The organism is Nocardia brasiliensis IFM 10847, from assembly GCF_000710915.1.
GTDB classification, from domain to species: domain Bacteria; phylum Actinomycetota; class Actinomycetes; order Mycobacteriales; family Mycobacteriaceae; genus Nocardia; species Nocardia brasiliensis_A.
Genome location: NZ_BAUA01000185.1, coordinates 57,672 through 115,209 on the forward strand (window position 1 = coordinate 57,672; position 57,538 = coordinate 115,209).

Annotated in this window: 49 protein-coding genes, 4 tRNA genes and 1 pseudogene (2 of these 54 only partly in view); 18 read left to right on the top strand and 36 right to left on the bottom strand. The window is 67.1% G+C overall.

The features are described 5' to 3' along the window. The 10 genes and pseudogenes from NBRGI_RS36265 to NBRGI_RS36315 all read right to left on the bottom strand — a co-directional run. Positions 1-1,570 (bottom strand): annotated as a pseudogene (locus tag NBRGI_RS36265) (type I polyketide synthase); its annotated part reaches 1,364 nt to the left of the window's first position; the annotation flags it as partial. 20 nt (positions 1,571-1,590) lie between these two features. After that, the gene (locus tag NBRGI_RS36270) at positions 1,591-7,233 is read right to left on the bottom strand and encodes a type I polyketide synthase (RefSeq protein ID WP_051728292.1); all 5,643 of its coding nucleotides are present in this window, start codon (positions 7,231-7,233) and stop codon (positions 1,591-1,593) included. A gap of 36 nt (positions 7,234-7,269) precedes the next feature. After that, positions 7,270-8,652, bottom strand: coding sequence for an NAD(P)/FAD-dependent oxidoreductase (locus NBRGI_RS36275; protein WP_051728293.1), 1,383 nt, complete (start codon positions 8,650-8,652; stop codon positions 7,270-7,272). A gap of 55 nt (positions 8,653-8,707) precedes the next feature. Further along, positions 8,708-9,706, bottom strand: coding sequence for a 3-oxoacyl-ACP synthase III family protein (locus NBRGI_RS36280; protein WP_029901686.1), 999 nt, complete (start codon positions 9,704-9,706; stop codon positions 8,708-8,710). Positions 9,707-9,726: 20 nt separating this feature from the next. Then, a complete protein-coding gene (locus tag NBRGI_RS36285) occupies positions 9,727-10,599 on the bottom strand; it encodes an SAM-dependent methyltransferase (RefSeq protein ID WP_029901687.1) in 873 nt (290 codons plus the stop codon). Position 10,600: 1 nt separating this feature from the next. Continuing rightward, complete coding sequence (locus NBRGI_RS36290; protein ID WP_029901688.1) at positions 10,601-11,536, bottom strand: SDR family NAD(P)-dependent oxidoreductase; 936 nt, start codon at positions 11,534-11,536, stop codon at positions 10,601-10,603. Positions 11,537-11,542: 6 nt separating this feature from the next. Beyond that, the gene (locus NBRGI_RS36295; protein WP_029901689.1) at positions 11,543-12,586 is read right to left on the bottom strand and encodes an SDR family oxidoreductase; all 1,044 of its coding nucleotides are present in this window, start codon (positions 12,584-12,586) and stop codon (positions 11,543-11,545) included. Beyond that, positions 12,583-15,246 carry an AMP-binding protein gene (locus tag NBRGI_RS48835; RefSeq protein WP_200882272.1) on the bottom strand — a complete coding sequence of 888 codons (2,664 nt, stop codon included), beginning with the start codon at positions 15,244-15,246 and terminating at the stop codon, positions 12,583-12,585. The genes NBRGI_RS36295 and NBRGI_RS48835 overlap by 4 nt, the downstream gene beginning before the upstream one ends. After that, positions 15,243-15,515: an acyl carrier protein gene (locus tag NBRGI_RS36310; protein ID WP_014986625.1), complete on the bottom strand. Its 273-nt coding sequence runs from the start codon at positions 15,513-15,515 to the stop codon at positions 15,243-15,245. Before NBRGI_RS36310 ends, NBRGI_RS48835 begins: the two co-directional genes overlap by 4 nt. 158 nt (positions 15,516-15,673) lie before the next feature. Beyond that, a complete protein-coding gene (locus NBRGI_RS36315) occupies positions 15,674-16,675 on the bottom strand; it encodes a ParB/RepB/Spo0J family partition protein (protein ID WP_051728307.1) in 1,002 nt (333 codons plus the stop codon). Between the two features lie 653 nt (positions 16,676-17,328). Here NBRGI_RS36315 and NBRGI_RS36320 point away from each other — a divergent pair. Then, positions 17,329-17,811, top strand: a complete 483-nt coding sequence (locus tag NBRGI_RS36320) for a DUF2867 domain-containing protein (RefSeq protein WP_051728295.1) — start codon at positions 17,329-17,331, stop codon at positions 17,809-17,811. Between the two features lie 99 nt (positions 17,812-17,910). Next, positions 17,911-19,011 (top strand): DUF4185 domain-containing protein, encoded by a 1,101-nt coding sequence (locus tag NBRGI_RS36325; protein ID WP_029901693.1) that lies wholly within the window; start codon positions 17,911-17,913, stop codon positions 19,009-19,011. A gap of 20 nt (positions 19,012-19,031) precedes the next feature. Here the strand turns inward: NBRGI_RS36325 and NBRGI_RS36330 are convergent, their stop codons facing one another. The 8 genes from NBRGI_RS36330 to NBRGI_RS36370 form a co-directional block, all read right to left on the bottom strand. Next, positions 19,032-19,856 (bottom strand): carbohydrate ABC transporter permease, encoded by an 825-nt coding sequence (locus NBRGI_RS36330; protein ID WP_370627909.1) that lies wholly within the window; start codon positions 19,854-19,856, stop codon positions 19,032-19,034. A 31-nt stretch (positions 19,857-19,887) separates the two neighbouring features. Next, positions 19,888-20,811, bottom strand: coding sequence for a carbohydrate ABC transporter permease (locus tag NBRGI_RS36335; RefSeq protein ID WP_029901695.1), 924 nt, complete (start codon positions 20,809-20,811; stop codon positions 19,888-19,890). After that, positions 20,808-22,118, bottom strand: a complete 1,311-nt coding sequence (locus NBRGI_RS36340; protein ID WP_029901696.1) for an ABC transporter substrate-binding protein — start codon at positions 22,116-22,118, stop codon at positions 20,808-20,810. The genes NBRGI_RS36335 and NBRGI_RS36340 overlap by 4 nt, the downstream gene beginning before the upstream one ends. Before the next feature lie 20 nt (positions 22,119-22,138). Continuing rightward, positions 22,139-23,311 (bottom strand): glycoside hydrolase domain-containing protein, encoded by a 1,173-nt coding sequence (locus tag NBRGI_RS44595; RefSeq protein WP_036562160.1) that lies wholly within the window; start codon positions 23,309-23,311, stop codon positions 22,139-22,141. Positions 23,312-23,346: 35 nt separating this feature from the next. Then, complete coding sequence (locus tag NBRGI_RS36355) at positions 23,347-23,976, bottom strand: hypothetical protein (protein ID WP_029901697.1); 630 nt, start codon at positions 23,974-23,976, stop codon at positions 23,347-23,349. A 105-nt stretch (positions 23,977-24,081) separates the two neighbouring features. Further along, positions 24,082-25,545, bottom strand: coding sequence for an aldehyde dehydrogenase family protein (locus NBRGI_RS36360; protein ID WP_029901698.1), 1,464 nt, complete (start codon positions 25,543-25,545; stop codon positions 24,082-24,084). Between the two features lie 41 nt (positions 25,546-25,586). Continuing rightward, positions 25,587-26,141, bottom strand: a complete 555-nt coding sequence (locus NBRGI_RS36365; RefSeq protein ID WP_029901699.1) for a GNAT family N-acetyltransferase — start codon at positions 26,139-26,141, stop codon at positions 25,587-25,589. Positions 26,142-26,267: 126 nt separating this feature from the next. Continuing rightward, positions 26,268-26,525, bottom strand: a complete 258-nt coding sequence (locus tag NBRGI_RS36370) for a hypothetical protein (RefSeq protein WP_148311094.1) — start codon at positions 26,523-26,525, stop codon at positions 26,268-26,270. Between the two features lie 56 nt (positions 26,526-26,581). Between NBRGI_RS36370 and NBRGI_RS36375 the strand changes: the two genes are divergently transcribed. Beyond that, complete coding sequence (locus tag NBRGI_RS36375; RefSeq protein WP_148311095.1) at positions 26,582-27,148, top strand: hypothetical protein; 567 nt, start codon at positions 26,582-26,584, stop codon at positions 27,146-27,148. A 124-nt stretch (positions 27,149-27,272) separates the two neighbouring features. Here NBRGI_RS36375 and NBRGI_RS36380 read toward each other — a convergent pair whose 3' ends face one another. Together NBRGI_RS36380 and NBRGI_RS36385 are read right to left on the bottom strand one after the other, a co-directional pair. Then, positions 27,273-29,825: a helix-turn-helix transcriptional regulator gene (locus NBRGI_RS36380; protein ID WP_029901702.1), complete on the bottom strand. Its 2,553-nt coding sequence runs from the start codon at positions 29,823-29,825 to the stop codon at positions 27,273-27,275. A 458-nt stretch (positions 29,826-30,283) separates the two neighbouring features. After that, positions 30,284-30,355: transfer RNA gene (locus NBRGI_RS36385), tRNA-Val, on the bottom strand. Positions 30,356-31,446: 1,091 nt separating this feature from the next. Here NBRGI_RS36385 and NBRGI_RS36390 point away from each other — a divergent pair. From NBRGI_RS36390 to NBRGI_RS36400, 3 genes are all read left to right on the top strand, one after another. Further along, positions 31,447-31,519 (top strand) — tRNA-Gly (locus tag NBRGI_RS36390). A 46-nt stretch (positions 31,520-31,565) separates the two neighbouring features. Then, positions 31,566-31,636, top strand: a tRNA-Cys gene (locus NBRGI_RS36395). A gap of 1 nt (position 31,637) precedes the next feature. Then, positions 31,638-31,712 (top strand) — tRNA-Val (locus NBRGI_RS36400). A gap of 171 nt (positions 31,713-31,883) precedes the next feature. Here NBRGI_RS36400 and NBRGI_RS36405 read toward each other — a convergent pair. Next, complete coding sequence (locus NBRGI_RS36405) at positions 31,884-32,462, bottom strand: TetR/AcrR family transcriptional regulator C-terminal domain-containing protein (protein ID WP_029901703.1); 579 nt, start codon at positions 32,460-32,462, stop codon at positions 31,884-31,886. 60 nt (positions 32,463-32,522) lie between these two features. Here NBRGI_RS36405 and NBRGI_RS36410 point away from each other — a divergent pair, with 60 nt between their 5' ends. Beyond that, positions 32,523-33,764 (top strand): FAD-dependent monooxygenase, encoded by a 1,242-nt coding sequence (locus NBRGI_RS36410; protein ID WP_235211222.1) that lies wholly within the window; start codon positions 32,523-32,525, stop codon positions 33,762-33,764. A gap of 539 nt (positions 33,765-34,303) precedes the next feature. Here the strand turns inward: NBRGI_RS36410 and NBRGI_RS36415 are convergent. From NBRGI_RS36415 to NBRGI_RS36425, 3 genes are read right to left on the bottom strand one after another with little or no spacing between them, the layout of a single operon-like run. After that, complete coding sequence (locus NBRGI_RS36415) at positions 34,304-35,059, bottom strand: SDR family NAD(P)-dependent oxidoreductase (protein WP_029901705.1); 756 nt, start codon at positions 35,057-35,059, stop codon at positions 34,304-34,306. Between the two features lie 33 nt (positions 35,060-35,092). After that, the gene (locus tag NBRGI_RS36420; protein ID WP_029901706.1) at positions 35,093-35,851 is read right to left on the bottom strand and encodes an SDR family NAD(P)-dependent oxidoreductase; all 759 of its coding nucleotides are present in this window, start codon (positions 35,849-35,851) and stop codon (positions 35,093-35,095) included. Further along, the gene (locus tag NBRGI_RS36425; RefSeq protein ID WP_051728296.1) at positions 35,848-36,123 is read right to left on the bottom strand and encodes an Atu4866 domain-containing protein; all 276 of its coding nucleotides are present in this window, start codon (positions 36,121-36,123) and stop codon (positions 35,848-35,850) included. Before NBRGI_RS36425 ends, NBRGI_RS36420 begins: the two co-directional genes overlap by 4 nt. A 100-nt stretch (positions 36,124-36,223) precedes the next feature. Between NBRGI_RS36425 and NBRGI_RS36430 the strand changes: the two genes are divergently transcribed. After that, a complete protein-coding gene (locus NBRGI_RS36430; protein WP_029901709.1) occupies positions 36,224-37,090 on the top strand; it encodes a helix-turn-helix transcriptional regulator in 867 nt (288 codons plus the stop codon). 74 nt (positions 37,091-37,164) lie between these two features. On the opposite strand, the gene NBRGI_RS36435 is transcribed toward NBRGI_RS36430, so the two are convergent. Further along, positions 37,165-37,749, bottom strand: a complete 585-nt coding sequence (locus tag NBRGI_RS36435; protein ID WP_235211217.1) for a hypothetical protein — start codon at positions 37,747-37,749, stop codon at positions 37,165-37,167. 178 nt (positions 37,750-37,927) lie between these two features. On the opposite strand from NBRGI_RS36435, the gene NBRGI_RS36440 reads away from it, so the two are divergent. From NBRGI_RS36440 to NBRGI_RS36450, 3 genes are all read left to right on the top strand, one after another. Next, positions 37,928-38,872: a LysR family transcriptional regulator gene (locus tag NBRGI_RS36440; protein ID WP_051728297.1), complete on the top strand. Its 945-nt coding sequence runs from the start codon at positions 37,928-37,930 to the stop codon at positions 38,870-38,872. A 34-nt stretch (positions 38,873-38,906) separates the two neighbouring features. Next, entirely contained in the window at positions 38,907-39,203 is a 297-nt protein-coding gene (locus tag NBRGI_RS36445; protein WP_029901715.1) for a DUF6506 family protein, read from the top strand. A gap of 340 nt (positions 39,204-39,543) precedes the next feature. Then, positions 39,544-40,110 carry an SMI1/KNR4 family protein gene (locus NBRGI_RS36450; RefSeq protein ID WP_051728298.1) on the top strand — a complete coding sequence of 189 codons (567 nt, stop codon included), beginning with the start codon at positions 39,544-39,546 and terminating at the stop codon, positions 40,108-40,110. A 215-nt stretch (positions 40,111-40,325) separates the two neighbouring features. Here NBRGI_RS36450 and NBRGI_RS36455 read toward each other — a convergent pair whose 3' ends face one another. Beyond that, the gene (locus NBRGI_RS36455; protein ID WP_029901719.1) at positions 40,326-40,643 is read right to left on the bottom strand and encodes a hypothetical protein; all 318 of its coding nucleotides are present in this window, start codon (positions 40,641-40,643) and stop codon (positions 40,326-40,328) included. 636 nt (positions 40,644-41,279) lie between these two features. Between NBRGI_RS36455 and NBRGI_RS47810 the strand changes: the two genes are divergently transcribed. Continuing rightward, positions 41,280-41,834, top strand: a complete 555-nt coding sequence (locus NBRGI_RS47810; protein WP_148311097.1) for a hypothetical protein — start codon at positions 41,280-41,282, stop codon at positions 41,832-41,834. 253 nt (positions 41,835-42,087) lie between these two features. On the opposite strand, the gene NBRGI_RS36465 is transcribed toward NBRGI_RS47810, so the two are convergent. The 6 genes from NBRGI_RS36465 to NBRGI_RS36490 form a co-directional block, all read right to left on the bottom strand. Beyond that, positions 42,088-42,528, bottom strand: coding sequence for a pyridoxamine 5'-phosphate oxidase family protein (locus tag NBRGI_RS36465; protein WP_029901724.1), 441 nt, complete (start codon positions 42,526-42,528; stop codon positions 42,088-42,090). Between the two features lie 35 nt (positions 42,529-42,563). Continuing rightward, positions 42,564-43,262 (bottom strand): TetR-like C-terminal domain-containing protein, encoded by a 699-nt coding sequence (locus tag NBRGI_RS50020; RefSeq protein WP_081878379.1) that lies wholly within the window; start codon positions 43,260-43,262, stop codon positions 42,564-42,566. Positions 43,263-43,377: 115 nt separating this feature from the next. After that, positions 43,378-43,734 (bottom strand): glyoxalase superfamily protein, encoded by a 357-nt coding sequence (locus NBRGI_RS36475; RefSeq protein WP_029901728.1) that lies wholly within the window; start codon positions 43,732-43,734, stop codon positions 43,378-43,380. Positions 43,735-44,397: 663 nt separating this feature from the next. Then, entirely contained in the window at positions 44,398-45,429 is a 1,032-nt protein-coding gene (locus NBRGI_RS36480) for a hypothetical protein (RefSeq protein WP_029901730.1), read from the bottom strand. 35 nt (positions 45,430-45,464) lie between these two features. Continuing rightward, positions 45,465-46,418, bottom strand: a complete 954-nt coding sequence (locus NBRGI_RS36485; RefSeq protein ID WP_029901732.1) for an RNA polymerase sigma-70 factor — start codon at positions 46,416-46,418, stop codon at positions 45,465-45,467. Between the two features lie 109 nt (positions 46,419-46,527). Then, a complete protein-coding gene (locus tag NBRGI_RS36490) occupies positions 46,528-47,718 on the bottom strand; it encodes an NAD(P)/FAD-dependent oxidoreductase (protein ID WP_029901734.1) in 1,191 nt (396 codons plus the stop codon). Positions 47,719-48,055: 337 nt separating this feature from the next. On the opposite strand from NBRGI_RS36490, the gene NBRGI_RS36495 reads away from it, so the two are divergent. The 3 genes from NBRGI_RS36495 (at position 48,056) to NBRGI_RS36505 (ending at position 50,685) form a co-directional block, all read left to right on the top strand. After that, positions 48,056-48,328, top strand: coding sequence for a DoxX family protein (locus NBRGI_RS36495; RefSeq protein WP_051728299.1), 273 nt, complete (start codon positions 48,056-48,058; stop codon positions 48,326-48,328). Positions 48,329-48,455: 127 nt separating this feature from the next. Beyond that, positions 48,456-49,973, top strand: a complete 1,518-nt coding sequence (locus NBRGI_RS36500; protein WP_051728300.1) for an FAD-binding oxidoreductase — start codon at positions 48,456-48,458, stop codon at positions 49,971-49,973. 301 nt (positions 49,974-50,274) lie between these two features. Next, positions 50,275-50,685, top strand: a complete 411-nt coding sequence (locus NBRGI_RS36505; RefSeq protein ID WP_029901740.1) for a hypothetical protein — start codon at positions 50,275-50,277, stop codon at positions 50,683-50,685. Between the two features lie 396 nt (positions 50,686-51,081). Here NBRGI_RS36505 and NBRGI_RS36510 read toward each other — a convergent pair whose 3' ends face one another. The 3 genes from NBRGI_RS36510 to NBRGI_RS45705 all read right to left on the bottom strand — a co-directional run bounded on the left by NBRGI_RS36510 (position 51,082) and on the right by NBRGI_RS45705 (position 53,181). After that, on the bottom strand, positions 51,082-51,894 hold the full coding sequence (locus tag NBRGI_RS36510; RefSeq protein WP_029901742.1) for an aminoglycoside adenylyltransferase domain-containing protein: 813 nt from the start codon (positions 51,892-51,894) through the stop codon (positions 51,082-51,084). Between the two features lie 125 nt (positions 51,895-52,019). Next, entirely contained in the window at positions 52,020-52,565 is a 546-nt protein-coding gene (locus tag NBRGI_RS36515) for a dihydrofolate reductase family protein (RefSeq protein ID WP_029901744.1), read from the bottom strand. 127 nt (positions 52,566-52,692) lie between these two features. Beyond that, positions 52,693-53,181, bottom strand: a complete 489-nt coding sequence (locus NBRGI_RS45705) for a hypothetical protein (RefSeq protein WP_051728301.1) — start codon at positions 53,179-53,181, stop codon at positions 52,693-52,695. A gap of 124 nt (positions 53,182-53,305) precedes the next feature. On the opposite strand from NBRGI_RS45705, the gene NBRGI_RS36525 reads away from it, so the two are divergent. Then, a complete protein-coding gene (locus NBRGI_RS36525; protein ID WP_029901748.1) occupies positions 53,306-53,926 on the top strand; it encodes a TetR/AcrR family transcriptional regulator in 621 nt (206 codons plus the stop codon). Between the two features lie 135 nt (positions 53,927-54,061). Here NBRGI_RS36525 and NBRGI_RS36530 read toward each other — a convergent pair whose 3' ends face one another. After that, the gene (locus NBRGI_RS36530) at positions 54,062-55,060 is read right to left on the bottom strand and encodes an NADPH:quinone oxidoreductase family protein (RefSeq protein ID WP_029901750.1); all 999 of its coding nucleotides are present in this window, start codon (positions 55,058-55,060) and stop codon (positions 54,062-54,064) included. Positions 55,061-55,360: 300 nt separating this feature from the next. Between NBRGI_RS36530 and NBRGI_RS36535 the strand changes: the two genes are divergently transcribed. Beyond that, positions 55,361-56,425 (top strand): cobalamin-independent methionine synthase II family protein, encoded by a 1,065-nt coding sequence (locus NBRGI_RS36535; protein WP_029901752.1) that lies wholly within the window; start codon positions 55,361-55,363, stop codon positions 56,423-56,425. Positions 56,426-56,520: 95 nt separating this feature from the next. Continuing rightward, a protein-coding gene (locus tag NBRGI_RS36540) for a sigma factor-like helix-turn-helix DNA-binding protein (protein ID WP_029901753.1) crosses the window boundary here: on the top strand, positions 56,521-57,538 show its 5' portion. 194 nt of this gene lie beyond the right edge of the window; 1,018 of the gene's 1,212 nt are visible here — the first part of the coding sequence; its start codon is at positions 56,521-56,523; its stop codon lies off the right edge, out of view.

Genomic DNA, 57,538 nt, shown 5'->3' on the forward strand with positions numbered 1-57,538 from the left:
CGAGGTGCGCCCGGGTGGTGGCCAGACTGTGGGCGAGGTCGACGGGCCGGTGGGCGGGATGGGCGTCGAGCCAGGCGCCGAGTTGCGCCGCCCGTGCCGTGAGCGCCCCCGCGGTCCGCGCCGACAGCAGCCACACGGTCGGCGACGCGGGACCCGGCTGCGCGGCAACGCGTTCCACGGCAGCAGTGGTGGGCGGCTCTTCCACGATGACGTGGGCGTTGGTACCGCTGGCGCCGAACGCGGAGACCCCGGCGCGACGCGGTGCACCGACGTGTGCTCGACGCCACGGCCGGTGACTGCGCAGCAGCGAGACGGCCCCGTCGGCCCAATCCACCCGGCTGGACGGCACCTGCGCGTGCAACGTCCGAGGCAGCGTCTCATGCCGCAGGGCCATGATCATCTTGAGCAGTCCGCCCACCCCCGCCGCCGCCTGAGTGTGGCCGATGTTCGACTTCAGCGAACCGAGCCACAGCGGATGATCCGCGCGACGGTCGCGCCCGTAGGTCGCGAGCAGCGCGTTCGCTTCGATCGGATCGCCGAGCTTGGTGCCGGTACCGTGCGCCTCCACCGCGTCGACCTCGGCCGGACCCAGGCCCGCATCGGCGAGTGCGGCGCGGATGACTCGCTCCTGGGCGGGACCGCTCGGCGCGGTCAGACCGTTGCTGGCGCCGTCGGAGTTCACGGCCGATCCGCGGAGCACGGCATGAATGTGATGGCCGTTGCGCTGCGCGTCACCGAGCCGTTCCAACAGCAGCAAACCCATGCCCTCCGCCCAGCCGGTGCCATCGGCGTTGTCCGCGAAGGATTTACACCGGCCGTCCGGCGCGAGTGCGCGCTGCCTGCTGAACTCGAGAATGACCGACGGGGTGGCCATCACGGTCGCGCCACCCGCGACCGCGAGATCGCTTTCACCCCGCCGCAGCGATTGCATCGCCAGGTGCGTCGCCACCAATGACGAGGAACAAGCCGTATCCACCGTGAGCGCGGGCCCGTTGAAGCCGAAGGTGTACGCCACTCGGCCCGACAGGACGCTGGCCATCATGCCGAGTCCCCAGCGGCCGTTGAGGGCGTCCGCGTGCTGGGCGGACAGCCAGGTGTAGTCCTGATACATCGTCGCGGCGAACACACCGGTTCGGCTGCCGCGCAAGGCAGCTGGGTCGAGGCCCGCGTGCTCCAGCAACTCCCAGGTCCCCTCCAGCAGCAACCGCTGCTGCGGATCCAGCGCGATCGCTTCCCGTGGGCTCAACGCGAAGAATCTGGGGTCGAAATCGGCCGCGCCCGAGATGAATCCGCCGGAACGGACATACGAGGTGCCCCTGTGGTCGGGGTCCGGGTCATAGAGTCGCGCCAGGTCCCAGCCGCGATCATCGGGAAAGTCCCCGATCGCGTCGCGGCCCGCCGCGACCAGTTCCCACAGCTGCTCCGGCGAACTGACACCACCTGGATACCGGCATGCCATGCCGACAACCGCGATCGGCTCGCGACGCTGTTGCGCCTGCGCGCGCAGCCGCACGTTTTCCTTCATCGTCGTGCGCAATGCACGCACCAGCTCATCGCCGTCAACGGCCATGGTGCACAACCCCTGTCGAATCAGTCTTCGGACAGCGCCAGCCGGATGAGCGACTCGGCGTCCAGCACATCCAGTTCTGCCCCGGCCGAGCTCTGTTCGGCCGCGAATTCCGTTGGTGCGCCCGCCGAGCCGAACATCGCGTCGTGCAGGTAGTCCGCGATCGCGGCGGGCGAGGGATGATCGAAGATCACGGTGGTCGGGATCACCAGGCCGGTTTCGAAGCTCAGCCGGTTGCGCAGTTCCACCGCGCCCAGCGAATCGAAGCCGAGATCGGTGAAGGCCCGTTCCGGATCGACCGCGTCGCCAGACGGATAGCGCAGGACGCTCGCGACCTCCACACAGACCAGCCGCAGCAGTTCCGATTCCCGCTCGCTGCCCCGCAGTTGCGCCAACTGCCTGCCGAACATCCCGGACGCCGCAGCGGGGGCGGCGGCGGGAACGAGATCCGCGAGTACCGGCGAAAGCGCGATGCCCGACGCGCGCAGCGCGACCGGATCGAGCGCCAGCGGGATGACGGACGGCTCGGCGCAAGTGGCTGTCGCGTCGAACAATCGCAGTCCCGCTCGCCGCTCCAGCGGCAGGAACCCGGCCCCGGCCAGGCGCGCCTTGTCGGCCGCGGTCAGCTCGCCGGTCATCGCACTCGGCTGCGCCCACATGCCCCAGGCCATCGACACCGCGGCGAGGCCATGGGCCCGCCGCCAGCAGGCCAAGCCGTCCAGAAAGGCGTTGGCCGCAGCGTAGTTGGCTTGGCCCGGTGCGCCGAGCACGCTCGCCGCCGACGAGAACAGGACGAACGCGGCGAGGTCGAGGTCCGCCGTCAGTTCGTGCAGATGCCAGGCCGCCGCCACCTTCGGGCGCAGCACGCGGTCCAAACGCTCGGTGGTCAACGCCTCGAGCACCCCGTCGTCGAGGACGCCGGCCGCGTGCACGATCGCGCGCAGCCGATGCCCGGCGCGGACCCCGGCGACCAGCGATGCGAGCTGAGCGCGATCGGCGACATCGCAGGCGGCGAGCTCGACCTCGGCGCCCGATTCCCGCAGCCGGGCAACGAGTTCCGGCGCCCCCGGGGCCTGTGCACCGCGCCGGCCGACCAGAATCAGCCGCCGCACGCCGTGCTCGGCCACCAGGTGCTCGGCGACGAGTGCGCCGAGTCCGCCCGTACCGCCGGTGATCAACACCGAGCCGTCGAGCTCGGACCAGGGTGCACCCCCGTCCGGTACGCGCATCCGCCGCAACCGTGGCACGAACACCTGCCCGTCCCGCACCGCCAGCTGGGCAATACCTGCGCGCATCGCGCGGCCGAGAGTTCCGGCATCGACCGCGGACTCGATATCGGCGAGCAGGAACCGCCCCGGATGCTCGGTCTGGGCGCTGCGGACCAGTCCCCATACGGGGGCCACCCGGGGATCCAGCGCGTCCGCGGACCGAACGGACACCGCGTCGCCGGTGCAGAACATCAATCGGGCTCCGGCCCATCGCCTGTCCGACAACCACTCTTGGACCAGGCGCAGTGCCTGGTGCGCGACCGTCGCAGTCGCGGCGGGCACGTCTGCGTCGGCGAACGACGACGAGACGTGCTCGGCGGGGTCGACGACGATCAGTTCCGGTACAGGCGCGCCGGATTCGATATCCGAGATCAGTGCGGGCAGGTCGGCGTACTGCTGCGCCCCGGCGACCCGCGCCGTGCCCACGGCCGCTACCGCCATCGGATCCGAGGCCTGCGCGGCCACGTCGATGACGTGCCATTCGCACCGGAACAACGAACCCGTCGCTGCGGTCTGCGCCGCGCCGAGCTGGGCCAGCGAAACCTTGCGTGCGAGCACCGATTCGACCGACACGACCAACGCGCCGGACTCGTCGACCGCGGTCATCCGCACCGAATCCGGTCCCGCCGCGGTCAACCGGACCAGCAACGCCGACCCGGATCGCTGCGTCGGGTAAATCCTGACCCCCGACCAGAGGAACGGCAGCCACACCGTGCCGTCCTCGTCAGGACGTTCCAGCAACGCGGCGTGCAGGGCGGCGTCGAGCGTCCCCGGGTGCACGAGGAATTCGCTCGGCTCCGCCCCCGTAGGCACGGGGTCGACCCTCGCGTAGAGGCTGTCCTCGTGCCGCCAGGCCGCGCGCAGACGCTGGAATTCGGGCCCGTATCCGAGGCCGCGCTCGGCGAGTTCCGGATACAGCTCATCGATGTCCAGTGCGACGGCTCCCGGCGGCAGGCTGGCCGACAGTGGTTGCGCCACAGTGCCATCGGCACTCAACGTGGCCGTGGCATGCCGGATCCATCCCGCGCCCGAGTCGGCGTGCAGCGTGAACGACCGCTTGCCTGCATCGAGCGGCTCGAGCCGCACCTGCACCGATACCGCCCGATCGGGCGGCACCACGAGCGGTGCGTGCAGGGTCAGCTCGGTCAACTCCGGCGTGCCCGAGCGGCGACCGAGATGCGTCGCGATCTCGACGATCGCGGCGCCGGCGACCACGATGGCGCCGAAGACCGTGTGATCACGCAGCCAGGGCTGGGCACTCGCCGACCAGCTGCCGACGAACAGCGAGCCGGTCCCCTCGGCCAGCTCCAGCGCCGCGGCGAACAGCGGATGACGGTCAGGGACGAGGCCGCACTCACCGCCCGCGGGTGCCGCCGGTGCCCGCTCGACCCAGTAACGCTGCCGCTCGAACGGGTAGGTGGGCAGCTCGAGCCGCGGCGCACTCGCCGATGGGCCCGCGGACCAGGCCACCGGCGTGCCGCCGACATAGGCCGTGGCCAACGCCGTGAGCAGGGTGCGGCTCTCGGACCGGCGCGGTCGCATCGTCGCGACGATCGCCGCGTCCGCCCCGGAGTGGGCGGAATGTCCTTTGGCGAGCACCGAGAGCTGGCCGCCGGGACCGGCTTCCAAGAAGGTGTCGACCCCCGCGGCGGTGAGCCAGGCGAGACCGGCATCGAATCGCACCGTATCCCGGACATGCCGCACCCAGTACTCGGCGGTGCCGAAATCGCCGGCGGGCGCACCGGTCAGGTTCGAGACGACGGGTATCCGCGGTGTGCCGACGGTGATCCGCTCGGCGATGTCGGCGAATTCGGCCAGCATCGGGGTCATGAGCGGCGAATGGAAGGCGTGACTGACGGTGAGGCGTTTGGTCCGCCGCCCAGCCGCCGACCACCGCTCGGCGATCGCGCCGGTCTCCTCGTTCGTACCGGAAAGTACCACCGCCGCAGGCCCGTTCACCGCCGCGATCGCCACGTCGGTCCCCGAGGTGCGAAGATCGGCGCGCATCTCGGCCTCGGTGGCCTCGACGGCGATCATCGCCCCGCCCGCGGGCAGCGCCTGCATGAGCCGGGCGCGCGACGCCACGAGCAGACAGGCGTCCGGCAGATCCAGCACGCCGCAGACATGCGCGGCCGCGAACTCACCGACGGAATGACCGATCAGGTAAGCCGGTCGCACCCCGAAGGATTCGAGGAGCCGGTACAGGGCGACCTCGACAGCGAACAGCGCCGCCTGGGTGTAGCCGGTTTGATCCAGCAGACCCGGTTCATCGGTGCCCGCGATGATCCGGTCGAGCGGCCGATCCAGGTGCCGATCGAGTTCGGCGCACACGTCTCGGTACGCCGTCGCGAAAACCGGGTACAGCGCGGCCAATTCGGTACCCATGCCGAGGTACTGGGCGCCCTGGCCGGGAAACATCACCGCCAGGGTGGATCTGCGATCGAGCCGGATACGTCCCGTGACCACCGAACCGCTCGCCGCGCCGGTCGCCAAGGAGCCCAGGGCGGTGCGCAATTCGTCGCCTCCGGTCCCGATGAGAGCCGCGCGGTACTCCAGATGTGCTCGTGTCTCGGCGAGCGCGCCGGCGAGCTCGGCGGGGTCCTGGCCCGGATGCCCGTCGAGCCAGGCACCCAGCCGGTCGGCCTGCTGCGCGAGCGCGCGCGGGGTGCGCGCGGAGAGCACCCACACCGCGGGCGTCTCGGACCGGTGGCGCGGCGGGACGGAAACCGATTGCGCCGGCGGCTCTTCGACGATGACATGCGCGTTCGTGCCGCTGATGCCGAAGGCCGACACCGCGGCGCGGCGGCGCCTGCCGGACAGATCCGGTGACCACGGCACCGCGGCGGTCAACAGCGAGACCGCGCCGCTGGCCCAGTCCACCTTCGTGGAGGGCGCGTCGACGTGCAGCGTTCGCGGAAGTGTGTTGTGGCGCAACGCCATGATGGTCTTGATCAGCCCGCCGACGCCCGCGGCGGCCGAGGTGTGACCGATATTGGATTTGAGGGAGCCCAGCCACAGCGGGCGCTCGGCCGAGCGCGATCGGCCGTAGGTGGCGAGCAATGCGTTCACCTCGATCGGGTCACCGAGTACGGTGCCGGTGCCATGACCTTCGACGGCGTCGACGTCGGCGGGCGCGAGTCCGCCGTCGGCCAGCGCCGCACGGATCACCCGTTCCTGCGACGGGCCGTTGGGGGCGGTCAGGCCGTTGCTCGCACCGTCGGAGTTCACCGCCGACCCGCGCAGGATCGCATGCACGTGATGGCCGTTGCGTCGTGCGTCGCCGAGCCGTTCCAACAGCAGCAGACCCATGCCCTCGGAGAATCCGGTGCCGTCCGCGCCATCGGCGAACGACTTGCACCGGCCGTCGGGCGCCAGCGCACGCTGCCTGCTGAACTCCACGTGCACTGCGGGAGTGGACATCACCGTGACCCCGCCGGCGACCGCGAGGGTGCTCTCGCCACGGCGCAGCGACTGCACGGCCAGATGTACCGCCACCAGCGAGGAGGAGCAGGCGGTATCGATGCTCAGGGCCGGCCCGAGGAACCCGAAGGCATACGCCACCCGGCCCGACGCGAGGCTGTCCATCATCCCGAGGCCCCACCTGCCCTCGAGACCGGCCGCCGGTTCCCGAGTCAAATAGCAGTAGTCGCCGCTGCAGACCCCGAGAAACACTCCCGTCGCGCTGCCGCGCAGACTCGTCGGATCGATGCCCGCATGCTCGAAGAGCTCCCAGGCGCCCTCCAGCGGCAACCGGTGCTGCGGATCCATCGCCACCGCGTCGTGCGGGCTGATCCCGAAGAACTGCGGATCGAATTCGGCTGCTCCGGACAGGAATCCGCCGTGTCTGGTGTAGCTGGTGCCCAGATGGGCCGGATCGGGGTGGTACAGCCGCGCGAGATCCCAGCCGCGGTCGTCCGGGAAATCACCGATGGCGTCGCGTCCCTCGGCGACGAGCGCCCACAACTGCTCCGGCGAGGACACCCCACCCGGATAGCGGCAGGCCATGCCCACCACCGCGATATCCTCGTCAGAACTGCCCGCCTGTTCCGGAAGTGGTTCTACCACAGACGATTCCAGAACTCCCGGTGCGCTCGGTGCGATCCGGTCGAGCAGGTACTCGGCCACCGCCGCCGGATTCGGCCGATCGAACAGCATCGTGAGCGGCAACTCGAGGCCGACAGCTCTGGACAGCTGTTCGGTCAAGGCCAGACCGGCCAGCGAGTTGTAGCCGTAGTCCAGGTAGGCCCGGTCCGGCACCACCTCGTTCGGTGCGCAGCCGAGCAGCGCTGCGGTCTCGGCGAGCACCAGATCGAGGCAGAGCCCGTATCGCTGGTCGGGCTCGGAGCGCGAAACACGGTGCGCGAAAGCCGAACCCTGGTCGTCCGTCGTATCGGTCATGGGGATCTTCTTTCGGTGACGTCTCGGTGCCCGGATTCAGACGAACTGGCCACGAATGAGCTTCGGATGGCGGTCCTGTGCGGCGAGCACCGCGGACACGGCCTTGGCGCCGAGGAACGACAGCGGTTCCGGCGGAAACAACTTCTCTTTGCCGCGCACGAAAAGCAGATTGCTGTACGAGGTGTCGCGGTCGAGGATGAGATCGCGCAACGCTTTGCCCGCGGTGTGGGTGAGCGCGATGCCGTTGCCGCAGTAGCCGTGCGCGTAGAACCGACCGTCGCCGAATGCGCCGACGTGCGGTACCACCTCCCGGGTGATCGCCACGCAGCCGCCGTAGGTGTGACTGAACGGAATGTCGCGCCACATCGGGAAATACCGTGCGAGCACCGCACGCAGCGCCGCGGTCGCCCGCGGGCTGTCGATGTGGCGGGCCTCGTCCATATCGCGCCGGAAGTGATAGTCGGCGCGGCCTCCCCCGAACAGCAGCCGGTTCTGCGCCGTGAGCCTGCCGAACACGATGAAATTACCGGCCTCGACGAACCCTTCGCGGTCCGGCCAGCGCACCTGCCGCAACTGTGCGTCCGTCAGCGGCTGCGTCACCGCCGCATAGCTCCACACCGGCACCACTTTGCGCCGGAACTCGGCGAACTGATGCTGATAGGCGTTGGTGGCGTACAACACCCGGCTCGCCGTCACCCGCCCCTGCGCGGTGGTCACCTGATATCCCCCCGACGCGGGCTCTACCCGCAGTGCCCTGGTCCGCTCGTGCACCTGGACCCCGGCCGCGGTGACGACCCGGTGCAGACCACGCGCGAGCCGGTGCGGATTGATCAGTGCCCCACCGACTTTGAAGGCGGCCCGGATGGCCGGGGAATCGATCTTCGCGCGCGCCGCATCGCGGTCCAACAGCTCCAGCCCGGATTTCGCGCCGAGCAGCGCGGCCAGCTCGATATCGCGTTCCAGCAGGCGGATCTGGTCGTCGTCGGTCGCGACCTGGTAGTAACCCGCGGGCTCCAGTTCTGCGTCCACCCCGTATCGGGTGCAGAAACGGCCCAGCTCGAGCATCGATCTGCCCACCGCGGCGTAGGCCAGCTTCGAGCGTTCCGCGCCGAACCGATGGATCAGTGCGCCGAGGCTGTGCCCGATGGTCGGCGTGACGAAGCCGTCGTTGTGCCCCGACGCACCAGCGCCCGCGTAGTCGGCTTCGAGGATGTGGATGGAGATGCCGGGATCGGCTTGTTTGAGAAAGTGCGCGGTCCACAAGCCGGTATACCCGCCGCCGATGATGCACACATCGCAGGAGACCTCGCCCCGCAGCGGCGGACCGGGGACAACCGGTTCTGTTTCGCGCCAATAGATTTCGCGTTTCACAGGGACCGAGCCGGATAGTGCGGCCGGTGCCGGTGCGATGTCGGTCATCGGAACCTCTCGCGGTCGGGGCAAGACATGTCCTGCGCGGCAGGCGGTTTCGGGATCATCCGTGCCATCGGGCAGCCACCGCGGACGCCATATCCCCGGCGTGCGCGAAACCGGCGAAGACGACGAGATCGCCGTCGGCGACCGCGCCCGCCCGCAGGGCACGTTCGAACGTCACCGGCACACCGGCGGTGTACAGGTTCCCGAATTCGTCGTAGGAGTCGAAGTGGCGCTGCGCGGGCACCCCGAGCGCTTGCCGCCAGGTCTGCAGGAAGAGTTTGTTCGGTTGGTTGGTCACCAGCACGTCGATGTCCTCGGTCGAGACGCCCAGCTGCTTGCAGACATCGGTGACGACTTCGGGCACCAAGCTGTTGCCGCGCTGGATGATGTCGCCGAGCTTGTCGTGCGGGAAGCTCACCATCAGCTCCTCGGTACCCGGCTCCCAGTACTTCCGCCCGCCCGACAGGCCGAGGTCGGTGGCGTACTCGGGCGAGTGGATCACGCTGGTGCCCAACAGCGGCGCGGTGCCCTCCGCGCTGACATAGGCGACCCCGCAGCCGTCGCCCGCTACCGCCGCGAACGGGCTCTTACGCACGCCGGGCTGCGAAAAGAACTGTCCCGCACCGTTCTGCACGTTGCACAGCAGGGCGGTGCGGGCCACGCCGCCCGTGATCATCGCGTCCGCGAGCCGCATCATGTAGCCGAACGACGCACAGCCGCCGTTGTGCAGATCGATGACCCAGCGCGGTGCGCACCCGAGCAGCGCGGCCGCTTCCGCGCCGGATCCGGTGATCGGGTGGTCCGGCAACATCACATTCGTGAGGAGAATATCGATGTTGCCGGACGGTTCGAGCCCGAGGCGCTCGAACATCGGCCGCGCCGCGGCCGCGATCATCTCCGCGGCGCGCTCGTCGCCGACGTGATGCCGGGTGGCCGGCGCCTTGAACATGGGGTTGTTCGCCAGCGGTGCGGCCAGCTCCTCCTCGGTGAAGAAGAACGTCGCGGGAACCGGCGGGCCGGGCAGGTAGCTGCCGAAATCAACAATTCCAGTAGGCATGTGTCGCAATCCCTCTCGAGCTACCAGCGTTCGAAGACGATTCGGGCCAGTCCGGCATGCTTGCGCCGGAAAACCTCGACGGATACCCGCAGATAGCGTTCGTATCGTTCGGCGGTCGCCGGGCCGACCAAGTCGACGGCCCGTTCCCGATCGGCCAGTAGCCGGTCCAGCCAGACCTGGCAGGTACGGGCGTAGTCGGCGGCGTCGTTGCGCACCGAGACCACCTCCAGCAGGCCCTCGCTCGCCGCGCACACCTCCGCGAGCCAGGGCACCTCCGACTCCGGGAAGATCCAGCGATTGACCCGGATCATCTCCCGCTGGATCGCCCAGTCGGCAGCCGAATCATGGCCGCGCACAATGGTTTGCAACCCGAGCCTGCCGCCCGGCACCAGCCAGTCGCGGCAGCTGGCGAAGAACTGCCGATAGGCTGCGATCTTGCGCTCACGGCTCATGCCCAGATTCGCGAAATGCTCCATCGCGCCGATGGAGACGATGGCGTCATAGGGCTGCGCGGGCCGGTGGTCGGTCCAATTCTCCAGCCGCAGATCACACCGTTCGTCCGCCCACGCCGACGTCGCTGCCACCTGGGCCGCGCTCAAGGTCAGACCGGTGACGTGTCCGACCCCGTGGGTATCGAGCAGCCGCCGCACCATGGCGCCCCAGCCGAACCCGACGTCGAGTACCCGTCCGGCGCCGGCGGCGCGGGTTCGAGTGGCGAGATAGTCGTGCTTGCGTTGCTGAGCACGTTCGAGGGTGTCGTCCCCCGCTGCCCACATGGCGCACGAATAGGTCATGCTCGGGTCGAGCCACAGGCGGTAGAAGTCGTTGCCCGCGTCGTAGTGATGCTGGATCGCGGTGGGCGATGCGCCGAGATAGTCTGTGTCCGTATCCATTTCATGCCTCCCGGCGATTCGTCGGCACGGTGCGCGCGATCCTGCCGAGCCGTTCCATGCGGGCCGCGAGCGTGATGGTGCCCTCGAGCCGGAACGGCGGCGGCCGGCGGCCGTCGACGTCGCTGAATCCGTATTCAGCCGCCAGATCGCCGACGGCGACGCGAGCACCGGCATAACCCGCCAGCTCGGCGTCGGCGCTGAGCTCGGCCACGGCGCGGCCGACGTACTCCGGCGAATGCGCGACCTCGGCAGGACCCGCGCCGACGAGATCCCATGCGCCCGAGACCCGTTCGGTACGCACGAAGCCCGGATGCAGGGCGACCGGCACCACGGACGTCTTGCGCAGGTCATAGGCCATGCCGACCACCATGCGGTCCGAGGCGTACTTGCTGATGTCGTAAGGCACCTGACCGAGGTAGACCGCACCGTCGGTGAACGAGATGTTCACGATGAGCCCCGCCGGTGCCCGCGTCAGCAACGGCGCCGCCAGCGCGCTGACCGCGTACTGGGCCCGCAACGAACCGGCGAACAGGTCGTAGCGCCACATCGGCTGCTGCCAGAACGGCGCATGGAAAGGCGCCTCCTCGCTGAACCTTTCGTAACCCGCCCAGGCGTTGTTCACCAAAAGATCCAAGCGGCCGTCGGATTCGGCGATCCGCGCGATCAGCGCGGCGTTGTCCGAATCGTCGGTGTGGTCGCAGGCCACCGGGATTCCCTTCCCGCCCCGCGCCGTCACCTGCTCCGCGGTGTCCTCGACCGTGCCGGGCACGCCTTCGGTGCTGCCACCGCTGCGGGTGCTGCGGCCGGTGACGTAAACCGTTGCCCCGCAATCGCCGAGCGCCAGCGCGACGCCGAGTCCGACCCCGCGGCTGGCGCCGGTCACCAGCGCGATCCGGCCCGACAGGTCGGGGTGGTGCCAGTCACTGGTCCTCGTCATAGCGGCTCACCTCTCTGCTGTCCGCGCCACGGCGGTCTCGTTCGCCCAGAACTTCAGGCTGCTGCGGTAGGCATCGCGGTCGGACGGAAACTCCACGCCGAGCCGTTCGCGCAGTTCGGTTTTCGAGCTGGGCAGCACCCCGCCCGCGGCATGGGTCATCTCGCTGACATCGATCAGCACCTTCAGGAAGGACCTCGTCAACGGCGGTAGTTCCGACAGGGGAACCGGCAGCCGCCGACGCGGGTCGACGATGCGCAGGTCGCCCAGCGGGCGGCCGAGCGAGGCGGCGTGCTCGGTCAGAATGTCTCTGGCCTGCGCAACCGTCATAGCGTCGGCGCCGTAGGTGAGCCATTCGATCTGCCCGCGCAGATCATCGGCCTCCAAGGTCCGCACCACCGCGTCGACGGTGACATCGAGTGGCACGAAATCGAGCAGGTTGCCCGGGTGGGCGGGCAGATACGGCGCTTTCCCGCGGCAGATGAACTCCGACATCACCTGCACGATCTGGCGCCTGCTGCTCGCCCCGGTCCGGGAATCGCCGACCAGATTGGTCGGCCGATAGACGGCGTACGGGACACCGCTCGCGGCGATCAGCCGCTCCGCCTCGAGTTTCGACCAGACGTAGGGCCGGACAACGTTGTCCTGCGCGACATCCGACAGTCCGGTGCGCTCGATGCCGTGCACGAAACAGGTGCTCAGATAGTGCACCGGCGCCCCGGCCCGGCGCGCGAAATCCAGCACCCGTGCGGTGCCGTCGATATTGATCTCCTGGTAGCGGCTGCGGCTCTTGCCCCACGTCGTCAGCGCGCCCGAGTGCACCACGACATCGACCCGCTCGGCCAGTTCGTGCCACCGCGACGTGGTCAAGCCGAACTGCGGCTTCGCCAGGTCGCCGTGGATGACCTCGGTGACGTCCGGCAGCTCGGTGTCGACGTGCACCAAGCCGGTGACGTGGTGCTGCGACAACGCTTCGACCAGCGCCCGGCCGATCACACCGGACGGACCGGTGACCAGGATGCGTCGCTTTGTGGATGGGGTGGTTTCGTTCACGCCGACTCCGTCTGTTCCGCGAGTTGCACGGCTGCCACCCGCGCGAATTCGCCCGCCGCGAGGCGCTCTCGGCAGCGATGCCGCTGGATCTTGCCGCTGGGGGTCCGCGGCAACGCGTTGCGGCGCAGGAACACGCATTCGTCGAGTTCCAGTGCACCCGTTGCCATCGCGGCGGCCGCGGCCCGGCGGGCCACCTCGCCGTAATCGGTGCGGGCACCGCCCGACTCGACCAGCAGCGTCAGCCAGGGGCGGCCGGTTCGATCGGAGTCGACCAGCGTCGAACAACCCCACCGCAGACCGCCGGACACCTCGATGGCCTTCTCGACCTCGCGCAGATACACGTTGCGGCCACCCACCGAGATCATGTCGTCGCTACGCCCGACCGGGTACAGGTGACCGTCCACGACGAAGCCGAGGTCGCCGGGATCGAGCACCCCGTCGTCGAAGTGCTGACCCGTGCGCGCCGGATCGCCGTAGTAGCCGCTGGCCAACGACACCGAACGGAATCGGATCGGCGCGAGCCGCTCCTGATCCGGGGTGGGTTCGACCAGTTCCGTGCCCCGACAGACCGGGCCCGCGCTGACCACCTTCGTCGCACCGGGATCGGCCGGATCGACCCGGCGCAGCCGGCCCGCCGCGAGCGCCGTCGCGTCCATGGCGAGGAAGCGCGGCTCCTCGGTCAGCGGCGTCGCGGTCACCGCGAGGGTGCCCTCGGCGAGACCGTACGCGGGCATCAGCGCCTGTCGGCGCAAGCCGAATCGGCCGAGGTCGGCGACCGCGTTCTCGAGCACCTCCCAATAGACCCGCTCCGCCCCGATGATGGCCGCCTTCAGCTGGGCCAGCGAACCGGGCAGGTGTTTCGCGCGCAGCCTGGTCACCCGGGCCGCCACCTGCAACGCGGTCGGGCTGCCCGCCGTGTAGTGCGCGCCGTAGCGCGCGATGTCCTCGAACCAGGTCTTCGGCGACATCAGGAACCGCTGCGGCGTCGAGTAATACGTGGTGACGTCGTTCCACCAACCGCTGAGCAAGCCGCCGAACAAGCCCATATCGTGCGACCACGGCAGCCAGCAGACCCCGACTTCACCCGGCTCGGCCTCGGTCAGGTTCGCCAGCATGTCCAGCTGTGCCGCGATCGCCCGCGGTGTCAGCATGCACCCCTTGGGCGACCCCGTGCTGCCCGAGGAGTACTGGATGAACGCCACCTCCTCGGCATCAGGCGGCGCCGGCTCGACACTGTCACGTCCGCGGTCGAGAGATTCGAACGCGACACCGGGCACCCCGTCGTCCCGCGCGTCCGGCAAACTCGCCAGCAGGGCCGCATCCGCCAGCAGCACAACGGGTTCCAATTGATCGAGAATGACGCGCAATTGATCCGCGTAACCGGCGGCGTCGGTGCCCGCCACCCGCACGGGAAGCGAAGCCACCACCGCGCCGCACATCCAGCTCGCCACCATCGCGCGGGCCGCGTCCGGGCCGTTCGTGAGCACGATCGCGACCCGGGTTCCCGGCCCTACCCCATGCCTGCGCAGGGCGCGGGTCGTATCCTGCGCCCCGGCAACCAGTTCCGCCCAACTGGTCGCGACATATCCGCCGTCGACCCAGAAGGCGGCGCTGGATTCGAACGATCGCGAATCCTCGAAAAGACGCTGCCACAGAGTCATTCCACATCCGCAACGTCGACGGGACCCAGGTCCTTGGCGCTCGCCTGCCCGCGCTCGGCCAGCGGGCGGGCGGGCTCGTGCGGTGCGGTGCGGCCACTGCCGACCCGGCTCAGCCCGGCGGCCCGTTGCTGCTGCCGGGCCGGGTCGATGCGGATGATGTCCCAGGCCAGATGCAGCTTCTCCAGCGTGTAGATGGTGAGAGCGCTGAGATCCAGCTCCCACCAACGGAATCCGTGCCGCGCCGACCGGGGGAACGCGTGGTGGTTGTTGTGCCAGGACTTCCCCGAAGGACGGGATCGACAGCCAGAACACGTTGCGGGATTCGTCGGCGGTGTCGAAGCGGCGTCTGCCGAAGTAGTGTCCGATCGAATTCACCGCGTAGGTCACGTGGTTTCCGATGAACATCCGCACCAGCCCGCCCCACAGGATGCCGGTCAGAAAACCGGCCAGGGTGCCGGTGAAAGCCAGGCCGAGCAGACCTGGCAGCAGCAGGCCGGCGAGCACGACCGGGACGAATCTGATCGACAGGAATCGGATGTCGGCGTCCCGGCAGAGATCCGGGCAATAACGCACCGGATCGGAGGAGAGATTCTTGTCGAAGAGCCAGCCCAGGTGCGAGTGCCAGAGACCTTTCACGACGCCGCGGAAGTCCACTCGGTCTTCGAAGTAGGGCGAGTGCGGATCGCCGGGTTTGTCCGCCACCCGGTGGTGGCGGCGGTGGTGTGCGACCCAGATGAGCGGCGGCCCCTGACCAGCCATCGCCCCCGCGGTCACGAAGAAGAGTTTGATCGGCCGGGTGGTCTTGAACGACCGGTGTGCGAGCAATCGGTGATAGCCGATGGAGACCCCCAGTCCGCCGATCACGCTCATGATGACGAAAACAGCGAGGTCCGCAGGGCCGACCAGGGAGTTCCACAGCAGCACCATGGCCGCGATGACGCCGAGGAAAGGCAGGATGGACGCCGCGAGGATATATATGTAGTGCTCGCGGCCGTTCATCGCGGAATTTCCTCGCCGGACGGATATTTCTCGGCGAGGATCTCGTTCGCCAATGCGACGAGATGGCCCAGCGTCTGGATGTCCGCCGCCTTGGCGGGGTCGAATTCGATCTCGTTGTCCTCCTCCAGCTCGAAGACGATCTCGGCGGTCTGCAGACTCGACAGCCCGATATCCTCCAATGCCGTGTCGCCGGAGAGTACTAGATCGGCCGGATAGTTGCCCTTGAGCTTATGCCTGATCTTGGCCTCGACCTGGTCCAGGGTAATCATCGATAAGCCCCCTTCTACCGGCGTGACAAATACCGGTGGAGATATCACGGAAATATTTGCAGGAATCAGGATTCAGCTGCGGTAAATCCTGCTCCGCACGTAGCCGACGTTACTTTCGCAGTCCGCCGAGTGTCAATATTCGATACCGGCCGAGCCGATTATCCGATTTCCGAGCGTTGATCCAGCATCAGCGCGAGTTGTTGCCAATCCTGCGAGCGCTGTCGGGCAAGTTTCGCGATATTGGGTGCACAGTGGCTCGGAATGTTGTGCACTACGGAGCCCCAATCGGCGCCGTTGTCGAAAGGGGTCTCCAGACAGCGCAGCAGTTTGCGCCCGGCATCAGTGAAACGCAGCGACGGATCCCGGCGCAACTGCTGTAGCACCTCCGCGGTGACCGCCCACCCCGCACCGAAATCCGCTTCCGCCCTGGCCTCCGGCTCATCGCCCGAGGCTGGGCCGGCCGCGGGATCAGCGCCTGCCCAGCGGGCCGGCAGCGGATCCGAACCGCCGCGCAGTTCTTTGCGAACCTCCTTGGCCGTGGTGAGCGAAATTCCGGCAGCCAGGGCCACCGCACGCGCCGATCGATTCGGATCGGCGGTGAACAACTCCGCGGCGCGTTGCCTGCCTGCCGAAACGTCGGTTCGGTGCAGCACGCCGTTGCGCGCGATCCGCCCGGTCGGCTGAGGAATCTCCTCAGCCGACCGGGCGCGGATCACCCCGACCGTCTTGGGCGAGATCCCGGCGACGGCGGCGATGGCGCGGTCCGACCATTGCGGATACGCCATCAGGATGCGCCGCGCGGCGGCTTTGCGATCGGACAGCGACAGCGGCAGACCATGTGCCGCATTGAGTTTCACCGCAAGTACGAACGCTTCGGTGATACTGCCGTCGAACAGCACGGCCGAGATCGTGCTGTCGCCACGCAACTGGGCGGCACGCAACCGGTGCACGCCATCGATCACCTGCGTCGTGCCCCGATGCACGACGATCGGCGGAAAGGCGGTCGACGATTCGGCGAGCATCCGTATGTGCGCCGCATTTTCGCCGGCCGTTCTGGGCGACGATTCCGGCGGCAACAGTTCCGAAAGGGGGAACTCGACGATCGCGGAACACAATTTCTGTTCACCGGCCGAGCTTTCGACGAGATTGTTCGCTACCATGGGCAACCCGACATGCATGGGAAACCTTCCTTTACTGTATCGCCGCATCGAATAGAGACTCTGCGCCGTGAACAAGGGTGCGGTCGCCGAATGCGACCCGAATTCAGCGATCATCGCGACAGCACACACCCCCGTTCAGCATTCAGCACCGTTGCGACCGATGACCTCTCCCCCGGCCGCGACACGGAAACAATTACGACAACGTCAGATCGGGCAATGCGCTCGATATCGAGACGAATAACAGTGCAGCCAGATCATTCTTTGTCAACTCGCTCGTCACCCCCTTCTCGCCACGAGAGATTGCATCACACTTCGTCGGCCGAGGCAACGCGCTATCGCATGTTCCGGCAGTCGAAATGGCAGCGGGAACAGGATGTTTCAACGAAACGCAATAGCGATGTCGCATCACCGCACCGTAGCGGCGAACGCGAAGTCGACAGCACCTCGGGTCGACAATCGATGGCGAAATCGCGATTCAATTGGTATTGTTGCGCCGTTCCCTTTTCCACCCGCGAATCGAGTTGCCCACGCCGTCGATGAGACGCGGAGCGGCGGCGATCGATTCGGCGGTTCCCGGGACAGACACCCCTGCGCGCAGGCACACTTACTACGAAAGGTCGTAGTAAATCGTCTCGCACAGGGATGGGTAGAGGATGAAGACGACCGCGCAGCGGGTTCAGCGAGTTGCGGCCCCGCCGCAGCTGCCGATCAGCGAGGACATGGCGGCCGCCGACCACGTGTCGGCCTTCGAGTTGCGTGCCTCCGGGTCGCGCGATACGCCGGAGCTGTGGTCTCGGCTGGTGTTCGAGCGCGCGCCCGCGCTCATGCGCGGGCTGCTGCGAACCGGGTGGCGAGTCGTACTGGGGCTGCGATTGGGACCCCGGTCGGCAGAACACGTACTCGGCTGGCATATCGCGCAGCGCGGGCCGAACCATGTTGTGCTCGAAGCACAGTCGCGGATACTGGCCGCGCAGAACATCGTGGTGACCACCGGATCGGCGGTAACCTGGACCACGCTGGTCCGGTACGACCGCCGAGTGGCGCGGTTCGTGTGGGCGCTCATGCAGCCCGGCCACAACCTGGTCATTCCCTATCTGCTGCGGCGGGCGGGCAAATCGGAACCCGTGAGCCGGTAGATCTTCGGCACGGTCGACGCGCGCGACTCCGCCAATTCGGCGTGTCGGATGGGTATGCGCCGCATGATGTTCGGTAGGGACGCTGAGGAGGGTGGGATCATGCCGAAGAGCCGCACGACACCGCAGCAAGGGACCTACCTGTGCGATAACGCCGGCGACTCGGCCAGCCGATTCGGACTCGGGTCGAGCGATCTGGGTATCCCCTATCTACGATACGACGGCACCTGGGGGTACGTCTTCGGCGATTCCTTCCGCGGGCAGGAGGCGACCGGTGAATTCATCGGCAGCCCAGTCGTGTTGTACCAGGCCACTTTCGACGCGAGCGGGCACACGCCGATCACGTTCACCGCTGCCGAGCCGATGCCGACGTGCGCGCAACTGTTCGACTACCAGCACAACGCGGACAACGGTTTCGGCTTCGAGGTCAGCCGGATTCCGAACGACGCGATCACACTCACCGTCGACGGGCGGAACCGGATCTTCATCCAGTACACCTCGGTGCACCGGTGGGTCGGGCCGGGCAGCGCCGTGGACGGCTCGCTCATGTCCGGCATCGCTTATTCCGACGACAACGGCGCGACCTGGCAGGATTTCGAACGCCATTGGCCCGGCGACGGACAGGGTAATCCCGGCAGCCTGGACATGATGTGGTCGTTCGCCGGCGTCGACCCGGACGGGTGGCTGTACGTCTTCAGCAAGGCTTGGAACGGCAGCCACTTCTACACCGGCGACCGGGGCCGTATCCAGCTGTTCCGTTACCGGCCCGCCGACTTCTTCAACGGCGATCTCGACACCCGCGAGCACTGGGTCTATTCGGACGAGACGTGGCAGTGGGTGCCCGCCGCGCAGGCCGCGCCCTCGTCACTGTTCGGATGGGAGAACGGCATCGCCGAGTTCTCGGTGAAACGCATCGGCGAGCTGTACATCATGAGCTATTTCGACGTGACGGACTTCAGCATCCGCACCCGCACCGCCCCGCGCCCCGACCGCATCTGGACCGCACCGAAAACCCAGGTGGTCGGGAGCACGATGTGGCCGCCCACGCACTGGTTCCGGCGGATCCAGCCGTTCCCCTACGGCGGCTACCTGCATCCCGGCAGTGCGAGCCCGGACAATCTGACCTTGCTCATCAGTTCGTGGAACGGAAGACTGGGCGAGCGACCCTACACCGTCACCCAGTGGTCCGGCTTGGCCGCCTGATCTGTTGCGCCGCAACGGTTTCAACGGCCAGCGAGGCCCGCGGTGGCGATACCGTGCACGAACGCGCGCTGCGTGAGCGCGTAGACGACGAGCATGGGCGCCAGCATCATCATCGACGCGGCCATGAACACCGGCCAGTTGGCGGTGTACTGGCCCTGCATCCAGACCAGGCCGAGGTTGAGCGTGGAGATGCTGTCGCGCTGGATCATGATCAGCGGCCAAAGGAAGTCGTTCCACACCGTGACCCAGGTCAGCACCGCGAGTACCAGCACCGCGGGAGTGGTGTGCGGCAACAACACTCGCCAGTAGGTCTGCCAGAGCGAACAGCCGTCGAGGATGGCGGCTTCCTCGAGTTCGGCGGGCAGCGTGAGGAAGAACTGCCGCATCAGATAGGTGCCGAAGGCGCTGCCGAACAGGCCGGGCACGATCATCGCCAGCGGGCTGTCCACCCAGCCGAACGTACGCATGAGAATGAACTGGGGAATCACGGTGACCGTCAACGGCACCATGAGGGTGCCCAGGTAAGCGAGGAAGATCGCATCGCGACCCTTGAACGGCAAGCGGGCGAACGCGTACCCGGCCAGCGAGCAGAAGAACACCTGTCCGCAGGTGACCAGTCCCGCATAGAGGACCGTGTTGAGGAACATGCGCTCGAACGGCACGAACTCGAAGACGAGCCGGTAGTTCGACCACTGCGGATCGTCCGGGACGAGATCGGTCCCCGTGATCCGGCCCGGCGGCTTCAGCGAGCCCGCCAGCGCCCACAGGATCGGCAGCAGCGCGCACCACGCCATCACCACGAGCGCGAGGTAGACCAGAACGCCGCGCAGGGTGCGCCGGACGATGACACGCTGATATTTCGCGGTGGCGGCCACGTCAGGTCTCCTCGGCGCCGGTGCGCGAGAGTCGCAGCTGGAAGTAGGTGAGCGCGAGCAGGATCGCGAAGATGACCCAGGCCAGCGCGCAGGCGTAGCCGAGATCGTTGAAGACGAACGCGTTCTGGAAGAGCATGATGCCGAACAGATAGGTCCCGGTTTCCGGGCCGCCCGCGCTGCCGGTCAGCACATAGGCCTGATCGAAGGCCTGCACCGTGTTGATGATCGTGATGACGAAGACGAAGCCCAGCGCGGGCCGGATCAGCGGCAGCGTGATCGACCGGAACCGCTGCCACCCGCCCGCGCCGTCGATACGCCCGGCCTCGTACAGCTCCGTCGGCACGCCCTGCATCGCCGCGAGCAGCACGGCCGCGGCGAACGGCACGCTCTTCCAGATGCTGACCAGGCACAGCGACACCAGCGCCCAGTTCGGGTCGGCCAGCCACTGCACCGGATCGACGCCGAACCACCCGAGCATCGCGTTGAACAGCCCGCCTTCGGTGGCGAACATGAACTTCCAGACGACGGTGATCGCGGCGGTGGACGCGACCAGCGGCATGAACATGACGCTGCGGAAAAGAGCTATGCCCCTGACTTTTTCGTTGAGCGCGGCGGCGACGGCCAGGCTGATCACGACGGTGGGGATCAGGGTGACGACGGTGAAGAGGACGGTATTGCGCAGCGCGATGTAGAACAGCGGGTCCTCGGCGAACAGCCGGCGATAGTTCGCCGCGCCGACGTACTCCGGGGCGCTGAACATATTCCAGTGGTGCAAGCTCAGATACAGCGAAAGCCCGAGCGGGAACATCAGGAATACCAGTACCGCAAGCAGATTCGGCGCGACGAAAGTACGGCCCGCGGCCGCTTTGCGACGGGTCAGGCCGGACGGCCGCCGACCGGCGCCGCGCTGGCCGACGGCAGTCACACCGACCCCTGGAGCAGCCGGTTGAGTTCCGCGGCCGGGCCGTCCTTGAACCAGGACGCGGGGGCGGCGCCGCGCAGCACCCGATCGGAGAAGCGGGTGAAGGCGGCGTCGACCTGTGGCCAATGCGGGCTCACCGGAAGGTGATTCGAGTTGTCGGGCCCGTCGATCAGCACCTCGAGGTTGCGGATCCTGGTGTGCGACCGGACGAATTCGGGGGAACGCCGGGCCGATTGCAGGGCCGGCACGAACAGGCCCGACTCCGCGACGGCACGCTGCCCCGCCGGACCGGTCGCGAACTTCACGAACTCCCAGGCCAGGTCCTTCTTCGAACTGGACGCGGCGATGGCCAAACCGGTGGTGCCCACATCGGATCTGGCGCTCTGCCCCTGCGGACCGACCGGCAGTACGGTGACATCGAAATCCAGCCCGGGCGCGGCGAGGAAGCCGCTGTACTGCCAGTGCCCGGTCAGCACCATCGCCGCCTTGCCCTGCATGAACAGATCCAGCGCCGACTGCGCCTGCAAGTCGGCGGCCTGCGGCGCGACCCGGTGCCGCACCGAGAGATCGGTGTAGAACTGGAAGCCCTCGATGAAGCGATCGTCATCGATATTGGTCCGGGTGGGATCGATCGCGGGCGTGAACCAGGCTGCGCCGTTGTTCATCCCGAAGATCGCCGCCGACCAGCGCGGCACCGGCCAGGCGTCGACGAAGCCCCATCTGGTGGTCTTGCCCGAGGCGTCCCGCTCGGTCAGAGCTTGCGCGGTGGCGAGGAATTCCGCGAAGGTCCAGGCGTCTTGCCAGCGGGCCGGTGGTGGTGGCAGCCCGGCCTCGTCGAACAGCTTTCGGTTGTAGTACAGGAAGATTCCCGCCCACTGTTCGGGCAGGACGTACTGTCCGCCTTGAAAAGTGAACGTCTCATAGAGATTCGGGGTGCTGTCGCCGCGCAATTGCGCGGCGTAGGCAGGGTCCTTGTCCAGCATGACGTTCAAGTCCTGCAGCACGCCCAGGGCGGCGAACCGGGAATACGACTCCCACTGCATCAGGATGTCCGGGCATTTACCGCCCGCGCAGTAGGTGAGGATCTGCTGCTGCGGGTCGGGGCCCGAAAGTTGCACGCGGATCTCGATTTCCGGGTGCAGCCGCCCGAACGCCTCGATGATCTGCCTGCGCACCCGCGCCTCGGCCGGGGCGGCTTGGAAGAAGAAGGTCAACGCGTGCGAATCGCCGCCGCAGCCGGACAGTGCGGGCGCGGCCAGGGAGGCGCCGAGCGCGGCGGCGCCGGACAGCAACGCTCGCCGTGTCACCATCAGGCCCCCTTCCGATTAGATTACGCGCCGTACTCCGCCAATTTGGCGTTCAAGTAGTCCCACGGAAAGTTCGGACCGACATCGGTGTGCGTGCCGTCCCGCTTGCCGATCGTGTACGCGTTGTGATCGGCCACACCGCGCTCGTCGGCGCCCAATTCCTCGGGCGAGATCGTCCGGATCGGCAACCCGTACTTGCGGCAGTCCTGCACGGCGAGCCAGGCCGCGCAGTCGATGCCGCGCTGCATCCGCGCGAACCATTCGTCGCGCGACCAGGCCGCGCGCGAACCCGCGAAGCACAAATTGATCGACCGCGAATTACCGCTGAGCACCGACCACGAGGCCAGATCCGTGTCCACCACGTCGATCACCGTGCCGGTGTTGTCGTCGGTGTAGTGATAGGAGACACCCGAATTCGGGTTCTGCAGATAGTTGGCCAGCGATTGGGCGTCGCCGTTGCCCTCCTGGGTGTGCAGCAGAAACCACAGCACCGGCGCGCCGCCGCGGGAAGAGGTGTTGGGGCTGATGCCGGTCTGGTCGTCCTCCCGGCTGATCGGCGAAACCGGTCCCGGTGTGCGCGCCGCCGACCATTGACCGTAATCGGGTTTCAGCACCTCGTTGACGTCGATGCCGACACCGGAGATCTCCCGCTGATCGATCTCGATCTGGTGCATATGGGCGGCCGGATGATGCTCGTTGATCGACGGGTCACCGGACCAGTTGTGCTGCCAGAACCATTGCCCGACACCGTCTTCCAATGCCCAGTCGATGCATCGGGCGTTGCAGTAGACGCCGGTCCATTCCGGACCGACCACCGACGCCCAGCCGCGCAGGAACGGCGCGATCAGGCTGTTCCACTCGTCCAGCGTGGGATTGTCGTCGACCGGCGCGTACAGTGGCCGATAGCCGGGACCGCCCGCCTCGAAATGGAAGCGCAGCGCGGTCTCCGCGTGCCGGGCGCCGCCGTCGTAGCCGCCGCGCCAGTCCGCCGTCGGCCCCTTGCCGTATTGGTAGTTGGTGACGATCTCCAAGCCTTCGGCGCGCAGTCGATCGCAATAGTCCCGGCGCAAGGGTTTCGCCCCGAAGTTCGTACCGGGGCGCGATTCCGAGAAATACCCGACCACGCCGGCGAATCCGGCCGCCCGAATATCGGCCGGCTCGATGAGCGCGGCTGAGAAGTCGATCAACTGGGTCACGGCTCTGCCCATCCTGTGGTCGCGGCGTATTGGTTTCAGTGCCGAGCGCCGGTGACGGCGAAATGTTCGACCTCGGCGATATGGCCGCCCGTCGACACCGCGATCGTCAGCACGCTCCCCGGTGCCGCGGTGAACGGCACAGTCGCCGACCACGGCTCATCGGTCCCGCCCGCGGCGATACCGGAGACCGCGCCCACCGGTTCGGCGCTGCCGTGCACCCGGATCTGCACCGTCAGGCTCTCGTCCACCCCCGTGATCCGGCCGCTCACCGCCAGCGGTGAGGTCACCGTCGCCCCGTATCCAGGTTCGTCCACCGACAGCGTGCCGCCGTCGGACCCGACCACCTCCCACGGTGCGTCGGCACCGGATCCGATGCGCGCCAGATGCAATACCGCCGCCGTGATCTGGGCACCGTTGGGCGCGACGAACCCGACACCGACGAAACGTTCGTCCCCGCCGGTATCGCTGCGGCCGACTCCGACCACCACCTGGTCCACCGTCCGCAGGCCGAGATACTCCCGCGTGAACGTGAGCGCCGTCAGTTCCGCGTCGAGATGCCACGCATCGGCCCCGTCCGTCCGATACGCCGCCTGCCACTCCACCGCCTCGGCCTCACTCCGAAAAGGCCACAACGGCACGAACCCGAACTCCCCCTGCTGCGCCACGGTTCCTCCCCTCTCGGGTGGATTGCCCGGCAACCCGGTGGGCTGCGCCGGCACTTATCCCACAATAACGCGCCCGCACCCCCGCGCAGGGCCGTTGCCGCCGATTCAGTGCCGATCGGCCGGGGCGAAGGCGATGTGTTTGTATTCGACGAAATCCTCCAGTGCCGCAAGGCCGTTGAGTCTGCCGAGGCCGCTCTGCTTGTAGCCGCCCTCTTCGAATTCGTCGTGCACCACGGCCCAGTCGTTGATCCAGACCGTGCCCGCCTCGATGCGGCGGGCCACGCGCAGGGGCTGGTCGACATCGCGGGTCCAGATGCTGGCGGCCAAACCGTATTCGGTCGAGTTGGCCAGGGCGATCGCCTCGTCCTCGGTGCGGAAGGTCTGCACCGTCAGCACCGGGCCGAAGGTTTCCTGTTGCACGATGGGCAGCGAGTTGTCCCGGACCGCCAGCACCGTCGGATCGTAGAAGGCCCCGCCCCGCAGCCGCGGATCGGACGACGGACCGCCGCGGACGATGACCTCGGCTCCCATCGAAATGGCTTCGCGCACAACGGCGTCGACCCGCTCGACGTTCTGCTGCGAAATCAGCGGCCCCATATCGCTTGCGGGATCGCTCGCCGGACCCGGCCGAACCGCCTCGAACGACGTGCGCAACCGCTTGCCGAGATCCTCGGCCAGCGACTCGTGCACCAGCAGACGGGATCCGGCCATGCAGAACTGGCCCGCGAAAACCGTGACGGCGTCGGTCAGGACCGGGACCGCGGCGTCGAGGTCGGCGCTGTCGAACACGATCATCGCGGACTTGCCGCCCAGCTCGAGACCGAACCGCTTGAGCCGGTCGGCTCCGGCGGCGGCGATCGCGCGGCCCGTGGAGGTACTGCCCGTGAAACTGATCACCGGCACATGCGGCGACTCGACCAGCACCGAACCACCGCTGCCGTCGGTGACGACGGTGTTCAGCACGCCATCGGGCAAGTCGTCGACCTCAGCGATGATTCGGGTGAACAGCGCGCAGATCTGGGCGGTCTCCTCCGGGTACTTGACCACCGCCGTGGTCCCCGCAGCCAAGGCCGGTGCCAGTGAACGCACCGCCAGGATCACCGGCGCGTTGAACGGCACGATGACTCCGGCCACGCCGACCGGCTCCCGCAGCACGATCGAGGTCCGCCCCTGCCCCATGTCCGACGCGCGCCCGGCCGCATCCGCCAGCGCCATGGCCGCCCACCAGCGCAGTTTGGGCGCCACCATGTCGATCTCGAAAGTGGCTTCCCGCTTGATCTTTCCGTTGTCGAGCGACAGCAGGTCGATCAGCGCCGCCCGGTTCGCCTCGACCGCATCGGCCATCGCACCGAGCACCCTGGCGCGCAGCCGGCGATCGGTGGCCCACTCGGTCGTGCGGAACGCCGATCGTGCGGCCTGTATCGCCTCCTCGGTGTCAGCGCGGGTGGCGAAGGCGTACTCCCCGATGACATCTCCGGTGGCCGGATCGTAGCTGGGCCGGTGTTCGTCGGCATCGCGCCAGGTTCCGTCGATGAGATTGAGGGCGGGGGTGAAATGTGCCGGTGCCATCGTCGTTCCTCCCGGATACTCGCTGGCGTAATCGTATACGATTATGGCGCAGCGGGAGACGGCTCAGCGAGTACGCGCGTCATCCAAATGGATTCGCCGCGAACAGGATCCGGGGTGACCCGCCCGCTGTCGTAGAAGTCGAGCTTCGCCAGCACCCGGAACGAGGCGGTGTTCCATTCGCGCACGGTCGCCCACAATCGCCGCCGGCCGGTACGCGCGGCCGCCTCGACCACGACCCGGGCCGCCTCGGTGGCGAATCCGTGACCGTGCGCGCGCTGCGCGAGTTCGTACGCGATCTCCGGTTCGTCGAAGCAACCCTGCCCGACGATCAGCCCGCAATAGCCGATGAACTCACCGGTGTCGCGCCGCTCGATCGGACGCAACCCCAGCCCCGGGTCGGGACCGAGCGGGTTGGCCGCCAGCCAGACACGCATGTCCTCCACCGTCGGCCGTCCGTCCGCACCGATCCGATGCCGGGACCGCGGATCTCGCTCGGCCCACAGCGCGCGATAGTCCGCCGCGTCCGAAGGAAGCCAGGGCCGCAGCCGGAGCCGTTCGGTCGCAAGGTTTTCCGGGAAGTCCGCATAGGTGGCCACGCCCCCAGCATAGGGAAACCGGGTTCACGGCCGGACTGTTCGGACACCAATGGCAGGTCACCGCAGCGCTTTTGGTGACCTGCCATTCGCCTTGGCACAGACGGGTTTCGGGTAGCGGCCGCCGGGCTATTCGACTGTCGCCGCGGCCGCACAGGCCGGCCACGGGCACGGCTTGCCCGACAGGCTGGACAGGCGCGACAGCAACAGTGCGAAGGCGGTGGCGGCCGACCCCGACTGCACGGTGTCGATCGGCTTGGCGGGTTGCGTCGACGCTTGCGACTGCTCCAGTGGCAGCCCCGGGGCGGCGTTGGCGTAGCCGGATCCGAACAGGGCCGCCGCGGCGACAACCGCAGTCGCAAGAGCCTTCGTAACCATTCTGCCCATTTGTCACTCCTTCATTCGAGACGCGTGCCATCTGCTTCGCGTGCCAGGGACGGTAAATGCCTGTCATCGATCGACGGCAGCCACCGATTTCGTTGGCAGCAAAGCCGTTGTGGCCGGTGTACCTACAAAATCGAGATGATCACCCGATGCCCACCGAGCCGCCGGCGATATACGGTTCCACTGCGAATAACTTGCCGGCGAAAAGTCGCCGATTCGATCGTCAAAGAATCCGAAGAAGGGAACCGGGATTTATGCGAATTCTCACGTGGTCAGCAACACTGGCCCCCGTCGCCGCCGTGGTGATGGTCGCCGGCACCGGCATTGCCGCGGCCGAGACCACGGCGGATGCGGTGGGCGGTAGAGAGCAGATCACCGTCTCCGTGAATTCCGACGAGAAGTACTGGGTCGGGTTGGTGGAGGTCGACAATCAGATCCAAGACTTCGTGCTCGGGTCGGTGGGCGAAAGCGTTGTCGGTCCTCGATACGTCATCGAGAAGGTACAGCCCGGTACGCATCGCGTGCGGATCACGGTATCCGTCAACGGCGGGTTCGGGACGACCGCGCTCGACCGCGATGTGCAGGTCACCTCCGCGGCCGGGCCGACAGGTTCGGCGCAGCGCTGACCGAGTCCGAGCCCGTGCCCGCGCTGGGCGGCACGGGCACGACTCCGCGGGCGGCAGCGGCGGGCGCCGCCGCCCGTGGGCTTGCCGCCAGCACCCTGCCGCGCGCGTAATCTGGCCACGCTGTTCATGTTTCGCGCCGTCGCACGGTTCGGGAGTACTGTCGCGGCTTCTGTTCCTTGGCACGACCGATCTCCGCACGGATCACCGGCGGGGCATGCGCGGCGATGTCGGTTCGTGCGTTGATCCGCAATTTGCGCAGTATCGCGGCGAGTTGCGCATCGATGGTTTTGCGCGATCGCCCGCGCTTGACGGCAATCATGCTGTTCGACCAGCCTGCCGCGGCGAGCGCGGCTACCTCGGATTCGGCGGCGGACAGGTTCGCCCACCGGTCGTCACCGCTCTCTGCGGCGTCGAGTGCCGTCCCGTCCTCTCGGTGCAGGATCAACCGGGCGACCTGACCGGGGCTGTCCATCGGCAGCGCTCGCCCCTGCGCTTCGGCGGCGCGGAAAGCCCCGTCCCCCAGCACATTTCGCGCCCGATCGGCAGCGGTCACCGACTCGACCCGAAACGGCTCGTAGGGCCGGTCACCGGCGATCACGGTCTGCCGATACTTCTCGCTCGCTCCGAGCAGCCGACCGATCTCCCTCGCCCGTTCACGCACCCGGCCGTGCTCGTCTTCGAGCGTTGCCCCGAGCGCCCATGCTTGAATACTGATGGCCCACAGCGCACACCACGGGTCGCGGTCCATGCCCGGCGCTCGCAAGACCTGCTCGACCAGATCGATCGTCACCTCAGGGCGACCCCGCCGGTAGTGCGCGATCGCCAGGTTGAGCTTCGCCCACGCGATCGGCCATCGCGCTCCCGCCGCGATCGCCTCCGCCAAATGGGCCTCGATCAGGTGCAGGCCCGCGGCGGAGGCGTCGTAGAACGCGGTGGCACCGACCAGACTCATGCCGCTCATTTCGGCACACCCGGTGTCACCCTCGCGCCCGAATTTCGCTCGCGCGTATTCGAAGACTTCGATCGACCGCGAATCGTTTTGCACCAGAAAGAGTTCCAGCGCCCGCAACAGATCCACCGCGGCCGGTGCCGCATGCTCGAGCGAAGGATCATCCCGCAGCGCAGATGCCAAACCCTGATCGAAACCACTCTCGGCCAGGCAATGATCGATGACATCGTGTATCCCGGCGACATCGCCCTGCAGGACGGAAATGAAACCGGCGAAGGCACGCGAACCAGACCGGAGCATGGCGGCTTCCGGTGCGGAATCGCGGGTCACCGCCAATGTCTGCTCGATCCAGCGCTGAACCTGACGCAGCGACCCGGTGAAATACGGAACCCGCATCGCCAACAGGGTTACCGCGATCTCCAGTCCTTCCAACGCGCTTTCCGGTGTCGCGAGACTGTTCTCGATCGCCGAGGCCAGGTTGTCCCACGAGCGGGACGCCCATTCGAGCAGTTCGATCTCCCCGGGTCCGTACCACTCGTCGCGCGAGCCGACGAGCTTGCGTCGATAGTAGTTCCGGTGGCGAGCGATCAGCTGAGCGAACTCGTCGCGTCCACGCTCGGCGAGAATCTGCATGCCGTATACCCGCAGGCTTTCTACCAGCGAATAGTGCGACTCTGCTGCGGTCATATGGAGGGTGACCAGCGAACGATCGACGAGTTGTTCGAGTATCGCGAGGACCTCACCGGGCTCGATGCGGGTGTTCGCCGGATCACCACACGGGTTTTCGGCGGGATCCGCGCAGATCGCTCGGATCGCGTCCAGATCCGCGCCGCCGCCCACCCGGAAGTCGCCGCCGTCACGTGCCTCGAAACCCGGTGCGAATACTGCCATCCGCTCGAACAGCAGCCGCTCTTTCGCACCGCACAGCTGAAAAGACCAGTCGATGACAGCACTGATGCGGCGATGCCGTTCTTCGACGCCTGCGCGCCGATCGCCGGGCCATTTCAGCCGCTGGTCGGTCACCGAGCCGGTCAGCTCCCGCTGTACCGACAACAGCGGTTGATAACGCAGCCTGGCCGCCGCGAGGATGATCGCAAGCGGGTGATAGTGCAGCCGCCGGCAAATTTCTGCCGCGACGTTCTCGATCGGCCCGCCGATCGAGACACCGGCGATCTCCGCGCGGCGGGTGAACAACGCCATTGCTTGGTCCGGCGTCAACGAGGCAATCACCACCACGCGTTCACTGACCAGGCCGAGAGCGGTCCGGCTGGTCGCCAGAACAGTCAGCGCGGGGTTCCGCGCGAGCAGTTCACGCAGAATCGGCACGACCGCCGCCGTCACATGCTCACAATTGTCGACCACGAGCAGAGCGGGTGTGCGGCGCCCGGCACCATCGGTCCGGTCCAGGGCGTCGAGCACCGCGTCCCACGCCGGGCGGCCGGAGAAGTCCGTCGCGACAATCGCTGCCGCGAGTTCGTGCACCACCGCCGTGCGATCGGCATCCTTCGGCAACCGCGCCAAACCCACCCAGTGCATCCGCACACGGCGAGCCCGCTGAAAACGCAGCACCGCCTGCCCCGCAATGCTCGTCTTGCCGATCCCGCCGCTACCCACCAGCGTGATCAACCGGAGCGGGCCGAGTAACAGCGTCGCGATCAACGCGAGCTCGCGGTCACGACCCACGAAGTCGTCCGTTTCCAGTGCGGCGAAATTCAGCCGAGCAGACATGCGCGCACCTCACATCACACGGCGACCGACACTTCCGGGCGCGATGCAACTATTTTCGGGGGCACCAGAACCGTTGCCCGTCAACATATTCCGAGTTGGCAAACGCACTTTCGGCGAAACGGTGCATCAGCTGGATCAGCGTAGAACTCGCCCTCCGCCCCGTTCGTCCTCCTATCGGAGGATTCACCCGTCGCACCTTCGGGGGTGAACCGGCGGCGATCTACTCTGTACGACCCTGGCCGGTTACGTGCACCGAAGACGGACCTGCCCAGTGGTCCCTGGAGCAGGGGGCAACCCGTTGCCCGGTGACCAGCTCAGTCGCGGGATGCCCCTACGGCTCGAGCCGTGGTGCGGCCGGGGTATCGCGCTATCTTGAGCGCTTCCCGATTGCCGTACCCGGGACACGGCACAAAAAAGCCAGGCCATCGTTATTGCTGCGATGACCTGGCGTTTTGCTGTGGTCCCAGCTGGTTTCGAACCAGCGACCTCTCGCGTGTGAGGCGAGCGCTCTCCCGCTGAGCTATGGGACCGGGAGGTGTGTTCGGTGCGCTGGAGTGCGCTTCGAACGAGATGGAACATTAGCACGGGGCACCGGCGGTTCACCAAATCGCCACCCTGATGAGGGGATAAGAGGGTGGGCGGATCGGCTCGGCAGCTGCACTGCGGATGGGCAGCGTTCGGGCAGTACGGGTTTCGCATGCGCCCTGGAGACGCGCCTCGGCACGACCGGCCGCCGGATCGAATCGGCGAGGCCAGCCGGATCGCAGGCTCAGCCACATCCCCAAGCTGCGCCTACCGCGGCTAGGTAAGGACCACAGGGCTGAGCCGCATCGTCGGGCCGGACCGGATCATTGGGTTGGGTCGCAGGACTGGGCGTACAGCGTGGGGTCGGGCCACATCTCGCACGGCAGGGCCGTGCCCAGTCACGGGCCGGATTGCGGGGTTGGGACGCGGAGGTCGGGCAGCACCGCAGGCCAGGCCGCACAAGCCGGGCCGGATCATGGCGGCACGGCGGGCTGTAGGTCCCCAGATTTCCGTACCCCCACCGCACAAAGGCACGGCGAGGCCAACTCCCGTGTGCGGCAGGTCGCACACGCCTCCTCATCGCGGGACTGGTCTGGCCGGGCTGGGAGGGCAGGCCAGGTCGCATCGCCTCGGAAGGTCGCAGAAGCTGGGCCGCCGGGCAACGCCGGGAGGCCGGGGCCGGGGGCCGGGGCCGGGGCCGGGGCCGGAGTGCCCGGGGGCCGGAGTGCCCGGGGGGCCGGGGGCCGGGGGCCGGGACACAGGACCGGAGCCTGGGCTGGGAGGCCGGGGCCGGGACACAGGGCCGGAGCCTGGGCTGGGAGGCAGGAGCGGCAGAGAAGGGCCGGACCGGATCGCCGGGACAGGATCCGATCGCCGTACGTCCCCGGAACTTTCGGGCGAGAGCGAGCTACGGGTTCACGGAAGGGTGCAAACACCTCGCGGACCACTGGCCCCTCCTCAACCACACCGGCCACCTCCGCCACAGTGGCAACCTTCTCGATTTCAGCCGTTCTACCAGCCGATTTGTAGCTTTCACCGGGCGTCGGCTAATGTTCTGTCTCGCACCACGGAGGCCGGAACAGCCACCGAGATGCACGCGGATGTAGCGCAGCTGGTAGCGCATCACCTTGCCAAGGTGAGGGTCGCGGGTTCGAATCCCGTCATCCGCTCGAGAGGTAGGGCCAGGCAAACTAGTTTCGCCGTCCCCCTTCGCACGGTGGAGTGGCCGAGTGGTGAGGCAACGGCCTGCAAAGCCGTGCACACGGGTTCGATTCCCGTCTCCACCTCGCGCGATTAGCTCAGCGGGAGAGCGCTTCCCTGACACGGAAGAGGTCACTGGTTCAATCCCAGTATCGCGCACCACCGTAGTACCAGGTCAGCCCCGGTTTTCACCGGGGCTGATTTTGTTTGCGCCCAACACGTGCCCAGTTCAGGGGTGAGCCGTTGAGCGCCGAGGACTGGCGCCCAACCGCTCACCCGACTGTGTCAGGGCTGTCGACATCCCGATTCATCGGCGGTGGCGGCGTCGTCCGGCTACGAAGGTCGTCCGAGAAGTCTGGCAAGGCCGAATTCGAAGCGCTCGTCGAAGGCGTCGTCGGTCAGCGCCGCGACGACACGCCGCAGGGCGGGACGCTGTCCCACCTCGAGGTGGTGGACGGATCGGTCGGGTAGGGCCTGCTCCTCCTGACACAGTCCGAGCGTGAAATAGACTATGCCCCAACAGGTCCAGGCTGCCTCACGGGGCGGCAACCCGCCGTCGAGGAGGGCGGCGACCAGCGCTTCGGACATGTCGAGGGTGGCCGGCTCCGCGGCGTAGGTGCCGGTGACGACCGCGGCTCCGTCGCGGTGTGCCAGCAGTGCGCGACGGTAGCGACGCGCGATCTCGGTCGCCCGCTCGCACCAGTCCTCGGGCAGCCCCTCGAGCGAGACCCCGGCGACGATCGCGTCGGCCAGCAACTCCCCGAGTCGCGCCTTGCTCTTGGCGTGCCACAGGACCGTGTTCATCCGCACGCCGAGCCGTCCGGCGATCGCGCGCATCGACACCGCGCCGACGCCCTGCTCGTCCAGGATTTCCAGGGCGGTCCGTACTACATCCGCTTGACTCTTGGTCACTGACCTAGTCTACTGGAAGCGCGTTTGTTGGTCAGTGACCTAGGAGGAAAATTGAACGACGTGGTCGTGGTGGGCGCCGGGCCTACCGGCCTGTGGCTCGCCGCCGAATTGCGCCTCGGCGGCGCCACCGTCACCGTGCTGGAGGCTCGGCACACCCGAAACCCGAACTCCAAAGCACTGACAATTCATCCGCGCACGATCGAGATCTTCGATTGCCGCGGCATCGCGGAACCGTTTCTGGCCGAGGGCATCCGCATACCGAGCGGACATTTCGCCGGACTCCCCGACCGACTGGACTTCTCGACGCTGGACACGCCGTTCCCGTTCACCTTGGCCTTGGTGCAGGCGCGCACCGAGGAACTGCTCGAAGAACGGGCGTGGAGCCTGGGCGCGACCATCCGCCGGGGCTGCCGGGTGACCGGGCTGGCCGACGAGGGCGTCACGCTGGCCGGCGGGGAGGTCGTCGCGGCGCGCTACGTGGTCGGCTGCGACGGAACCCGCAGCACCATCCGGACCGCAGCGGGCATCGAATTCCCCGGCAGCGAGACCACCACCTGGGGCTGGCTCGGCGACGTCGTCCTCGACGACCCGCCACCGCACGGCATGACCGGTGTCACCGGCGCCGACGGCGGGCTGATGATGGTGCCGCTGCCCGGCGGGATGCACCGGCTCGTCGGCGGCGATCCGGCGAACAATCGTCCGGAATGGCCCGGCGATCTCACGTTCGGCGAACTCCGAACCATGGTCCGGCGGATCGCGGGCACCGACTTCGGCATGCGAGATCCCGCGTGGTTGTCGCGTTTCGGCAATGCGGCCCGGCAAGCCGACACCTACCGCCGCGGCGCCGTGCTGCTCGCGGGCGATGCCGCGCACATGCACTTCCCCGCCGGCGGCGTCGGCATGAACGTCGGCATCCAGGACGCGCACAATCTGGGCTGGAAACTCGCGGCCGCCGCCACGGGCCGCGCGGACCAGGCACTGCTGGACACCTATCACGCCGAACGCCACCCCGTCGGCGCGACACTGCTCGAGCACACCATGGCCCAGACCGCGTTGATGACGGCGTACTCGCCGGACGGCCTCGCCCTGCGCACCTTGATGAGCGGCCTCATCACGACTGTGCCGGACCTGTCCCACCAACTCGCCGAACGATTGTCGGGCCTCGACGTCACCTATCCCACCGGTAGGCGCGTACCCAACCGCCCACTCCCCGACGGTTCCACGCTGTTCGAACGGTTGCGGACCGGGCAGCACGTCGAGACCCCCGAAGGCGTCGTACGCCCGGACGGGCATCCCGAATAGCCCGTCCAACTTGTATCGACACAACCGAATGCGCTACCCACCAGTCTTTCTCGTCCTGCCGACCGCTCGTACAGCGGCATTGCAGCCCCTTCGGGTTCACCTGCAGCCGAAAGGTGACACGAGCGTGCGTCGAACCGACCGCATGACGGAATGCGAAGCTGGACAGTTGATCACGGGGAACTCAGGTAATGGCCCGCTCGGCCGATGCCGCCGTCAGTTCCCGGTGATCAACCGACCGATGTGCCTGCGGAACTGGTCGGGGTCACCCGGCCACCGCCAACCAGACCACCCCGGCCGCGATTCGGTCACCGCACACCCTCTCCCCAGCGATTGCGCGGGCGCGGGCACCGACCGAGCCCTTTTCCGACACTCGCCCATTCTTACAACCCGGACAGCCGGCTCACCCTGGAGGTCCCGGTCGTTCGCCGAGCAGAGCCACGCGTCACGAGCGGACATCCTGTGCCGCAGTCGATCTCACCGCGCAGAACGACCAGCGGCATGCGGACATCCGGCACTCGGCGTGGATCCAGGGCTGGTCATCAGTATGCGGTGAGTCCGCCGTCGACGACGAACTCTGCTCCGGTGACGAACGAGGATTCGTCGCCGGCCAGGAAGAGCATCATGGGAGCGATCTCGGCGGGACGACCTGCGCGGCGCATGGGAGTGCGCACGATGTCGGGTTGTCGGTCGCCCTGCTCGTCCAGCAGGTCCTGGATCATCGGGGTGGCGATGACGCCGGGATGCACGGAGTTGACCCGGACGCCGCGGGTCGCGTATTCGACGGCAGCGGTCTTGGTCAGCAGGCGCACTGCTCCTTTGGATGCCTGGTACGCGGCGGCGGCACCGCTGCCGACCAGCCCGAGCACCGAGGAGGTATTGATAACGGAGGCGTTGCCGGACGCACGCAGCAGCGGCATCGCGGTTTTCATCCCGAGCCAGGTGCCGGTCTGGTTGACCGCGATCACCCGATCCCAGGCGTCCTCGGTGGTTTCCTCGATACCGGGCCAGTCCACGACACCGGCGATGTTGACCAAGACATCGAGGCGGCCGAAGCGTCGCCGGGTCAGTTCGATCGCCTCGCTCCAGTTCTCCGGCGAAGAGACGTCCAACCGGGCCGCCAGCACATCGGCGCCCTCGGCTTGCAGAGACGCGGCGAGCCGTTCCACCGCGTCCTGGGCGATATCGGTGACGACCAGGCCGGCCCCTTCCCGGGCGAACAGTTCCGCGACAGCTTGCCCGATGCCGCCGGTCGCGCCCGTGATCAACGCGACCTTGCCGACCAGCCGTCCAATCATGAAGTGCTCTTTTCTGGTTGTGGTTGCTGGGAATCAGGCGGCGGTGTAGCCGCCGTCGGCGGCGACGATCGCGCCCGTGATGAAGCTGGACCGGGGCGAGGCCAGGAAACCGATCACCTCGGCGATCTCCTCGGGCTGCGCGACACGGCCTACGGGGTGGGCGTCGCCGAAGGAACGCAGATACTCCCGGCTGTCGGACCGGAAGTTGTCGAGCATGTCGGTCTCGATCACACCGGGGGCGACGACATTAGCCCGGACACCGTGCGGACCGCCTTCGAGCGCAAGCACTTTGGTCAGCTGCGCCAGCGCCCCCTTCGACGCGCTGTAGGCCGCCGCGTCGGCCAGGCCGACTGTGCACGCGAACGAACCGACGGTGACGATCACACCTCCACCGCGTTCGCGCATCACCCGGAACGCCTCTCTGGCGTGCAGAAACGCTCCGCGAGCGTTGATCGACATCAGCTCGTCCCAGTCGCCCGCGGTGGTCTCGGTGATCGGTTTGTTCACCGATCGGCCGGCGTTGCTCACCAGGATGTCCATGCTGCCGAACCGGTCGAGCGCCGCGTCCACCGACCGCACCGCGGTGTCCTCCCTCGACACATCGCCTACCAGGGTGGACACCCCGTCGAACCGAGTGGCGAGATCGTCCACCTCGGGGCGCAGGTCTGTGGCCAGCACTCGCGCGCCACGGGCGTGCAGCCAGGCGACCGTGGCCGCGCCGACCCCGCGGGCCGCGCCGGTGACCAGCGCGACCTTGCCCTCCAGTTCACGGTCGAAGCGTGGTCCGTTCATCGCGCTGCCTGCCCACGGCGGTGAGCAGCGGCGGGCTCGCGATAGAGGACGAGATGCTCGTGGTAGAGCACGCCGTCGCGGATGTCGCCCGTCGCGGTGAAGCCGGTGTCGTCCACGTAGTCGAGATGGTTTCCGGTCACCGTGTAGCGGCCGGTATAGGCGCTGCGCCGGTCACCGCGCGCTTCGTCGTAGCGCCCGTCTGCGCGCAGCTCCTGCCGGATATGCCCATCCGCGGTGACCCACATGCCGACCACGTCGATATCGTTCGTCATACCGACAGCGTCGGCGACCGCGCAAAAGGAAGCCAGGACGTGTGCTGGCTGGGTGCGCCGCACCCACCCAACCAGGCCGGCCGCGACCTAACCTGGTGCCATGGGCAGTGGTGAACTGGGTGCGTTCCTGCGAGCGCGCCGCGCACAACGGGCTCCCGAAGACGCGGGCGTTCTCTACTCCGGCCGTCGCAAGGTGACCGGCCTGCGCCGCGAAGAAGTCGCCGTACTCGCCGGGGTGAACGCCGACTATTACGCCCGCCTGGAACAGGGCCGCGAGACTCACCCGTCACCGCAGGTGCTCGACGCTCTCTGCCGCGCACTGGATCTCGGCCCCGACGCCCGCGAGCACCTGTTCCGGCTGGCCGGCACCACACCGGACGACACACCGGCGCAAGTAGCCCAGACGGTGAGCCCAGACCTGCGGCAACTCATGGACAACTCCCCGCACACCCCGGCCTTCGTGCTCAACCACATCCTGGACGTCCTGGCCACCAACGCCCTTGCCGACGCGTTGTTCTCACCATTCCGCGCGGTGGACAACCTCGCCCGCATGACCTTCCTCGACCCCGCGGGACGACGGTTCTACACACGCTGGGACTGGACCGCGCAGGCCACCGTGGCGAATCTGCGGGTAGCCGTGGGCCGCACCCCGCACGACCCCGGTCTACGGCGCCTGGTGACCGAACTCGACGAGAACAGCCCGCACTTTCGCACCCTGTGGGAGACCCACCAGGTGCGCGGCAAAACCCGCGAACCCAAACACCTCATGCACCCCGACGTCGGCCCGCTCACCCTCACCTACCAGGCATTCGACGTGCGCAGCGCCCCCGGCCAGCAACTGATCATCTACCAAGCCGAACCCGCCACACCCAGCGCCCACGCCCTCACACTGTTGGGCAGCCTCCACACACCACGCGCACCGGTCGACACCCCAACTCGCGAAAACGGCCACCTCCAGCGCCGCTGACCCCACGACCACACGGGATCGGCGGCACCGAATGCCCGAGCGGTGATACCCGTCGGGAACAGCCGAAGCCTCGATTACCGCGAGGGGCAGTGCACATTCCCGGAACACACACCCGCCCCAACAGTTTTCGCTGTGTGCGTGCCGTTTTCCGTACTGGGGACAAAGACCGGATTGAAACGTTCGCGGATGTGCGCGACGGGGTCCCCGGCCGCGTCCAGGAACAGGTATTCCTTGTATACGCAGCGCTGTAGATCGTCCAGCCAGGCCGACCAGCCGCTGGCCAGCAGCACGCGCGGCAGCTGACGGCCCGCGGCCGCGAGGGTATGGCCGATCGGCGCGCTGCCGTCGGTGAGCAGCGCCGTGATGGCGGGGTCGCGGCACACCACGGTCACCTCGTTGCTCGACACCACCGCACCCGTCGAGGTGCACAGCTGGGAACGCCGATACATGATCTCGTCGGTGGCCGCGCACCCCAGCGCAAAACGCACCTCCGGAGCCACGGCAGCGGCGAGGGCGGCCTGCTGCTCCTGCAGCGACAGCGACAGCGGTTGCCCCAGTAGCGCTTCTAATAATCGGGTGGTGGAGCCGTCCGCGTGCAGGATCATCCGCGCAATCGGCGGCATGGCCAATTCCACTGTGTTATTGGCAAATGCGCCCACGGGTCGGAGTCTAAGCGCACGCGGGGCAACCCGCAGGGTGGACGGCGATCCTTCACCTTTGTCGAACCTCTTGTGGTCGGCGTAACCGAGTCGCCGCCGATCCGTGCCCGAGCGTGTGACGCGTTGGCGGGTAAGCCGTCGCGCTGGTAGACGCGTCTGTGTTCGATAGCGTGACGGAATGGAACTGCGACAGTTACGGTATTTCCTCGCGGTTGCCGAGGAGCGCAACCTGACCCGCGCGGCGGACGCGGTCGGAATCAGACCGACGTCGTTGAGTCAACAGCTCATCGCGCTCGAACGTGAGCTCGGCACAGCGTTGTTCGTGCGCAGTTCCGTCGGCATGACGCCGACACGGGCAGGCATACGGCTTGTGGAACATGCACGGACAGTATTGAATTCGGTGCACATGGCGCGAGAATCGGTGCGAGAAGAGCGAATTCCACGTGTCGCCGTGACACCCGGCGCACCGCCGTGGATTGCTTCGGCGTTGTGGCGTGGATACGCCGAACCCTCCGTCGAACTCTGCGATATGCAAACTTCCGAACAGCTCTCCGCTTTGCGGGCGGGTTCGCTCGATGTGGGAGTTCTGCTCCTGCCCGCCGACCTGTCCGGACTGGACCACGCCGTGATCGCGGAAGCCGAGCTCGGCGTGATCCTCGCCGCCGATCATCGGTCAGCCGAGCGCACCGCGGTGCAGTGGGCTGATCTCGAGGGCAGCGCACTGCTGTGGTTCACGCGTTCAGCCGCGCCCGGCTATTACGACATGATCCACGAATCGTGGACCCGAGCGGGCTGGCGACCGGCCGCAATCCGGGAGAGCGCCCCGCGACGAGCACTGTTCATTGCGGAGCTCACACACGGCGCGGATGTGGTCGCCCTCCGACCGGCGTGGGATGTGCGCGCGGGCGACGGCTTGGTGTGGCGCCCTCTCGTCGGCGCCCCACTGTCCATTCGTTATGCGCTGGTCTGGAACTCGGCCGATCCCGCAGCCGCACGGCACCACGCGATGGTCGCCGACCTGCTGCGTGCGGCACAGCCGCACGAGTATCCGGTTTCCCCTCGTGGACAGCGCGCCCCCGAATCGGCTTCTCTGGGAACCGATCTGGTCGCACCGCAGCGATGAGTCGCGCGGGCGAAGCTCGACGAAAGGCAGTCATATGGCGCTCACCACATGGGGATTCATCTACACCGCGGCCGGTAGCGATCCCGGACAGGAGACCGTAGTCGAAACACCCGCGTGCCGGTCGGTCTTCGTCGGTGTCGACAGCCCAGAGCAGTGCATAGACGTGGCGCGCCGCCTGGTCGACGGCGGCGTCCAACTGATCGAATTGTGCGGCGGATTCGGTCCGGTGTGGGCGGCCCGGGTGATCGAGACGGTGCATGGCGCGGTTCCGGTAGGCGCGGTGGCCTACGGCGCCGAAGCCGTCAGCCAGGTGCACGCCATCCTCGCGTGACATCGAGCCTCCCGCGGGCAGTCCGGACCTCGATGCCCAAGCGACGTCGAGTTCGGAAAACCTGCGGACTAGAGCGATGTGGCATCCGGAACTCGGCACGTGAGTACGTTCGTTGCGGCGCCGGCTCCAGCTTGACGGCTGAGCGCCCACCGGATGTTCCGGACCGGCGCGCAACTGCGCCCGATAGCCGCGCCGCATGCGGGGACGATGGGCGCGCACGCCGAGTACGAGTCGTGGCTCGATCGAACGCACAGGAATATCCCGATGCGACGATCGACCTAAGCGGGGGAAGATGTCGGCGCGGTCGGTAAGACCGCGGCCGTTTGTCGAAGGGATTGCTGTGGAAGACCAGATGGGCACTGTCGCGCTGACCAAGATCCTGCCCCCGGATCTCGGTGCGGACGAGCAAATCGATTGGTCCGCAGCACAGACGCGGTGGGGCACGCGGTTCCCCAATGACTACATGGCGTTCATGTCCGTCTACGGCGGTGGCGAACTCGTCGCAGCCGACGGGTTCGGCGGGCTCGTCATCCTCATGCCGCTGCCCAAGGCCAGCCGTTTCCTGAACGATCAGACCTTCGAAGAAGAGACGGAGAACGCCCGTGACACCTGGGAGATGGTGGGAGGCCAGGAAGGCCTCGACATCGACCCCCAAGACATGCTCGCCTGGGGCGTCACCTCAGGCGCCGACATCCTGTGCTGGTTGACCACGGATCCCGACCCCGACCAATGGCCGGTCCTGGTTTGCGGGCGACACACCGATCAGAACTTCACCCTCTTTCCTTGCGGCATGGTCGAATTCCTCCGCAGGCTGATTCTGAACGAGCACGACCCCTACCCCATCAGCATCGACCTACGAGGCCGTTCACTGCACTACCTGCACCGGCTCGAAATAGAAAAACGTTGAGCCACAGCGCCACAATGAGCGCGTATTGCTATGTCGCGACCGAGATTTGCTGCTGGACAAGCGATCACGATCAATATCGACAGACTCCGGCGGACGGGTTCGAGCCGCGCGATATGCGTCAATAGCGCGCATTGGAGCCATTTCGTCCGTGCACAAGATCGGCGTGGCGCCTTGGCTGTCAGTGCCGACGCTTACCGCGCCACCGCGCCGGACCGTCAGCGCGCGATCACACAGCTAGCGAAGGTGTGGGCGAGTGTCTCTTCGAGTTCACGGTAGCGTGGCGCCGATTCCGCACACTCGCCCAATCGGGACCCGACCCGGTCCTGCTCGGTCTCCGTGAACTCCGTATCCGCGCCCCACACCTTCTCTTTCACGCAGCTCCTGAATGTTTCGAGCAGGACGCGCTTTTCGTCGTAGCCGATCGTGTCCAAATTCCGCGTGCACTCGGCCCCTACGGGAATCAGCTTGCTGTACAGGTCGCTGTCCGCGTCGGAAGTGGCCCAGGCAGGTGCGGCGAGCACCGTGCTGATCATCAATGGGAGGGGAATTGCCGACAACAGTGCCCGCGACAAGTGCGACATCCTTCGTCCTTTCGGTGACAGCCGCCTTACCTCACTGGCTGAAAGCATGGCATCGGTCTCACGCGAGCGGACGCCGCGCGCACCGCACGGCGAGTCCGGCCGCCACAAGCAAGAACGTAGAAGGCACTGATGCTCCCCAGGCAAAGCGTTCTAATCGGCAGTTGAGTGCGTTCGCCGGGGTGGCGGCCGAGCCACGTCCGCCGAGCGCTCAGCGCGCAATACCGGATGTTTCGCAGCTAGCGTGCCGGATCGTGATTACCGGGACGGTGCAGCGCTCGGTCATGCGGATTTCGCCGCTCGTAGATCGATGAACTGTGCCTCTTCTTGCGATGGGTACGAAAGTTCGTGCTCGACCATCGAATCTGACTGACAGGCCGGGCAAACCAGGGTCTCGCCGGGAGCGGCGTCGGTGCGCGAGGATGGCGCCACCTTCTAGTTCGTTTGAGGCTGTCGCGGGCTGAACCGCGTCGACTGCATGACCGTCAGTCAGGAGAGTTCGTTGCGAATCGCCAGTGCGATCCCTCATACCTACCCGGGCTTGCGCAGATGACCCGGCGACGTACGACCGCTTTCCACGACTTCCCTGCCATGAGTACCGTGCCGAGTTCGGCAGTCATGCCTCGACGCTCGCGTTTTCGCTGGTTCTGGGCCATTTTGACGCTCGTGACATGCGGGGCACTGCTGTGGGGTTGCGCTGCTGTCTTCGTCATCCCGACGTTGGATACAGACCTGGACGTCGAAGAGGCGCAGGGGAAAATGGACAAGGCCCATATCCGGATACCTGACACGTTCGAATTGGTCAGGATGAGACGATTCGGTTGTCCGGGGTGGGCACCAGGTACGTGTGGTTACGTAGGCAGCTATGTCGGGCCGGCGGATCAATTACCGGACCACCAGACGATCTTCACCGATCCGACCTATCATCAGCCACTCCGGCCGGTGACATGCGCCGAGCTGAAAAAGCAGATCGGCTTCGAACCGGCAACCAAATCAGGTGAGAACGATTGGAAGTTCGATTGTGCGAACGCAATCGAATTGTTCGCCAGCACACCCTACGCCGACAGCCGACATGACTACCCCGAACTCACGCTCGCGCGCGACTCACAGGTCGCCACAATCTACTTCTATCAACGCCCGACCTGACCCACTGATCGGCGACGGCGTGCTCGAGTCCGCGACCCGTCCACGCAACGTCGCACAATCGGCACTATCGGATGTTTGCGAGATCGACTGGCGGCCAACGGCTACGACGCTCGGAACGCGGCAGATAGTGCGTTTGCTTCAACTCAACTGTCGAGGCGGCTCGGTCAGGTATGGGTCGTTCGCCGGAACCGGAACATCTCCGCTGGCCAGCCCGCCGTACTGCTGAAATCCGGTCGCAGGCACAGCTGACCGATCAGTGCCTCCGGGTGACCGTCACACCGCTACCGGGACGCCAGTGCTCGATAACAAGCAACTCTGCGGCCGCGTCGACCCAGGTGAGAACTGCATCAGTGAGGTCGAGCCGGAAGTCGTGGACACCCGGTGGCGATCCGAAAGCGGCCTTCGCCGGTCCGGTGATCTCGACTGCGACACCCATGACTTTGGCGTCACCGTCGCCGGGATGGGCGTGAATAGCGCACCGCCCGTCACGCCGCAGGTCGGCTGCCTTCACGGCGGCGGGCATGGAACCGAACATCAGATCTGGCCCGATGAATTCCACCTCCGATCCACTCACTCTCGGGGCGCCATCCCGGCGCAGCGTGGCCAGCACATGGGTCTTGTGTGCTTCGAACCGGGACCTCACTTGTGCGGCCAACTCAGGTGCTTCGCTCGCGAACTGTTGCCATGTCGTCATGAAAACAGCGTGCCAGCGCCGTCTGACAGCTCTTGTCAGGTTTTCAGGTCGGTTTTGCCCAGCCAGATTTCACAAAGCGAAACGCTCGTTCTTCGGCAGTTGAGTGCGTTCATCGACTGAGGTCGCGGCCTTGGGACCGCGCGCACAGCGGCAAGAGAGCACGTGGTAGGACGCGACCTGGCAGGCGTGCGCACTGAAGCCGGCGGGCCGAGGCAGCGGGCTTGTTTGCGTCGGCGGGGCTCGAAGTCCGGTCCAGGCACGACGACGTGCCTGGAGGGCAAGACGGACAAGGTCCTAACAGAATCTCCTCGGACTCGATGGGTGCTCGACGCACACTGCGGCGCGGTCAGGGGCGGGTGGTGAGGGCGGGCCAGAGGGTGGTGGTGAGCTGTTCGGGCAGGCTGGCGCGCGGCGGCGGCGCCGCGCAGGAACGCGCCGAAGACCATGGTGACGATGGTGCGGGTGTCGATATCGGCGCGGACCGCGCCGCGCTCGATGAGCTGGTGCAGGACGTGTTCGACCTGGGTGACGCGGGGTTCGACGGCGCGGGTCACGACGTGGGCGAGGAGTTCGGGCACGCGTTCGGCTTCGCTGATGAACCCGCCCTGCACGAAATCGGCCGCGCCGCAACAAAAACGGCAGGTAACCTGACTTGGCTCGAGATCGCTGATCTTGGGTAAGGTGCTGGCTGTTGAGCTGCGGTTTCGTCGTGTGAACGGCGAAAATCTGCGCACTGAGCCGGCCGGTTCTGGGGGGTCTGCCCATCGCTTCCCGGTTACGGCTTCAGCGTCAAGCCGGGCGTTGTTCGTCGACGAGGTCCGGTCATTCTTCCGGCTGGTCCGCTGATGGTCACCCGTACTCGGTAAGCGGCTGGCTGAAGATCAAAAAGTGCCCATCGGGTGTCCGTACGTTGAAGTCGCGCATCCCGTAGGGCCGGTCAGCCAGTGGCTCGACGATGTCGGCGCCGCGGGCGCGCAGCTCGTCGTGGCAGGAATCGACGCCGTCGACGACAACCACCACCCTGGCCGGGCCGACGCTGCTTTCGGCGTATAGGTGGAACTCGGCGGTGTCGCGGATCACGGCCGCGTAGCTAGGTGGGGTCTCCCAGGTGAATATGGTGTCGAATCCGAGCACGTCCGTGAAGTACGACCGCGCTGCCTGCACGTCTCGGCACGGCAGCACGGGAACCGCCACCCGCATGACCATTCCGTCACGTTACCTGACTTTGGCTCGAGATCGCTGATCTTGGGTAGGGTGCTGGCTATTAGCGGTTCCTCTCGGTGGTAAAGGGAAGGTCTGCACGTTCACGGTAGGGCCTGCGGAGGCGGGCCGTGCGGTGAACGGAATTCCGTACCGATCGTGAGATGTGTTGCGCCACAAGATCACATTCCAAATGCGCGCCTCAGCGAGAATGCTCGCTCATCGGCAGTTGAGTGCGTTTGCCGCGGCGACGATCCCGGCCCGGCCTTGCCGTCGCCAATCGGGTGCAGTCAGAATCGAGACGTGCGCGGTACTGCTGGGCCACCGCCGATAGCCCGCTGCGGCGATCACAACACCCCTGCCCGCACTGTGAACCCGGGTGAAGTGATCTCATCCGATCCGCCTTCGTCCATATCCGCCGCTCCTGCCGATGTCATCAGGGCGCGCACGCCCGGATCGTTCGAAGCCAAAGGCTCGATTGTCAAAACTCCGGCCTGAGCCGGTCGAAAGCACTCGTCGGGTCAGCAGCTGGGCGGGGTGCTGATCGGCCACTGTCGGCGCTGGGATAGCGCTGAGGGTCGGTCGGTTGGCCTGTGTGTATCGGTACCGGGTCGTGGCCAGGCAGGGGTTTGCAGGGGTCGCCGTAGATCCGCCGAAAATCGGCGGGTATTACGTGTGCTGATACTCCGTTCGAATTGCACGTTCGGATTTAAAGGTGGCACGAGGTGCGCGCAGGCCGCCGATCAGGCACAGCGCTGCCCCGAGTGTGGCCCAGACGACCAGGACGGTGACGGCGGGGGTAGCGCCGCGGCCGTCGAAGAAGGCGGTCGATCGTAGTAACCGACCACCCGCCCCGGGTGGCAGCAGTTGCCCGAGTGCGCCGGACCAGCCGGGCAGCATTTCGGGTGCGGTGGCCGTACCCGAGAGTGGGTTGCCGATGAGCATCATGATGACGGCACCGATCCCGATTCCAGCGTATCCGAACACCGATTCGAGCCCGAGAACAGTCAGGGACGTGGCCGCGATGCTCAATGCGACGGCGCCTGTGTTGGCGGGGTAGGAGCCGCTGAGCGAGCCGAACCAGAACTGCAGGATTCCCGCCACGGCTAGGCCGCCGGTGACAGCGAATGCAAGCGCGCCGCTGATGCGGCGGCCGGTGCCGTGCACGAGCCTGGTCAGCAGCACCGAGGCGAGCAGGCCGCCCATGACCAGCGGGAGTGCGGCTGCGGACAGGCCGGCGCCGCGCGGGTCTTCGGTGGGCAGTGCGGCGAGGTCGCGGACCGCCATCGGTGTAGCGGCATTGCCGCGCGGGCCGAGTCCGGTCGCCATGGTCTGCAGGGTTTGGGCGAGCGCGGTGCTGGCGGCGGAGGCGATGATGACTTGCGGGGTGTCGGAGCTGAGATCTATGGCTCCGTACACCTGCCGGTCGCGGATAAGTTGTTCCGCGCTCGCGGTGTCGGCGACGTCGGTGATGTCGAAGCTGCCCGGCGCGCGCTGCTCGAGCGCGGTCCGGACCTGGGCCACCGCGGTGGCCGGCCCGGCGACGGCGATCGGCACATCGTGCACCGAGGACCGCACCGACGGCCAGGCAAAGGCGATGAGTAATACGCTGGTGATCGTCGTGAGCACGACGACCGCCCCGGCCACGGTCGGCCATCGTGACGGAAGCCTGTCGGTGGCGAGCGGTACCCGCGTGGTCATGTCTACTCCCTCGAACGGTCGTGTCATTGCTGGTGTCAGCGCAGGGCGAGTGGTGTTTCGGTGTCGATGTGGGTGAGCTTGTGCGGGTTGCGGACAAAGTAGAGACCGGTGATGCGAGCGTCCTCGACCCGCATCGCGAGGATGCCGTCGAGTTCTCCATCGACGTGCACTGCCAATGCGGGGCTGCCGTTGATCGCGGTCGGCTCGACGGTGAGTGCGACGTCGCGCTTGCTGAGGCCACCGACCATGAACCGCGCCACCTTGTCCGCGCCGACGACGGGGCGTGGGGTGGCCTGCTTGATGCCGCCGCCGTCGCTGACCGCCACTACCTCGGGGGCGAGTACATCGAGCAGGCCCTGCAGGTCCCGGGTCTCGAGCGCGCATCGGAACGCTTCGACAACCGCGTGCGCCTCGCTCGCGGTGACCGCGCGGCGCGGTCGACGGGCCTCGACGTGGCGGCGGGCGCGGTGGGCGATCTGGTGCACGGCGGCGGGAGACTTCTCCACCGCGGCCGCGATCTCGCCATAGCCCAACCCGAACGCTTCGCGCAGCACGAATACCGCTCGTTCGACCGGAGTCAAGGTCTCGAGTACGACCATCAACCCCATCGACACGCTTTCGGCGAGTTCCACATCGGCGGCCACATCCGCGGTGGTGAGCAGCGGCTCCGGCAGCCAGGAGCCCACGTACGCCTCGCGGCGGCGTCTCACCGAACGCAGCCGGTTGAGCGCCTGCCGTGTGGTGATCCGAACCAGATAGGCGCGCTGGTCCTCGACGTGCGCCACGTCGACGCCGACCCAGCGCAACCAGGTTTCCTGCAGCACATCGTCGGCGTCCGCCCCGGATCCGAGCATCTCGTAGGCGACGGTGAACAGCAGATTGCGGTGCGCGACAAACGTTTCCGTCGACGCGAGGGTGGCGTGGTCACCGGCGCCGAGGCTCGCGGCCTCGCCCGCGGCCTGCCGTCGCGCACCGGATTCGCCCGTCATGTGCTTGGATTCCTCTCCTCGCGGTGGATCGTGGGGCCGGTACGGCGCGGCGTCCCGATTCGAACGCCGCTGCACACCGTGCCGCTGGTGACAGCGGCGAAATCGGCGTCTACGCGCTGGGTGTCGTCACGTTCTCATCCCGGGCTCGCAGCAGATCGGGCCGGTGTTCACCATCCTTCGGCCAGTGGTGCGAGCCGGGCTCGTGCGCCTCGGTCACCAGGTGCTTGACGCTGGCGGCGCAGGAGAACTCCTTGAGCTTGCGGCCCATGAACCCGGTGAAGTACAACCGCTTCGCCGTGTCGTCCTTGTGCAGGAGTTGGAAGATCCCGGCACGGCGACCAAAACTGAAGCACATCGCCTGGAATGCCAGGTCGATCGGCGCTGGCCGCTCACCCGCGATCCGGGCCAGCACCGTGTCGGCGGCGTGGGCGCCCAGGCAGCCGGCGGTGTAGGCACTCATCCGGAACGGCAGATCCGACGGCGCCGACGCGTCGCCCGCCGCGATGATGCGATCGCTGTCGATGCTGGTCAGTGCCTCGTCGGTGAGCAGCCGCCCGGCGGCGTCGGTGCGCAACCCGCTGCGGTCGGCTAGATCGGGCACACCGAAACCCGCAGCCCAAATGGTGAGCTGACTCGCCAGGGTGCGACCGTCACCGAGATCCACGGATCCCGACCCCACCGCGGTGACCGACGCATCCGGACCTTCGATCACCTCGACGCCCAGTCTGGTGAGGTATTTGCGAGCTGCGCGCCGAGCGCTGGGGTGCAGGTACGGGCCGACGACACCGCCACAAACCAGCCTGACACGGCGACCCTGTTCGGCGAGTTCGGCAGCGGTCTCGACACCAACCGGGCCGCCCCCGACGACCGTCACCGGGGCCGTCACAGGCGTGTCGAACAAGGCCGACCGCAGCCGCTGCGCGGACTCGAAAGTCGCGACCGGATAAGCGAATTCGGCCGCGCCCGGCACCCGCGGTTCGCCACTGAGGCTGCCCACCGCGTAGATCAGGTAGTCGTAGCCGATACTGCCGCCCTCGGCCAGGGTCACGGTCCGCGCAGTCGCGTCGATGTGCGTAGCGTTGTCGACCACCAGTTCGACGCCCTCGGCGAGCACCTCCTGGTAGTCGACAACCGCGTCGTGGGTCCCGCCGACCAGCTGGTGCAGGCGCAGCCTGGGGACGAAGAACTGCCGCGGATTGATCACGGTCACCGTCACGTCGTTGCGCTGCCGCACACGATTGGCCGCCATCACACCGGCGTATCCGCCGCCGACCACGACTACCTCGATGCTCTTGTCCATGGTGTCTCCTTCGATCCGAATGGGTCGAGTACAAGACACCGCATCGACGAAAATCCTGACATCCTGTGACACGCATCACAGTGCCGTTCGGGCCTCGGGCTCGCCGCGTGATCGAGGCACCGAAGATTCCGTATCGAGATCGCCGGTCGGATGAGGCTCCGGTAAGTGATCACATCACGGACCGAGGCTGTCAGAAGATCGCGGCCCACGGTGTCTTATGCCCGACCAGTTACATCACCCGGAAGCCGACACCGATGCCCGCGAACGGCATTGCCCGGCCGCCCCTCGGCAGATCAACGGCCGGGCCCGAGTCGCCTGCACCTGAAAGAAGAAGCCCATGAACCTCACGCTCTGGATCGTCGCCGGGCTGCTTGCCGCCCTCTCCATGTTCAGTGGCGCCACCAAAGTGTTCTGGCCCAAGTCCAAGCTGGACGAATCAACGGATTGGACCGAGAGCACCAGTGCCGGTTTCGTCAGAACCCTCGGGGTCCTCGAGTTCCTGGCTGCGGCAGGGCTGCGTTTCGCAGCAGTAACCCAGTTGTTCGGTACCAGCGGTATGTGTAGAAGCCATCGGAGGCCAGGTAGCCAGGGCTGCTCCGATGGAGGCTGAACTTCGCGTACGTCAGGCCCGTTCGACCTCGTCGGTGGGCGTCAACCAATTCGCGCGCCGCGCGTTGCAGCTCGTCGTTCGGTGCGCACAGGTGAAGTGGCGGGGTCGATGGCGATACCCAGCTACTGTGGGGCAACTGACCTGGGACGGTCACGCGTTCGGCATCAACCGAAAGGGCGGGTGCGTGGGAGTGGTGAGTTTCGAGGATCTGGTGCACGACCGTCTCGCGTCGATGGCGGCGTCGTTTCCGGATGATGTGAGCTTCGACGACGCCACGGCGAGCTGGAACTACCTGGCCGAGACCCACCCGGTGGGCGTGGTCGCCCCGTGCTCCACCTCGCAGGTGCAGGAGGTGATCCGGTGTGCGCGCGAGGCCGGGGTGATGCAGCTGGCGATCCGTTCCGGTGGGCATAGTTTCGAGGGCGGCAGCCTCGGCGGGCGCGACGGGCACGCGGTGGTGATCGACATGATCGAGATGAACGACATCACCATCGACCGCGACGCGCTGACCGCGACCGTCGGTGGGGGCACGCTGCTCGGCGATCTGACCGTGCGGGCATGGGAGCAGGGCGGGTTGATGCTGCCCGGCGGCAACTGCGTCGCGGTCGGGATCGCCGGGCAGGCCCAATGTGGCGGCTACGGCCATTACGCGCGCACCCACGGTATCCAGGTCGACCGGCTGCTCGAGGTGCAGATGGTGCTGGCCGACGGTTCCGTGGTCGTCGCCGACAAGCACCACAACGCGGACCTGTTCTGGGCGATCCGGGGCAGCGGCACCGGTTCCTACGGGGTGATCACCCAGCTCACCGTCCGATTGAACAAGGCTCCTGCGGCCCCGGCGAACTTCGTCGTCAAATACCCGCTGACCGACACCGGCTCCTTCATCCGCACGTTCACCGCGTTGCAGGACTATTCGCTGCACGCCCCGCTGACGTTCAACCCGATGATCGTCATCTGGCGCGAACGGCTCTCGATCCTCGGGTGCCTGGCCACCGACACCGAGGCCGACCGCGAAGCACTCATCGCCGACATGCGCGAAAAGCTCCCCGCCACCGAGGAATTCGAGATCCAGCGGGTCGACTACCTCGAAACCATGCGCCAGCAGGGCTTGACCGACACCTCCGCCCCGTTCTACCCGGACCTGACCGATATCCGCCGCGAACGCCGAGAACACCTGCGCTACATGAAGATCAAGGCCGGATTCGTCCCCGAACCGTTCACCGACGAGTTCATCCGCAAGCTGGCCCGACACGCGGTCACCCAACCCAGCGACGGCGTCCGCATCCAACTCCTGGGCCTGGACCCCAACTCCGGGCTGCCGGTCGAGGCCACCGCCGTCAAGAACCGCGGCTGCCCCTGGCTGATGGGCATGTCCTCGGCCATCTTCCTCGACCAGGCCGGCGACATCGACACCATGGTGACCCTCGGCAAGCAACGCGACCAATGGCTACACGAAGCCTACGAAATCTTCTACCCCATCCTCGCCGGCGGCTACATCGGCGACGACGACTACGAAGAAGGCGACCACGGCCGCGACATGTTCGCCAGCTACTACGGCGAGCACCTCCCCCGACTCAAGGCCATCAAACGAAAATACGACCCCGACAACCTCTTCCACCACAAACTCAGCATCCCCCTCGGCTGAACCCAGCACTCGGCCGCCAGGTGGCACGTCGGTCTACGTACCCCCATATTTCCGATCCCAGAACACACTCAATTCGGCATTTCAATGCATTGCAGACGCCGAGATGATCTCAGCTCGTTGATCTTTGAGTCATGCCGCGCGCGGCCGGTCTGACCGACCCTGTGGCAGAAGCGGATACCCATAGTCGGCCATCACACCGAACGACGGTCTGCCCACCGTTGGTCCGCGCTGCCGCTCGTCGGGACCTAGCGGAGGAGAAACTCCATCGCCAGAGATCGCTTCGTTGGCTACCGTCGGCTGCATGATCTATCCGGGCGGCGACTCGGCGTCGCGAGTGGCGCGGCTGGCGAACATCGCGCACGAAGGCTGGATGCAGGATTGGCCTATCGAGGTATCCGATCCGGCACGTCTGGATGAATTCGTTGGTCTGCTGCTCGCGAACAAGGCCGATTGGGAGCTGAGTTTCTGGTTGTTCGATCTGGTCCTCGAGTCGGCCGAGCGCGACCTGGTCGTCACGCCGGCGCAGGCGGATCTGTCGGAACGAACCGCGTCATGGGTCGACGCTCTGGTTGCGGCTTGGGAGGCCACGCAAGCGCCGGGAATTGCGCAGAGGCTCGAGTACTGGGCATGTCTGCAGGCAGGCTCTCCCGAGGAGATGTTCCGCGTTAGTCCGCTGGTACGACAAGCGCGTCGAAGGATCGGCCACAGCTAGTTCCGCAGGCGCGAGCGTCTGCGGTCGGGTGGCGTGCATGCCCGGAAGTCTCCCGGCTGCTCCAATCCTGGAGCTCGGCGAGCTTCTCCTGATCGACTGCGTTGCAGCCGGAGCCGTCGTTCGAGGCCCGGAATCGTGATGGGTCGCGCTGCCCCGGCAGCGCACGCTTGGCTCGCCGAGGACGACACCGGCGCACGATGCCAGACGCCCCGACAGGAAAGAGGTCGGGCGATGCACGATGTTCGGCTTGATGGCGTGTCAACCGACCTCGAAAAGGCCGCCGCGTCAACGGAACTCAGTAGCTGAGCGCATACCGTGGTCGATGTAGCAGTGGGCGGCAACCGGATCGAATGCGGCGTGCAGGTGCTCGGCGGTCGGAGGACGGCTCGTACGCGCTCAGCCTTCGTCTCGGTGACCTGTTGATTCGGCGGCGTCCTCGACACATTCACGGACCCATGCCAGAAAAGTCCGTACGTCTGCGGCGGGCAGCTCGAGCGCCGCGGCGCGGGGGCGCTCGAAGCTGTGCACCGCGGCTTCGAGGAGGGGGCGGAATTTCGGCTCCGATGTCGAAATCAGTTGCGCGGACTTGCGTTTGGCCACCCAACGGCCGGTACGGCAGAAGGTGATGGAGCGGCAGCCGTTGAGCACCTGATTGTCGGCCAGGTGGCCGACGCCGGTGGCGTGCTCGCGCACCGAGGCCAGTATCGCGGCGAAGAGATGACGCTGCGACGGTGCCGCGAGCACTTGACGCACCGGACGCCCGTAAAGGACCCGCCCGGCCTGGTAGGCGATGGAGCGATCGATGACGTACCAGAATGCCGGTGACGCCGCGGGATCGAAACTGGCGCGCTGCGGCAGCAGCGGCCCGGTGTTGAGATCCAGCAGGTACCCGGCCCGATCGGAAGCCCGGTCGGCAAAAGACGAGTCGTACACAACGAGTTCCAGGCCGGCGGCAGGGCACCGCAATGCACTGTGGGTCAGCGACTCCGCCAGCGCCCGCACAACATCGCCGGGGATCGACGGCTCCACGACCATGTTCACGTCGATATCGCTGCGCCCGTGGCGGTAATCGCCGAGCGCGATCGATCCGACCGCGAAAATACTGCGGAGGTGGGGGCCGCAGACAGTGCGTGCGCGTTGCACGAGCTCCCCCAGGTACGGCCGCAACTCGAAGGGAACCGCTGGTGGGTCGAGGAGGGAGTGGGTCATGCGGCCAGTATCCGGGTCGACGCAATCGACACCCGGACGGACACCGACGTCAGGTCGGTGCCAGCCAGACCGGCGACAGGACAACCACTTAGGCGGTATGTCCCGGGTAATCGTCGAGACGAACGTCAGCGTGGGGCGAGGCGGTGTACGACGATGCCGGATTTGAAGGTGGTCGTCCCGAGCAGTCGGAGGTGGGTGCGGTCGGGGTAGCCGTCGAAGAGCCGCTCGCCGGTGCCTGCGATGGCGGGGAAGATCCAGAAGTGGTACTCGTCGACGAGTTCGGCTTCGAGCAAAGTGCGCGACAGGGAGCCGGTGCCGAACTTGAGGATGTCGAGGCCGTCTTGCGCCTTGAGCGCACGCACCGAGTCGACGATATCTCCCTGCAGGACAGTGGCGTTCCAGGTCGTGTCCTGTTGCGCGAGGGTGCGGGACGCGACGTATTTGGGCATGGCGTTGATCCGGGCCGCGTAGGGGTCATCGGCGGGGCGAGTGGGCCACACTTGCGCGAATCCCTGGTAGGTGTCGCGACCGAGCAGGAGCGCATCGGCGCCGAACAGCAAGGTGGTTCCGTATTCGCTGTGCTCGTCGTCCCAGTACGGTGCACCCCACTGGTGCGGGTCGCCGATCACCCCGTCGGTCGTGACGAAGGTGGATTCGATGATCTTGCGCATGGACAGCCTTTCGATCTTGTCGGATGTTCAGCATCGCCAGCTGAAGCCCCGTGCAACAAGCGGTATTTCGGCAACGCAGCGCTAACCGACACGCAACGCCGGCCGACGTGGTCGGTGCGCGGCATGTTCACGCACCGACGCGTGCCCGTTCTGCCTCGATACCGGCAGTTCTAGAACTCCCGCCGCCTCGGGCCAGCTCCTCGGCCATGCGGGCAGTGATGGTCATCAGCACGCGAGCTGCGATGGCCAGCTCCTCAGCGGAGACCGCGCCGTAGGCGGGGCCCAAGATCTTGCCGGACGCGGCGCGCACCCGGGCGACCATGTCGCGACCGGCCTCGGTGATTTCCACCTGGCCGACGACTGACTCGGCTAGCAGCCCATCCTCGATCAGGGCGGTGACGGCGTCGGCGACAGTGGCGAGTTCCCACTGGGTCATCTCCGCGACCTTCGCGACGTGGACCGAGCGCTCGATCGGGCCGCCGGCCAGGGCCTGGTTCAGGGTGATCCAGCGTTGCTCGTCGAGCGTGGTGCCGGACAGGGCACGAGTCAGGATGGCCGTGTGATGCTTCTCGGCCTGGCCGATGATCGCCGGGTTCAGGGTGGCGGTGGTGCTCATTGCGATCTCCTTGCGCGGGTGGTGATGCCGACAATTCTGACACTAAGTTCCATAAGTGCACAAGTCCCAATAAGTACTCAGTATCTTTCGGGTCGGAGGTTCTTCATCCGGCTAGGATGCCGATATGCCGATCGACGACCGCGCTCTGCCGCTGCGTGAACGCAAGCGGCTCCGCACCCGCCGGGCTCTCGCCGACACCGCCCTGCGGTTGTTCACGGAGAAAGGCTTCGCCGCCGCCACCATCGAGGAACTGGTCGACGCGGCAGAGGTCTCGCGCAGCACCTTCTTTCGCGCCTTCCCGACCAAAGAGGCCGTCGCCATCGAGGCCGAAACCGAGCTCTGGGCGGGCTATCTCGACGCCCTGACCGAACGCGAACTCACCGGGCCGGTCCTCACCGCACTACGCGCCGTCCTCGTCGACGCCGTCACCGCGCTCCCGGAGGACTGGGACGAGCGCTACATCGCTACCCGTCGACTGGCCCTCACCGCACCCAGCGTGCTCGGCCATATCGACTACACCCGCTCCGGCGTGGAGAACCGCGTCGTCGCGCAGCTGACCACCGAACTCGACCTCCCGGAGGACGATCTGCGGCCCCGCATCCTCGCCGAACTGGCCACCACCGCTTGGAGCCACGCAGGCCGCGGCTGGGTCGCCGCCAACGGCAGGGGTGGCCGAGCCGCCCTCCTCGACCGCCTCCACGCGGCCTTCGACGCCATTCCCGACGCGCTCCAACTGTCGACGTGATTCGGTCACCACTCGCCCACCGAGACCTGGGGTCGCCACAGCGGGCCGATGAACTTTCCGGACGCCTCCGTCCTTACTGACGAACGCGCCGCCGACCCGGCTCGCCGGCCAGTCGTGACGTAGCAGCGCAGCGGTTCACGGACGTATCGCGAGTTTCCCTGTGGTGGCGCGGGATTCGAGGGCCACCAGGGCTTTGGGTCCATCGGCGAGGTCGTAGACGGTGGGGGCGCCGGGTGAGTAGACGCCGGATTCGATGAGGGTGGCCAGTTCGGTCATCAGGTCAGTGAAGAGGGCAGGGGCGGATTGGATGAGGATGCCCAGGTGTAGGCCGATGACGTGGACGGGGTGCTGGAAGTTCAACTCCCAGTTGGTGACAGCGGATTCGCCGGCGGCGACACCGTAGACGATCACGCGGCCGGTCACCCGCTTGGCAGCGGCCAGGCTGGCGCGGAAGTTCTCGCCGCCGACGGATTCCAGAACGATATCGGCGCCGAGGCCGTCGGTCAGGCGCAGGACTTCGGCGGCGACGTCGGCCGTACGGTAGTCGATCACGTGGTCGGCGCCCGCTGCACGCACGGTGTCGTGCTTGTCGGGTGACGCGGTGGCGATGACGGTGGCGCCGTAATGCTGTGCCAGGCGGACGGCGGCTTGACCGACCGCGCCGGCCGCGGCATGGATGAGGACGGTTTCGCCGGTGGTGATGCGGCCCAAGGGTTTCAGCGCGGCCAGGGCGGTGGCCCAGTTGAGGATCAGGCCGAGTGCTTGTTCGTCGGACCAACCGGACGGGATCGGCGCGACCGCGGCGGCGTCCTGCACCATGTATTCGGCGAAAGCGCCGTAACCGGTGCCGATCACGTGTGCGCCGAGCGCGGGCTCGGTGACGCCGGGGCCGAGGGCGACGACCTCGCCCGCGGCCTCGAAACCGGCGAGATAGGGCGCCTGCGGGCCGCCGTTGTAGGTGCCGTGAGTTTGCATGACGTCGGCGAAGTTCACCCCGGCTGCGGTGACCCGGAGCAGGACCTCCCCCGGCCCGGGCGTCGGCACCGGCGCATCGGCGATCAACCGCATGTCCTGCGGACCGGTCAGGGACGGCTGCCGCAACGCGCGCATGGTGCCGGGAATGGTGCGGGTCATGGTGTTCGAACTCCGTTCTTCGGGACCGACTCGGCACAGCGCCACCGGCCGACCTCATCGCTACGACAGCTGTAAGCCCGCGCAGCCCCGAAGTGTTCCCGAGACCGACAGCGACGAAGGTCGAATAGTGCCGTCCAGTTTTCTTCGCCCATTCATGCGGCAACCGCATGTGTCCCCGCCGGACCCCGGCACATATTTTGTCAGATCTGCCGACTAAGCGCTGCCCTGTCCGCACGAGTCTCGAACAGGCACAGGCCATTTGACGATCATGGAAAGAGTTATTCACCTAAACTGCACAATGTGAGCATCCCCACGGAGCCAATCGGAAGCATTCCCCGTCCCAGCGAATTGCAGGCCGCCATGGCGGCCCATGGTGCAGGCGAAATAGATGACGCTGCGCTCGCTGAGATCCAGCAGCGGGCTGTCGGTGACACCCTCGAACGCATGGCACAGGCAGGTTCCCCGATCGTCACTGACGGCGAACAGTCGAAACCCAGTTTTGTCACCTATCCCATCGCCGGTCTGACCACCCTCGCCGCGGAGGGCGCGGTGATTCCCTTCGCCGACGGGCACCAGCGGCAACTGCCGGTGCTGACCGGTGGACCGTTCCGCTACCAGGCGCACGCGGCGGACTATCTGCGTGCGGCACAGGCGGCGACGAGCCTGCCGGTGAAGCAGGCCGTCATCGCGCCGTCGGCGTTGAGCCTGCTGTATCCGGCGGACGGGATCGCCGACTATCCCCGCGAGGCCTTCCTGGCGGACCTGATCGCCGAGGCCGAAGCCGACATTCGCGGGTGCCTGGACGCGGGCGCGGCGGCGGTGCAGCTCGATTTCACGGAGGGACGACTCTCGCTCAAGCTCGACCCGAGCGGCGGCGTGCTAGATCAGTTCATCGAGCTGAACAATCTTGTGCTGGAACGCTTCTCGGCCGAGGAGCGGGCGCGGATCGGGGTGCACACCTGCCCCGGCGGCGACCAGGATTCCACGCACAGCCTCGACGTCGACTACATCCAACTGCTGCCGAAACTGTTGCAGCTCGAGGCGGGCAACTTCTATATCCAGTTGGCCAGCGAGCCGGATCCGGAGAAGGTGCTCGCGGTGATCGCCGAGCACCTGCCCGCGGACGCCCGGATCTTCGTCGGCGTCACAGATCCGATCGATCCGCGCGTGGAGACCGCGGAGGAAGTCCGCGATCGAGTGCTGGCCGCGGCCCGCCACATCCCGGTGGACCGGCTCGGCACCTGTGACGACTGTGGGTTCTCCCCCTTCGCCGACGACACCTCCACCTCCCGGGATACCGCGTTCGCCAAGATCAAGGCGCGGATCGACGGCACCGCGCTGGCGGCCGAACAGTTGGGGGTCTGAGCTACCGATCGCTGCGACCCCCTCGGTGCGGCCGAAATGTCGGTACCCGGCATTAGGCTGAGCCGACAGTGCAACCGAGCCGAGGGGGTCGCAGCGTGACGGCAAGCCGGGAGCTCGAGGCGTCGGACGGCACCGACCCCGAGCTACTCGATCTGCAGGACGACATCTCGTTCGAGCTCGAGGAGATCAACGAGCTGCTGGCCGAACTGATCGCGCTGCAGGCCGACCGCAAGGCCAAGACGGGCGAGATCCTGTCCGCCCGGCTGGGCGTCGGCGGCGAGCAGCCGGAGACCCTGGCCAAAATCGGGGCGCGCTACGACCTTTCGCGGGACCGGATCCGCCAGTTGCACACCAAAGCGGTAGGCCAGCTGATCCGCGACGCCCAGCTGAGCGGGCACCGCGCGCTGGGCGTCTTCGCCCAGCGCTATCCCGTCGGCACCCGCGACCAGCAACTGGTCCGGGCTTTGCTGGTGGAGACCTATGCCACCGACACCGATATCGCGGCGCACGAGCTGTCGTATCTGAAGCTGCGGCTGGCCGGGCACGCGGCAGAGGACGCGAAACGGGTCTCCGGATTCGTGTCCCAGCGCATCGCGGCCTGGCAGAAGAAGACGAACCGGCGGCTGGCCAAGCTGCGCGACGCCGAACCGCGCGCGACGAGTCAGCTGAATCCATGGCTGGGTCAGGTGGATTGGCCGGGCACGGCGACCCCCGACGCCTTGCCGCTGTCCTCGGCGCGCACCGTCGACAGCGACGACGACGGCCGTGGGCGGTTCTACCTGGACAAGGTGGGCCGCGACGTGCCGTTCGATTCGGGGTTGGCGGCGCGGCTGCTCTGGATTCTCAACGCGAGCGATCTGGTCGACTCGTTCCAGGAACAACCCGTGGCGGTCGCTTACACCATCGACGGCGTCGAACGGCTCGGCTACCCGAGCATCGCGGCGCGGCTCACCGACGGGCGCGTGGTGCTGATCGACGTGCAACCGCTCGGACACGTTGCCTTCCACGTGAATCGAGCGAAGTCGGCCGCGGCGCGCGCCTGTGCGCACCAGAAGGGCTGGGGGTGGCTGATCTGGACCGGCAGCCTGCTCGGCGTCCCCGACCTGCTGGCCA

What these genes read in the sequence shown, in the direction of transcription:
- NBRGI_RS36505 (WP_029901740.1), top strand. Translation starts at nt 50,275, where the DNA reads ATGATCTATCCGGGCGGCGACTCGGCGTCGCGAGTGGCGCGGCTGGCG.
- NBRGI_RS36480 (WP_029901730.1), bottom strand. Translation starts at nt 45,429, where the DNA reads ATGACCACGCGGGTACCGCTCGCCACCGACAGGCTTCCGTCACGATGG.
- NBRGI_RS45705 (WP_051728301.1), bottom strand. Translation starts at nt 53,181, where the DNA reads ATGAGCACCACCGCCACCCTGAACCCGGCGATCATCGGCCAGGCCGAG.
- NBRGI_RS36425 (WP_051728296.1), bottom strand. Translation starts at nt 36,123, where the DNA reads ATGACGAACGATATCGACGTGGTCGGCATGTGGGTCACCGCGGATGGG.
- NBRGI_RS36475 (WP_029901728.1), bottom strand. Translation starts at nt 43,734, where the DNA reads ATGGTCATGCGGGTGGCGGTTCCCGTGCTGCCGTGCCGAGACGTGCAG.
- NBRGI_RS36465 (WP_029901724.1), bottom strand. Translation starts at nt 42,528, where the DNA reads ATGACGACATGGCAACAGTTCGCGAGCGAAGCACCTGAGTTGGCCGCA.
- NBRGI_RS48835 (WP_200882272.1), bottom strand. Translation starts at nt 15,246, where the DNA reads ATGAACGGCCGCGAGCACTACATATATATCCTCGCGGCGTCCATCCTG.
- NBRGI_RS36325 (WP_029901693.1), top strand. Translation starts at nt 17,911, where the DNA reads ATGCCGAAGAGCCGCACGACACCGCAGCAAGGGACCTACCTGTGCGAT.
- NBRGI_RS36285 (WP_029901687.1), bottom strand. Translation starts at nt 10,599, where the DNA reads ATGGATACGGACACAGACTATCTCGGCGCATCGCCCACCGCGATCCAG.
- NBRGI_RS47810 (WP_148311097.1), top strand. Translation starts at nt 41,280, where the DNA reads ATGAGTACCGTGCCGAGTTCGGCAGTCATGCCTCGACGCTCGCGTTTT.
- NBRGI_RS36440 (WP_051728297.1), top strand. Translation starts at nt 37,928, where the DNA reads ATGGAACTGCGACAGTTACGGTATTTCCTCGCGGTTGCCGAGGAGCGC.
- NBRGI_RS36485 (WP_029901732.1), bottom strand. Translation starts at nt 46,418, where the DNA reads ATGACGGGCGAATCCGGTGCGCGACGGCAGGCCGCGGGCGAGGCCGCG.
- NBRGI_RS36315 (WP_051728307.1), bottom strand. Translation starts at nt 16,675, where the DNA reads ATGGTAGCGAACAATCTCGTCGAAAGCTCGGCCGGTGAACAGAAATTG.
- NBRGI_RS36320 (WP_051728295.1), top strand. Translation starts at nt 17,329, where the DNA reads ATGAAGACGACCGCGCAGCGGGTTCAGCGAGTTGCGGCCCCGCCGCAG.
- NBRGI_RS36490 (WP_029901734.1), bottom strand. Translation starts at nt 47,718, where the DNA reads ATGGACAAGAGCATCGAGGTAGTCGTGGTCGGCGGCGGATACGCCGGT.
- NBRGI_RS36420 (WP_029901706.1), bottom strand. Translation starts at nt 35,851, where the DNA reads ATGAACGGACCACGCTTCGACCGTGAACTGGAGGGCAAGGTCGCGCTG.
- NBRGI_RS36445 (WP_029901715.1), top strand. Translation starts at nt 38,907, where the DNA reads ATGGCGCTCACCACATGGGGATTCATCTACACCGCGGCCGGTAGCGAT.
- NBRGI_RS36310 (WP_014986625.1), bottom strand. Translation starts at nt 15,515, where the DNA reads ATGATTACCCTGGACCAGGTCGAGGCCAAGATCAGGCATAAGCTCAAG.
- NBRGI_RS36415 (WP_029901705.1), bottom strand. Translation starts at nt 35,059, where the DNA reads ATGATTGGACGGCTGGTCGGCAAGGTCGCGTTGATCACGGGCGCGACC.
- NBRGI_RS36360 (WP_029901698.1), bottom strand. Translation starts at nt 25,545, where the DNA reads ATGGCACCGGCACATTTCACCCCCGCCCTCAATCTCATCGACGGAACC.
- NBRGI_RS36530 (WP_029901750.1), bottom strand. Translation starts at nt 55,060, where the DNA reads ATGACCCGCACCATTCCCGGCACCATGCGCGCGTTGCGGCAGCCGTCC.
- NBRGI_RS36495 (WP_051728299.1), top strand. Translation starts at nt 48,056, where the DNA reads ATGAACCTCACGCTCTGGATCGTCGCCGGGCTGCTTGCCGCCCTCTCC.
- NBRGI_RS36275 (WP_051728293.1), bottom strand. Translation starts at nt 8,652, where the DNA reads ATGACCGACATCGCACCGGCACCGGCCGCACTATCCGGCTCGGTCCCT.
- NBRGI_RS36430 (WP_029901709.1), top strand. Translation starts at nt 36,224, where the DNA reads ATGGGCAGTGGTGAACTGGGTGCGTTCCTGCGAGCGCGCCGCGCACAA.
- NBRGI_RS36510 (WP_029901742.1), bottom strand. Translation starts at nt 51,894, where the DNA reads ATGACCCACTCCCTCCTCGACCCACCAGCGGTTCCCTTCGAGTTGCGG.
- NBRGI_RS36270 (WP_051728292.1), bottom strand. Translation starts at nt 7,233, where the DNA reads ATGACCGATACGACGGACGACCAGGGTTCGGCTTTCGCGCACCGTGTT.
- NBRGI_RS36370 (WP_148311094.1), bottom strand. Translation starts at nt 26,525, where the DNA reads ATGGGCAGAATGGTTACGAAGGCTCTTGCGACTGCGGTTGTCGCCGCG.
- NBRGI_RS36380 (WP_029901702.1), bottom strand. Translation starts at nt 29,825, where the DNA reads ATGTCTGCTCGGCTGAATTTCGCCGCACTGGAAACGGACGACTTCGTG.
- NBRGI_RS36340 (WP_029901696.1), bottom strand. Translation starts at nt 22,118, where the DNA reads ATGGTGACACGGCGAGCGTTGCTGTCCGGCGCCGCCGCGCTCGGCGCC.
- NBRGI_RS36280 (WP_029901686.1), bottom strand. Translation starts at nt 9,706, where the DNA reads ATGCCTACTGGAATTGTTGATTTCGGCAGCTACCTGCCCGGCCCGCCG.
- NBRGI_RS36525 (WP_029901748.1), top strand. Translation starts at nt 53,306, where the DNA reads ATGCCGATCGACGACCGCGCTCTGCCGCTGCGTGAACGCAAGCGGCTC.
- NBRGI_RS36375 (WP_148311095.1), top strand. Translation starts at nt 26,582, where the DNA reads ATGCCTGTCATCGATCGACGGCAGCCACCGATTTCGTTGGCAGCAAAG.
- NBRGI_RS36515 (WP_029901744.1), bottom strand. Translation starts at nt 52,565, where the DNA reads ATGCGCAAGATCATCGAATCCACCTTCGTCACGACCGACGGGGTGATC.
- NBRGI_RS36290 (WP_029901688.1), bottom strand. Translation starts at nt 11,536, where the DNA reads ATGACGAGGACCAGTGACTGGCACCACCCCGACCTGTCGGGCCGGATC.
- NBRGI_RS36455 (WP_029901719.1), bottom strand. Translation starts at nt 40,643, where the DNA reads ATGATCAGCACGGTGCTCGCCGCACCTGCCTGGGCCACTTCCGACGCG.